Origin of the sequence: Parvularcula dongshanensis, assembly GCF_014199615.1 — a bacterium.
Lineage (GTDB): Bacteria > Pseudomonadota > Alphaproteobacteria > Caulobacterales > Parvularculaceae > Parvularcula > Parvularcula dongshanensis.
This window is the reverse complement of record NZ_JACHOB010000003.1, coordinates 113,626-168,733: the sequence shown is the minus strand read 5'-3', so window position 1 is coordinate 168,733 and position 55,108 is coordinate 113,626. Positions and strand designations below refer to the sequence as shown.

52 protein-coding genes and 5 tRNA genes (2 of these 57 running past the window's edge) are annotated in these 55,108 nt (G+C 68.0%); 20 read left to right on the top strand and 37 right to left on the bottom strand.

The genetic code is table 11. The annotated features are described in order from the left end of the window. Positions 1-167, top strand: the end of a protein-coding gene (locus tag GGQ59_RS15430) for an HWE histidine kinase domain-containing protein (protein WP_183817636.1). 1,237 nt of this gene lie to the left of the window's left edge; only the last 167 of its 1,404 coding nucleotides appear in the window; the start codon falls outside the window, past its left edge; its stop codon occupies positions 165-167. A 190-nt stretch (positions 168-357) separates the two neighbouring features. Here the strand turns inward: GGQ59_RS15430 and GGQ59_RS08760 are convergent, their stop codons facing one another. Both GGQ59_RS08760 and GGQ59_RS08755 read right to left on the bottom strand, forming a co-directional pair. Then, entirely contained in the window at positions 358-2,265 is a 1,908-nt protein-coding gene (locus GGQ59_RS08760) for a response regulator (protein WP_183817634.1), read from the bottom strand. 98 nt (positions 2,266-2,363) lie between these two features. Continuing rightward, a complete protein-coding gene (locus GGQ59_RS08755) occupies positions 2,364-3,335 on the bottom strand; it encodes a P1 family peptidase (protein WP_183817632.1) in 972 nt (323 codons plus the stop codon). A 60-nt stretch (positions 3,336-3,395) separates the two neighbouring features. Between GGQ59_RS08755 and GGQ59_RS08750 the strand changes: the two genes are divergently transcribed. Next, positions 3,396-5,171: a gamma-glutamyltransferase family protein gene (locus tag GGQ59_RS08750; RefSeq protein ID WP_183817630.1), complete on the top strand. Its 1,776-nt coding sequence runs from the start codon at positions 3,396-3,398 to the stop codon at positions 5,169-5,171. 77 nt (positions 5,172-5,248) lie between these two features. Next, a complete protein-coding gene (locus GGQ59_RS08745) occupies positions 5,249-5,761 on the top strand; it encodes a chalcone isomerase family protein (protein ID WP_183817628.1) in 513 nt (170 codons plus the stop codon). A 6-nt stretch (positions 5,762-5,767) separates the two neighbouring features. On the opposite strand, the gene GGQ59_RS08740 is transcribed toward GGQ59_RS08745, so the two are convergent. From GGQ59_RS08740 to GGQ59_RS08730, 3 genes are all read right to left on the bottom strand, one after another. Continuing rightward, positions 5,768-8,722: a valine--tRNA ligase gene (locus GGQ59_RS08740; protein ID WP_183817626.1), complete on the bottom strand. Its 2,955-nt coding sequence runs from the start codon at positions 8,720-8,722 to the stop codon at positions 5,768-5,770. Between the two features lie 80 nt (positions 8,723-8,802). Beyond that, complete coding sequence (locus tag GGQ59_RS08735) at positions 8,803-9,501, bottom strand: DUF2497 domain-containing protein (protein WP_183817624.1); 699 nt, start codon at positions 9,499-9,501, stop codon at positions 8,803-8,805. A gap of 103 nt (positions 9,502-9,604) precedes the next feature. Then, the gene (locus tag GGQ59_RS08730; protein WP_183817622.1) at positions 9,605-10,267 is read right to left on the bottom strand and encodes a protein-L-isoaspartate O-methyltransferase family protein; all 663 of its coding nucleotides are present in this window, start codon (positions 10,265-10,267) and stop codon (positions 9,605-9,607) included. A gap of 181 nt (positions 10,268-10,448) precedes the next feature. Between GGQ59_RS08730 and GGQ59_RS08725 the strand changes: the two genes are divergently transcribed. The 7 genes from GGQ59_RS08725 (at position 10,449) to GGQ59_RS08695 (ending at position 20,653) form a co-directional block, all read left to right on the top strand. After that, positions 10,449-12,215 (top strand): amidohydrolase family protein, encoded by a 1,767-nt coding sequence (locus GGQ59_RS08725; RefSeq protein ID WP_183817620.1) that lies wholly within the window; start codon positions 10,449-10,451, stop codon positions 12,213-12,215. A 95-nt stretch (positions 12,216-12,310) separates the two neighbouring features. Further along, positions 12,311-13,444, top strand: coding sequence for a helix-turn-helix domain-containing protein (locus GGQ59_RS08720; protein ID WP_183817618.1), 1,134 nt, complete (start codon positions 12,311-12,313; stop codon positions 13,442-13,444). A gap of 115 nt (positions 13,445-13,559) precedes the next feature. Then, positions 13,560-14,300: a DUF4386 domain-containing protein gene (locus tag GGQ59_RS08715; RefSeq protein WP_183817616.1), complete on the top strand. Its 741-nt coding sequence runs from the start codon at positions 13,560-13,562 to the stop codon at positions 14,298-14,300. 55 nt (positions 14,301-14,355) lie between these two features. Then, positions 14,356-14,429, top strand: a tRNA-Cys gene (locus tag GGQ59_RS08710). Between the two features lie 187 nt (positions 14,430-14,616). Further along, complete coding sequence (locus tag GGQ59_RS08705; protein WP_183817614.1) at positions 14,617-16,182, top strand: efflux transporter outer membrane subunit; 1,566 nt, start codon at positions 14,617-14,619, stop codon at positions 16,180-16,182. Next, on the top strand, positions 16,182-17,468 hold the full coding sequence (locus GGQ59_RS08700) for an efflux RND transporter periplasmic adaptor subunit (protein ID WP_183817612.1): 1,287 nt from the start codon (positions 16,182-16,184) through the stop codon (positions 17,466-17,468). The genes GGQ59_RS08705 and GGQ59_RS08700 overlap by 1 nt, the downstream gene beginning before the upstream one ends. Further along, positions 17,465-20,653 carry an efflux RND transporter permease subunit gene (locus tag GGQ59_RS08695; protein ID WP_183817610.1) on the top strand — a complete coding sequence of 1,063 codons (3,189 nt, stop codon included), beginning with the start codon at positions 17,465-17,467 and terminating at the stop codon, positions 20,651-20,653. The genes GGQ59_RS08700 and GGQ59_RS08695 overlap by 4 nt, the downstream gene beginning before the upstream one ends. A gap of 228 nt (positions 20,654-20,881) precedes the next feature. On the opposite strand, the gene GGQ59_RS08690 is transcribed toward GGQ59_RS08695, so the two are convergent. From GGQ59_RS08690 to GGQ59_RS08650, 9 genes are all read right to left on the bottom strand, one after another. Next, a tRNA-Asn gene (locus tag GGQ59_RS08690) sits at positions 20,882-20,957 on the bottom strand. A 625-nt stretch (positions 20,958-21,582) separates the two neighbouring features. Then, positions 21,583-23,121, bottom strand: a complete 1,539-nt coding sequence (locus GGQ59_RS08685; protein ID WP_183817608.1) for a tetratricopeptide repeat protein — start codon at positions 23,119-23,121, stop codon at positions 21,583-21,585. A gap of 41 nt (positions 23,122-23,162) precedes the next feature. Continuing rightward, positions 23,163-23,762 carry an energy transducer TonB gene (locus GGQ59_RS08680; protein ID WP_183817606.1) on the bottom strand — a complete coding sequence of 200 codons (600 nt, stop codon included), beginning with the start codon at positions 23,760-23,762 and terminating at the stop codon, positions 23,163-23,165. A 14-nt stretch (positions 23,763-23,776) separates the two neighbouring features. Beyond that, positions 23,777-24,184: an ExbD/TolR family protein gene (locus tag GGQ59_RS08675; protein ID WP_183817604.1), complete on the bottom strand. Its 408-nt coding sequence runs from the start codon at positions 24,182-24,184 to the stop codon at positions 23,777-23,779. Between the two features lie 78 nt (positions 24,185-24,262). After that, positions 24,263-24,685: an ExbD/TolR family protein gene (locus GGQ59_RS08670; RefSeq protein WP_183817602.1), complete on the bottom strand. Its 423-nt coding sequence runs from the start codon at positions 24,683-24,685 to the stop codon at positions 24,263-24,265. Positions 24,686-24,696: 11 nt separating this feature from the next. After that, entirely contained in the window at positions 24,697-25,230 is a 534-nt protein-coding gene (locus GGQ59_RS08665; RefSeq protein WP_183817600.1) for a MotA/TolQ/ExbB proton channel family protein, read from the bottom strand. A 24-nt stretch (positions 25,231-25,254) separates the two neighbouring features. Continuing rightward, positions 25,255-26,679, bottom strand: a complete 1,425-nt coding sequence (locus GGQ59_RS08660) for a MotA/TolQ/ExbB proton channel family protein (RefSeq protein WP_183817598.1) — start codon at positions 26,677-26,679, stop codon at positions 25,255-25,257. A gap of 23 nt (positions 26,680-26,702) precedes the next feature. Next, positions 26,703-27,476 carry a DUF3450 domain-containing protein gene (locus GGQ59_RS08655; RefSeq protein WP_183817596.1) on the bottom strand — a complete coding sequence of 258 codons (774 nt, stop codon included), beginning with the start codon at positions 27,474-27,476 and terminating at the stop codon, positions 26,703-26,705. A 572-nt stretch (positions 27,477-28,048) separates the two neighbouring features. Beyond that, positions 28,049-28,123, bottom strand: a tRNA-Gln gene (locus GGQ59_RS08650). A 106-nt stretch (positions 28,124-28,229) separates the two neighbouring features. On the opposite strand from GGQ59_RS08650, the gene GGQ59_RS08645 reads away from it, so the two are divergent. The 3 genes from GGQ59_RS08645 (at position 28,230) to GGQ59_RS15425 (ending at position 29,631) form a co-directional block, all read left to right on the top strand. Continuing rightward, positions 28,230-28,306: transfer RNA gene (locus tag GGQ59_RS08645), tRNA-Pro, on the top strand. Between the two features lie 28 nt (positions 28,307-28,334). Next, complete coding sequence (locus GGQ59_RS08640; protein WP_183817594.1) at positions 28,335-28,742, top strand: protein tyrosine phosphatase family protein; 408 nt, start codon at positions 28,335-28,337, stop codon at positions 28,740-28,742. 1 nt (position 28,743) lies between these two features. Beyond that, the gene (locus tag GGQ59_RS15425) at positions 28,744-29,631 is read left to right on the top strand and encodes an MBL fold metallo-hydrolase (protein ID WP_183817592.1); all 888 of its coding nucleotides are present in this window, start codon (positions 28,744-28,746) and stop codon (positions 29,629-29,631) included. A 2-nt stretch (positions 29,632-29,633) separates the two neighbouring features. Here GGQ59_RS15425 and GGQ59_RS08630 read toward each other — a convergent pair whose 3' ends face one another. The 4 genes from GGQ59_RS08630 to GGQ59_RS08615 form a co-directional block, all read right to left on the bottom strand. Then, positions 29,634-30,116 (bottom strand): TerB family tellurite resistance protein, encoded by a 483-nt coding sequence (locus tag GGQ59_RS08630; protein WP_183817589.1) that lies wholly within the window; start codon positions 30,114-30,116, stop codon positions 29,634-29,636. A 20-nt stretch (positions 30,117-30,136) separates the two neighbouring features. Beyond that, on the bottom strand, positions 30,137-30,679 hold the full coding sequence (locus GGQ59_RS08625) for a tetratricopeptide repeat protein (protein ID WP_183817587.1): 543 nt from the start codon (positions 30,677-30,679) through the stop codon (positions 30,137-30,139). 71 nt (positions 30,680-30,750) lie between these two features. After that, positions 30,751-30,876: a type B 50S ribosomal protein L36 gene (gene ykgO / locus GGQ59_RS08620; protein WP_183817585.1), complete on the bottom strand. Its 126-nt coding sequence runs from the start codon at positions 30,874-30,876 to the stop codon at positions 30,751-30,753. 248 nt (positions 30,877-31,124) lie between these two features. After that, positions 31,125-31,211 (bottom strand) — tRNA-Leu (locus GGQ59_RS08615). Positions 31,212-31,349: 138 nt separating this feature from the next. Between GGQ59_RS08615 and phhA the strand changes: the two genes are divergently transcribed. Beyond that, the gene (phhA, locus tag GGQ59_RS08610) at positions 31,350-32,246 is read left to right on the top strand and encodes a phenylalanine 4-monooxygenase (protein WP_183817583.1); all 897 of its coding nucleotides are present in this window, start codon (positions 31,350-31,352) and stop codon (positions 32,244-32,246) included. Here phhA and miaA read toward each other — a convergent pair. Next, positions 32,238-33,119: a tRNA (adenosine(37)-N6)-dimethylallyltransferase MiaA gene (gene miaA / locus GGQ59_RS08605; protein WP_183817581.1), complete on the bottom strand. Its 882-nt coding sequence runs from the start codon at positions 33,117-33,119 to the stop codon at positions 32,238-32,240. The genes phhA and miaA overlap by 9 nt on opposite strands. Positions 33,120-33,198: 79 nt before the next feature. Here miaA and grxD point away from each other — a divergent pair, with 79 nt between their 5' ends. Beyond that, a complete protein-coding gene (gene grxD / locus GGQ59_RS08600) occupies positions 33,199-33,528 on the top strand; it encodes a Grx4 family monothiol glutaredoxin (RefSeq protein ID WP_183817578.1) in 330 nt (109 codons plus the stop codon). Between the two features lie 78 nt (positions 33,529-33,606). On the opposite strand, the gene rpsD is transcribed toward grxD, so the two are convergent. The 3 genes from rpsD to GGQ59_RS08585 form a co-directional block, all read right to left on the bottom strand. Beyond that, positions 33,607-34,230 (bottom strand): 30S ribosomal protein S4, encoded by a 624-nt coding sequence (gene rpsD / locus GGQ59_RS08595; RefSeq protein ID WP_183817576.1) that lies wholly within the window; start codon positions 34,228-34,230, stop codon positions 33,607-33,609. Between the two features lie 132 nt (positions 34,231-34,362). Further along, complete coding sequence (locus GGQ59_RS08590) at positions 34,363-34,794, bottom strand: DUF3775 domain-containing protein (RefSeq protein WP_183817574.1); 432 nt, start codon at positions 34,792-34,794, stop codon at positions 34,363-34,365. A gap of 53 nt (positions 34,795-34,847) precedes the next feature. Continuing rightward, positions 34,848-35,168: a DUF2794 domain-containing protein gene (locus GGQ59_RS08585; RefSeq protein WP_183817572.1), complete on the bottom strand. Its 321-nt coding sequence runs from the start codon at positions 35,166-35,168 to the stop codon at positions 34,848-34,850. A 259-nt stretch (positions 35,169-35,427) separates the two neighbouring features. On the opposite strand from GGQ59_RS08585, the gene GGQ59_RS08580 reads away from it, so the two are divergent. Continuing rightward, positions 35,428-36,372: an AEC family transporter gene (locus tag GGQ59_RS08580; RefSeq protein WP_183817569.1), complete on the top strand. Its 945-nt coding sequence runs from the start codon at positions 35,428-35,430 to the stop codon at positions 36,370-36,372. Here the strand turns inward: GGQ59_RS08580 and GGQ59_RS08575 are convergent. After that, positions 36,316-37,926 carry an MFS transporter gene (locus tag GGQ59_RS08575; RefSeq protein ID WP_183817567.1) on the bottom strand — a complete coding sequence of 537 codons (1,611 nt, stop codon included), beginning with the start codon at positions 37,924-37,926 and terminating at the stop codon, positions 36,316-36,318. The genes GGQ59_RS08580 and GGQ59_RS08575 overlap by 57 nt on opposite strands. Before the next feature lie 297 nt (positions 37,927-38,223). Here GGQ59_RS08575 and GGQ59_RS08570 point away from each other — a divergent pair, with 297 nt between their 5' ends. Then, a complete protein-coding gene (locus GGQ59_RS08570) occupies positions 38,224-39,102 on the top strand; it encodes a 3-hydroxybutyryl-CoA dehydrogenase (protein WP_183817565.1) in 879 nt (292 codons plus the stop codon). A gap of 1 nt (position 39,103) precedes the next feature. Here the strand turns inward: GGQ59_RS08570 and dxs are convergent, their stop codons facing one another. From dxs to proC, 5 genes are all read right to left on the bottom strand, one after another. Further along, on the bottom strand, positions 39,104-41,017 hold the full coding sequence (dxs, locus tag GGQ59_RS08565) for a 1-deoxy-D-xylulose-5-phosphate synthase (protein WP_183817563.1): 1,914 nt from the start codon (positions 41,015-41,017) through the stop codon (positions 39,104-39,106). Positions 41,018-41,130: 113 nt separating this feature from the next. Beyond that, positions 41,131-41,367, bottom strand: a complete 237-nt coding sequence (locus GGQ59_RS08560; protein WP_183817561.1) for an exodeoxyribonuclease VII small subunit — start codon at positions 41,365-41,367, stop codon at positions 41,131-41,133. A 2-nt stretch (positions 41,368-41,369) separates the two neighbouring features. Beyond that, on the bottom strand, positions 41,370-41,999 hold the full coding sequence (locus tag GGQ59_RS08555; RefSeq protein WP_183817559.1) for a histidine phosphatase family protein: 630 nt from the start codon (positions 41,997-41,999) through the stop codon (positions 41,370-41,372). 10 nt (positions 42,000-42,009) lie between these two features. Beyond that, a complete protein-coding gene (locus GGQ59_RS08550; protein WP_221400962.1) occupies positions 42,010-42,948 on the bottom strand; it encodes an arginase family protein in 939 nt (312 codons plus the stop codon). Continuing rightward, on the bottom strand, positions 42,945-43,766 hold the full coding sequence (proC, locus tag GGQ59_RS08545) for a pyrroline-5-carboxylate reductase (RefSeq protein WP_183817557.1): 822 nt from the start codon (positions 43,764-43,766) through the stop codon (positions 42,945-42,947). Before proC ends, GGQ59_RS08550 begins: the two co-directional genes overlap by 4 nt. A 227-nt stretch (positions 43,767-43,993) precedes the next feature. Here proC and GGQ59_RS08540 point away from each other — a divergent pair, with 227 nt between their 5' ends. The 3 genes from GGQ59_RS08540 to alr all read left to right on the top strand — a co-directional run bounded on the left by GGQ59_RS08540 (position 43,994) and on the right by alr (position 47,049). After that, positions 43,994-45,472, top strand: coding sequence for a replicative DNA helicase (locus tag GGQ59_RS08540; RefSeq protein ID WP_183817555.1), 1,479 nt, complete (start codon positions 43,994-43,996; stop codon positions 45,470-45,472). A gap of 67 nt (positions 45,473-45,539) precedes the next feature. After that, a complete protein-coding gene (locus tag GGQ59_RS08535; protein ID WP_221400961.1) occupies positions 45,540-45,944 on the top strand; it encodes a response regulator in 405 nt (134 codons plus the stop codon). 7 nt (positions 45,945-45,951) lie between these two features. Continuing rightward, positions 45,952-47,049, top strand: a complete 1,098-nt coding sequence (gene alr, locus GGQ59_RS08530) for an alanine racemase (protein WP_183817553.1) — start codon at positions 45,952-45,954, stop codon at positions 47,047-47,049. A gap of 4 nt (positions 47,050-47,053) precedes the next feature. Here the strand turns inward: alr and GGQ59_RS08525 are convergent, their stop codons facing one another. The 9 genes from GGQ59_RS08525 to tkt form a co-directional block, all read right to left on the bottom strand. Continuing rightward, positions 47,054-47,767 (bottom strand): ATP12 family protein, encoded by a 714-nt coding sequence (locus tag GGQ59_RS08525; RefSeq protein WP_183817552.1) that lies wholly within the window; start codon positions 47,765-47,767, stop codon positions 47,054-47,056. Then, the gene (locus GGQ59_RS08520) at positions 47,752-48,705 is read right to left on the bottom strand and encodes an RluA family pseudouridine synthase (protein WP_183817550.1); all 954 of its coding nucleotides are present in this window, start codon (positions 48,703-48,705) and stop codon (positions 47,752-47,754) included. Before GGQ59_RS08520 ends, GGQ59_RS08525 begins: the two co-directional genes overlap by 16 nt. Then, positions 48,702-49,076: a fluoride efflux transporter CrcB gene (gene crcB, locus GGQ59_RS08515; protein WP_183817547.1), complete on the bottom strand. Its 375-nt coding sequence runs from the start codon at positions 49,074-49,076 to the stop codon at positions 48,702-48,704. Before crcB ends, GGQ59_RS08520 begins: the two co-directional genes overlap by 4 nt. A gap of 33 nt (positions 49,077-49,109) precedes the next feature. Next, entirely contained in the window at positions 49,110-50,168 is a 1,059-nt protein-coding gene (locus GGQ59_RS08510; RefSeq protein ID WP_183817545.1) for a bifunctional transcriptional activator/DNA repair enzyme AdaA, read from the bottom strand. A gap of 63 nt (positions 50,169-50,231) precedes the next feature. After that, the gene (locus tag GGQ59_RS08505; RefSeq protein WP_183817543.1) at positions 50,232-51,284 is read right to left on the bottom strand and encodes a class I fructose-bisphosphate aldolase; all 1,053 of its coding nucleotides are present in this window, start codon (positions 51,282-51,284) and stop codon (positions 50,232-50,234) included. Positions 51,285-51,368: 84 nt separating this feature from the next. After that, positions 51,369-52,568: a phosphoglycerate kinase gene (locus GGQ59_RS08500; RefSeq protein WP_183817541.1), complete on the bottom strand. Its 1,200-nt coding sequence runs from the start codon at positions 52,566-52,568 to the stop codon at positions 51,369-51,371. Positions 52,569-52,596: 28 nt separating this feature from the next. Then, the gene (locus tag GGQ59_RS08495; protein ID WP_183817539.1) at positions 52,597-53,031 is read right to left on the bottom strand and encodes a hypothetical protein; all 435 of its coding nucleotides are present in this window, start codon (positions 53,029-53,031) and stop codon (positions 52,597-52,599) included. A 20-nt stretch (positions 53,032-53,051) separates the two neighbouring features. Then, a complete protein-coding gene (gap, locus tag GGQ59_RS08490) occupies positions 53,052-54,065 on the bottom strand; it encodes a type I glyceraldehyde-3-phosphate dehydrogenase (RefSeq protein ID WP_183817537.1) in 1,014 nt (337 codons plus the stop codon). Positions 54,066-54,069: 4 nt separating this feature from the next. Continuing rightward, a protein-coding gene (tkt, locus tag GGQ59_RS08485; protein ID WP_183817535.1) for a transketolase crosses the window boundary here: on the bottom strand, positions 54,070-55,108 show its 3' portion. Its footprint extends 938 nt past the window's final position; the window shows 1,039 of its 1,977 coding nt (coding positions 939-1,977); its start codon lies beyond the right edge, outside the window; the stop codon is at positions 54,070-54,072.

The window sequence follows — 55,108 nt, the reverse complement described above, 5'->3', positions numbered from 1 at the left end:
ATGGTCCCGCCGTGACGGCGCCGACCAGGAACGGCTTCGGCACGCGCATGATCAGTCGCGCGCTCGCGGCCGAACTCAAGGGTACGGCGGCCTTCGAGTTTGCGGAGGGCGGCCTCGTCTTCGCGCTCGATGCGCCCCTGCCGCCCCAGTCTGACCTGTTCACCTGAACCGATCGCGAGGATGCCTGTGATCGCGGCGACGGGCCCGATCGCACCGGTCCGCTTCAGGCGCGGAAGCTAGGCGTCTCGCGAGCCGATGACGGATTTCTCATGACCGGCCCACCGAACGCGGTGAGAAGGAAGCGTTGCCGCTCGGATCCCCCGCCCCTTTCTCGGCACGCTCAGCGCCGGCTCTAGCTCAACCCGCTTCGCGCCAGCAGAGCTCGAACTCGTCCGCACTCGTCAAGCGCGCCATCTCCGCATGAAGAAGGGCAGGCCGGAGGGGTTTGGTGAGGTAGCCGGACATGCCCGCGTCGAGGCAAAGGCGCTCGTGCTCGGGGGAAGCGTGCGCCGTGATGGCCAGAACGGGAAGATCCCGTGCAGGCGTCGGAAGGTCACGGATCGCGCGCACCGCGGCGATCCCATCCATGGTCGGCATGCTGAGGTCCATCAGGACGATGTCGAACTCTTCCTTTTGCACGGCGGTGAGGGCGGCCGCGCCGTCGCCGACGATCGTGACCGCGTGCCCGGCGCCTTCTAGGACGGCTCGAAGCACCTGCTGATTTACCGGATGATCCTCGGCTGCCAGGACGCGAAGCGGCCTTGAGGATCGGTCTTCGGTCTGTCCTGCGCTTGCGGAACCGTACCGGTCAGCTCCCTCACCCAGGAGGAGCGGCAGATCGACGTGGAACGTCGTCTCGCGGCCGCGCTCGCTGACGACGCTCATCGTGCCCCCCATCAGCGTCACGAGCTTCTCGCAGATCGCAAGGCCGAGGCCGGTTCCGCCATCGCCCCCTATGGTCGAGCCGTCGGCCTGTTCGAAGCGCGCAAAGACACGCTCGATGTCGCTCTCCGCGGTGCCGATGCCGCTATTCGTGACAGAGAGCCGGTAGAGGGGCGTGCCGTCGCCACGCGGCTCCGATAGGACCGTTGCCGAAACGCCGATATGCCCTGCCTCGGCGCACTCGACCACGTTGGCGACGAGGTTGAAGAGCACCTGCCTCACCCGATCGGCATCGCCGCATACCCTTTCGGGCAAGTCCGCCGTTGCTTGCGAACCGATGGTCAGCCCCTTTCGGCTCGCGGCGACACCGAAGAGCGGCGCGACCTCCGCGACGAGTGCGCCCGGCGAGAAGGGCGTCTCGTCGAGCTCGACCTTCCCGGCCGCGAGCCGCGCGTAGTCGAGGACCTCGTCCAGGAGACGAAGCAGGGCTTCGGCTGAACCGAAGGCCGCGTGCAGCTGTCGCCGCCGTTCGGGATCGGCTTCGTGCTCGCGCAGCAGGTCCAACATACCGATCATGCCGTCGAGGGGCGTGCGGACCTCATGACTGATCGTAGCGAGGAACCGGCTCTTCGCGAGCGTCGCCTCTTCGGCCCTCTCCTGGGCTCGCTCCGCCGTCTCGCGAGCGATTTGCGCGGATTTGAGGGCATGCCGAGCGGCACGCTCGGACGCGGCCAACCGATCGCTCTTGGATTTCTCCCGGGCGAAAGCCGTCGCGACGAGGCGGTAGGTCGGCAAGAAGATGAAGACCGCTTCGGCAAGGAGGAGAAGCAGGGTGACGGCGTAGGTCAGTTTAGAGATCGTCTGCACTCGCTCGACGACCTGCGCCGCCTCCGCTTCGTAACGGGCGACGGCGTCGTCGAGGTCCTCGAGGAAGCGGTCGTCGCCGACCCTCGTCAGTTCATCCACCGCGCGATCACGCTCGCCCTGCGCCGCGGAAACCACGCGGCGGGCGGCCCCTATGAACAGGCGGACGCGCTCGTCGAGGTCGTCGGCCCGATAGGGCTGGTCATGCTTCGCCGGTAGGGCCTCGCTATAGTCCCCCCTGCCCCTAAGCGCCCTGTGCGACCGCTCGAAGAGGTCGATGGTGTCAGCCAGCTTCGCCCCGCTCTTCCCCGGCTCCTGCGGCGCCGAAGCGAGGTACAGGATGCGTTGGCTGAGCATGCGCTGACGCCCGCTGAAATTGATCACTCGCGCGTAGTCTTCCTTCAGGGCGACGGCGTGGACCGATACGAAGTGGGCGCCCGTGACGGCGAGGAAGATCAAGCCCAGGGCGAGGGCGTACCGCTTCCAGACCTGACCGGCACCCGAACCCTGACCGTCCACCTTGGGGCTCCCCCGATGACCACACGGAAACGTGTTCGCATACTTCGGTTAACCCCCGCCTGAACCGGACGTTAAAACCGTGCGGAACCAGGCAGAGCTCAAGGGTCCCCCACTTCGGCGGCGAAGACTCCTCGCGCGACCGCACGGGCGAGGACGTCCGCGCCGAGAGTGCCGAGAACGAGAAGGCTCTCAAGCGAGACCGGCGGTCCCTCTCCTGTCGAAAGGACGAAGACGACGTCGCCGTCCGTCGGTCCGTGAGCGGGTCGGATGGCCCGCGCGAGGCCGTCCTGCGCCATGATGGCGAGCCGCTTCGCCTGCGCCTTGTCGAGCGCAGCGTCGGTCGCGACGACCGCGAGCGTCGTGTTCTCGCGTGGCCCCGCCAGCTTGGTGTCGGGCGGCAGGCCTTCATGCCCTGCGGCGGGTGCGACGCCCCGGCCGCCGAACTCCGTATCCGCCTCCCACGGCGCCGCCCAGAACCGCTTCGTCCCGGGCACGTAGGGACTGCCGAAGCTGTTGACGGCAGCGATGGCTGCGACCGTGATACCGTCCACACACGAGGACGCCGTGCCCTGCCCGCCCGGATGCGCACCGGCGCGGGCGCCGTACCCCGCCCCGGCTCTGCCGAGCGCCACGTCAGGTCCGATGTGGGCGAAGGCTTCGCGCCCCAGACGCGCATAGGGCGGCTCGCCGCGCCAATCCTTCGCGCCGCTATTGGCGAGGTCGTAGAGGATTGCCGCCGGAACGATCGGGCTTACCGGCACGCCCGGTCGGGACACGAGGCTGAAGCCGCGTCCCGCAGCGCCCAGCATCGCCGTGACCGCATCCGCGGCGGCGAGGCCGTAGACCGAGCCGCCGGACAGGACGATGGCGTCCGCACGGTACACGAGCCCTTCGAGCCGCATGGCGTCGGTCTCCCGCGTTCCGGGGCCGCCGCCGCGCACGTCGACGGCGCAGATCGCGGGGCGTTCCGGGACGATGACCGTGACGCCCGTGCGGACGTGTTCGTCCTGCGCGCAACCGACGCGAAGACCCCCGATGTCGGCGAGGCTGTTCGTCGGTCCTGTCGGCATGGCTTGTGTCTTCCTCGGTCCTGCCTACCCTGCCTAGCGAAGCTTCCTCCACCGGTCCTCATGACGCGCACAATCTTCTTCGCCTCCCTTCTCGTTCTCGCAGCCTGCGCCCGGGGGGATGGAGAGGCGGCAGCGCCGAAGGACGCGGAACGCGCCGACGGTGTCGCGAGCGTCGGCGAGGGCCTGCCGGAGGCGGACCGTCCGGCTGCGACGGGCGAGTGGGCGGTCGCGGCGGCGCATCCCCTCGCGACCGAAGCGGGCGCGGAGGTGCTGGCGCGCGGCGGCAGCGCGATCGACGCCGCCATCGCGATTCAAGCGACGCTGGGCCTCGTGGAGCCGCAGTCGTCCGGCCTCGGAGGCGGCGCCTTCATGCTCTACTGGGACGCCGAGACGAAGCGGATGACGGCCTATGACGGCCGCGAGATCGCCCCCGCCTCGGCCGGCCCCGACATGTTCATGACCGAGGCGGGAACGCCCATGGGCTTCTACGACGCGGTCACCTCGGGCTTTTCCGTCGGCGTTCCCGGGGCGGTCGGCATGCTCGGCCTCGCCCACGAGCAGCACGGAAGGCTCGACTGGGCGAGCCTGTTCGAGGCGCCCGAACGCCACGCGGCGGAAGGTTTCACGGTGACGCCGCGTCTGTCGGAACTCCTCGGCCAGCTGCCGCGCCTCAAGCAGTCGCCGGCCGCCGCCGCCCTCTTTTATCATGAAGACGGAACGCCGGTTCAGCCGGGCGAGACCTTGCGCAACCCGGCCTATGCCGAGACGCTTCGCAGGCTGGCCGACGAGGGACCGGGAACGTTCTACACGGGACAGGTGGCGCAGGAGATCGTCGAAGCCGTGACGGCGAAGACCGGCCCCGGCGTGCTGACGATGGACGACATGGCCGCCTACGAACCGATGGTGCGCGAGCCGGTCTGCGGCCCCGTGCTGACCTACGAGGTCTGCTCGATGGGCCCGCCCTCTTCCGGCGGCGTGACCTTGCTTGAGATCCTGATGATGCTCGGCGACCGGATCGAGCCCGGCGCGGCCTACGATCAGGCGCTGCTGCCCTACGTCGAGGCGAGCCGCCTCGCCTATGCGGACCGCGACCGGTACCTCGCCGACCCCGACTACATGGCGGTCGGCAATGCGAGCGCGGAAGAGATCGTCACCGGCCTGACGAACGGCGCCTATCTGGAAGGCCGATCCGCGCTGATCGGCGAAGCGCCCCTGCCCTCGGTCGAGCCCGGCGAGCCGGTCGCGCAGCCGATCCGGGAGGGCCGCGCGGACGACGATTCCTATGGCCTTCCTTCGACTTCGCACTTCTCGGTGCGCGACGCCTACGGCAACGTGGTCTCGATGACGACGTCGGTCGAGTTCGCCTTCGGCAGCCATTTGATGGCGGGCGGGATGATCCTCAACAATCAGCTCACCGACTTCAGCCGTGAGCCCGGAGACGAGGACGCCCCCGTCGCCAACGCCCCCGCGCCCGGCAAACGGCCCCGCTCCTCCATGACGCCGGTCATCGTGCTAGAGAACGAGGCGCCCTTCATCGCGATCGGCAGTCCCGGAGGCCCGGCGATCATCGGCTACGTCGCGAAGACCCTGATGTGGCGGATGTTCCTCGGCGACGACATCCAGTCCGCAGTCGAGCGGCCGCACGTCGTCACCGCGCGGGACAGCGTCACAGCTGAGGACGAGGCGACCGCGAACGCTCTGCGTGCCCTCGGCTACGAGCCGCAAGTTCGTGCGCTCACGTCCGGTCTCTACGGTTTCCAAGTCGACGGTAACGACGTTTTACCCGCCGTAGATCCTAGGCGCGAAGGCACTTTCGAGACTGGCACGCTCGACTGACGAGAGCGTGACTGGCCCACCCTGGCACAATTGGTGCACTGCAATGTTCGCAGTTGCGAGATGCAAGGAGTGGGATAATGCGGCTCGTCATACTCGTTGCCTCGGCGGCGGCCCTGACAGGCACGCTCGCCGCCGCGCCCTCCTCGACCGCTCCGGCCGAGGACCCGTTGGTGACGGAGGGTTTCGACAGGGTCGGCTGCGCGCGGCGGTCGATCCTGTTCATGGACCTCTACGACCTCAGCCTGTTCCAGCGCGAAGACGGCGCCTCGGTCATCGTCATGGACGTCGTGCATGACGGCGATCTGCCGAAGGGGCTGCCGTCCGATTGGCGGCCGAAGCTCGCGACGCGGATCGATCGGCAGACGATCGACCGGATCGACGCGGCCTTCGGCATGATCGAACCGCATAGCAGGGTCGAGATCGCCTACGCCCCCGAAGCGAACAGCTCGACCATGATCATCGACGGCCGACCGGCGGTCGAGGTGCGCCAGCGCGCCACTTACGACGCGATCAGCGACATGTGGTTCGGGGACGACCCGATCGACGAGGGCGTCAAGGACGACATCCTCGCCGGTAAGTGTGACCTCTAATCAGGCCTAGAGCGCGGCGAGGCGTGCCTTCGCGGCTTCGAGCTTCTCGAGCTGCGCGGTGAACTTCGCCTTGCGCTCCCGCTCCTCGGCGACGACCGCCTCGGGCGCGTTCTGAACGAAACGCTCATTGCCGAGCTTGCCCTCGGCCTTCGCAATCTCGCCCCGGGTTTTGCCGATCTCCTTGTCCAGACGGGCGTTCTCGGCGGCGAGGTCGATGTGCTCCGCGACGCCGAGGGCGTAGCTCCGCCCCTCGACGACGATCTGCGCGGCGCCTGCGGGCGGCGCGTCCGCCTCCTCGATGCCGGACAAGCGGGCCAGCGCAGTGATGGCGGGGGCTTGGGCCGCGAGCCTATCGTGGGTTGCTTCGTCCGCGCCGAGCGCGATCAGCGGCAGCTTGGCCGAGGGCGGCACGTTCATCTCGGCGCGGACGGAGCGGACCTCGGAGACGAGCGCGATGACGAAGGCCATCTCGGCGGCCGCCGCCTCGTCGCGGACTGCCGCCGCCTCCCAGCGGGCGAGCATTAAGTGGCCGTCACGTGTTCCCGTCTCCTTCCACAGCGCCTCGGTCACGAAGGGCATGAAGGGGTGGAGGAGGACGAGGATGCGGTCGAGCGCCCAGGCGAGCGTCGCCCGGGTCTCGGCGGCCGCCGCTTCGTCTTCACCGTTCAGGATCGGCTTCGCGAGCTCCAGCGCCCAGTCGCAGTAGACGTTCCAGGCGAAGCGGTAGGCCGCGTTCGCCGCGTCGTCGAAGCGGTAGGCCTCGATAGAGGCGGTCACGGCCGCCCTCGCCTCGGTGGCCTCGTGCGCTATCCAGCGGTTGAGGGGCTGTTTGAGCGCCGTCGGGTCGAAGCCTTCGGGGACCGACGCGCCGTTCATCTCTACGAACCGGGCGGCGTTCCATATCTTGGTACGGAAGTTCCGGTAGCCCTCGACGCGTTGCTCCGAGAGGTTCAGGTCGCGGCCCTGCGTCGCCTGGCTCGCGAGGCAAAAGCGCAGCGCGTCCGTGCCGTACTTGTCCATCCAGTCGAGCGGGTCGACGACGTTGCCCTTGGACTTCGACATCTTCTGTCCGTGCTCGTCCCGGACGATGGCGTGAATGTAAACGTCGCGGAACGGCACTTCCTTCTGGAAGTGGAGCCCCATCATCATCATCCGGGCGACCCAGAAGAAGATAATGTCGAAGGCGGTCGAGAGGACGGCCGTAGGGTAGAAGCGTCCGAGTTCGGACGTTTCCTCAGGCCAGCCGAGTGTGGAGAAGGGCCAGAGGGCGGAGGAGAACCAGGTGTCTAGGACGTCGGGGTCTTGGAAAATCGCGATGCTTCGAACATCGTTTTCATCGTAGTAGTCCGAGTTGCCCTCGTTAAAGGAGCGAAAATCCTCAAATCCGTCTACGGTCTCCGCCTTGATGCTATGATCGTAAAGCCATTCGAAGTAGGAAACTGCTTCTTCGACTGACTGCCCAGCAAAGGTGACCATCCCGCCGTTCCATTGACCGCGACCACCCATGCCGTCCCATCGATTGTTCGTGCCTTCACGGATCAGTTCAGGCCCATACCAAACCGGCACCCGGTGGCCCCACCATAGCTGGCGGCTGATGCACCAGGGCTCGATGTTCTCCATCCACTGGTAGAACGTCTTATCCCAATTGGACGGGACGAAGCGCGTCTTCCCCTCACGGACTGCCTCGATGGCCGGCCCCGCCAACTTCTCGGCGTCCACGAACCACTGATCCGTCAGCATGGGTTCGATGACGACGCCAGAGCGGTCGCCGAAGGGCTGCATGATCGGCTTGTCTTCGATCCGGATCAGCGAGCCTTCGGCCTCGCACTGCGCGACGACCGCCTTGCGCGCCTCGTAGCGGTCCAGCCCTCGATACTCTTCGGGCACGAGGTTGATCGCGTCGACCTCCGCCTCGCCGGGGAGCTCGCTGGTCTCAGCGATCGCTTGCGCCGCCGCGGACGCCTCCGCATAGGGCGCGCCATCGTCGCGCATGCGCGCCTGGCCGTCCATCAGGCGGTAGAGCGGGATGTTTCCGCGCTTCGCCACCTGATAGTCGTTGAAGTCGTGCGCGCCGGTGATCTTCACCGCGCCCGAGCCGAAGTCCTTGTCCGGGTACTCATCCGTGATGATCGGAATCTTGCGGCGGTGTTCCTTCGGCCCGACCGGGATCTCGCAGAGCGCGCCGACGATGGGGGCGTAGCGTTCGTCGGACGGGTGCACCGCGACCGCGCCGTCGCCGAGCATCGTTTCGGGGCGCGTGGTCGCGATGGCGATGTAGTCGCGCGTCTCGCGGAGGGTCTCGTTCCCCTCCTCGTCCTTCTCGACGTACTCGTAGGTTTTCCCGTCCGCGAGCGGGTACTTGAAGTGCCACATGTGGCCTTGGACTTCGCGGCTCTCGACCTCGAGGTCGGAGATCGCGGTCTCGAACTTGGGGTCCCAGTTCACGAGCCGCTTGCCGCGGTAGATCAGGCCTTCATTGTAAAGACTGACGAAGACCTTGCGGACGGCGGCGGACAGCCCCTCGTCCATGGTGAAGCGTTCGCGCGACCAGTCGACCGACGCGCCGAGGCGCCGAAGCTGGTTCTGGATGCGCCCCGCGCTCTCTTCCTTCCACTGCCAGACGCGCTCGACGAAGGCCTCGCGGCCCATCTCGCGGCGGGAGGGTTCCTGGCGCTCCATCAGCTGGCGCTCGACCACCATCTGCGTCGCGATGCCCGCATGGTCCGTGCCGACCTGCCAGAGGACGTCCTTGCCGCGCATCCGCTCGAAGCGGACGAGGATGTCCTGAAGCGTGTTGTTGAGCGCGTGGCCCATGTGGAGGCTGCCCGTGACGTTGGGCGGCGGGATCACGACGCAGAAGGGCTCGCCCGTCCCGGACGGCTCGAAGCAGCCGTCCCTTTCCCAAGCCTCGTAGATCGAGGCTTCGGCGTCAGTGTGGTCGAACGACTTGTCGAGCGGCATGAAAAAGGGGCCTCCGGATGGGAGGCCCCGTATAGGCGTTTCGCAGTGTCAGGCCAGACCCGAAGGGCGTGTGGCGCGGCTCAGCGGCGGCGCGCCAGCCTGCGGACTTCTTCTTCGACCTTCTCCTCGACGATGCGCGGAAGGTTGTCGTCGAGCCAGTTCTGGATCATCGGTTGGAGCATCGCTTCGACCAGGTCCTCGATCGTCCGGCCCGAGCCGTTCGAGACGCGGACGTTCTCTTCGAGCGCGCCGAACGCCGAGGCGATCTTGTCTGCCGAGGCTTCGCTCAGCGAAAGCTTCGACACCGCCGATGCGGCGACGCCGGGCGCCATCGCTTCGGCGATGTTGCGTACGGCTGGTTCCATTTCCGCCTCGGGCTCTTCCGCTTCGTCGAAGGTGTCGTCCGTCGTCGCACCCTGCTCGTGCGCGACGGCGGCGGGCTCCATCGAGGCCTCGGCGACGGGAGACGCTTCGGGCATCGGATCGAAGTCGTCCAGCGCTTCGGATTCGCCTTCTGCCTCGGACTGCGCTTCGGCCTCCGGGGTATGGTCCGGCTCGGCCTCAGGTTCCGGTGCCGGCTGCGGCGCCTCGGCCTCGGCTTCCTTGCCGCGCGCCGCGGGGCCCGGTGCAGGCTCGACCTCGGCTTCTTCGCGCAGGGAAAGCGTCTCCAGACGGCGGCTTACCGGCAGGTCCGGGGCCCCGTCGTCCTCCTCCGAGATGATCCGGCGGATGGACGCAAGGATCTCGTCCATGCTGGGTTCGCTCTGCGCGCTGGCCATGCCCGTCTTCCTTATTCCGTCCTGCTCACCATTCCCGCGTTCGGTCGTGCCTGCAAGAGCACTTCGCGGCAAACGTGTGGGGGCGGCGCCCTGTCAACCTTGGTTAAAAGACAAAACCTGCCGAATGGTTAAAGCCCGGCAACACGCCCGAGGGCTGGGATTCGAACAGTCGCCGCCGCCCGAACGCTTCGCCTGCCCGAGTATAGATCGTCGCATGACCGAGCGCGCCTTGCGGCGACATCACGATCGTCACGAGGCGTCCGACGTCCGGCTTGAGCTGCGACAGTAGACCTTCGAGGTTCCGCTGCACGCCGCCCGCGATGACGATCACGTCGTACGGCCCCTGCTTCGGACAGCCCTCGGGCAACGGCCCCTTCACCATGACGGCGTTGTCGATGCCGAGGCCGGTAAGGTTGTCGGTCGCCTTGGCGACCACCGATTCGTCCTCTTCGAGCCCGACGACGACCCCGGCGAGCTGAGACATTACGGCGGCGGAGTAGCCAAAGCCGCAGCCGACATCGAGGACGAGGTCGCTCGCCTGAATGTTCGCACCGTGGATGAGTTTGGAGAGGTCCCGCGCCTTCAGGAGCCAGCGCCCCTCGAACAGCGGCACGTCGCGCTCGACATAGGCCAGCGCCCGCCGGTTCGCAGGCACGAACGCCTCGCGGGGAAGCGTCTCCATCGCCTTTTGCAGGCGCATGTCCGGCACGTCGTTCGGGCGGACCTGGCTGTCCACCATGTGCTTGCGGGCGAGCGCGGTGTCCATTCGGCCGGAAATCCTTCTTTGCGAGTAGCGCCTGCTGCCTAGACGGGGAGGCCCGCCAAGGGAAGCGCGACGGCTGTCAGGCACGCCTTACACCCCACCCACCCAATCTGCACTTCGCATCTTGCGCGATCGTTCGGAACAGACCAACTAGTTTGACATGCAAACCTGAAGGGGGATCCTGATGACCTACCGTGCCCTGCTCTGCACGCTCGCGCTGAGCGCCGCCGCCCTCCCGTACTACGCATCGGCGCAGACCGGCGGCGCCGTGTTCTTCGACGACGTGTCCGTCTTCGACGGCGAGAAGATGCGGCCGCGGACGGTGGACGTCTTGGTCGAGGATGGGCGGATCGAACGGATCGGCCGCCGCCTGAAGGCCCCGGCGGGTCTGGACGTGGTGGATGGCGACGGGCTGTTCCTCATCCCCGGCCTGATCGACAGCCACGTGCACGCCTTCGGGGAGGACGCGCTCGAGGCGCCGCTGCGCTTCGGCGTGACGACGCAGATGGACATGTTCACCGACCCGAGCTTCGCCGCCGCCCACCGGCCGCAGCGAGACGGCGTCGCAAAGACCGACCATGCGGATCTCTACTCCGCCGGTACGTTGATCACCTCGGCCGGTGGCCACGGGACGCAGTTCGGCATGGCGATCCCGACGATCGAGAGCGCCGACCAAGCGGAGAGCTTCGTCCGAGACCGGCTCGCGGAGGGGTCGGACTACATCAAGGTCGTCTACGAGCCGCAATGGGCGGGGATGACGTCGATCGACCGGGCGACGCTGGCGGCGGTCATCGCCGCCGCCCACGATCAGGGCGCTATGGCTGTCGTCCACGTCTCGCGCCTCGAAGACGCCCGCCATGCCTTGGAAGCGGGCGCTGACGGCCTCGTCCACGTCTTCGCCGACCAGGCGCCGGACGAGGCGCTCCTGGACCTCGCCGAGAAGTCCGGCGCCTTCGTCGTCGCGACCCTCGCCGTGGAGGATGGCGCTAGCGGTTCGCCCGTCGGGGAGGACGCGTCGCGCGACCCTCGCCTCGCAGCTTTCCTGACGCCGCCGCAGGAAGGACAGCTCGCGGCTCGCTTCCCGCCCCAGATGGCGGCCGTCTTCTCGTCGGAGGCGGCGCACGCCGCGGTGCGCGCCCTGCACGAACGCGGCGTACCGATCCTCGCGGGCACGGACGCGCCCAATCCGGGCACGACCTACGGCGCGTCGCTGCACACCGAGCTCAAGCTTCTGACGGAGGCGGGCCTGACGCCGGAGGAAGCGTTGCGGGCCGCGACCAGCGCGCCAGCGGACGCCTTCGGACTCGAGGACCGCGGCCGGATCGAGAAGGGTTTGCGTGCCGATCTCGTGCTTCTTTCTGCCGACCCGACGAAGGACGTGACGAACAGCCGGGCCATCGAGGCCGTCTACAAGAACGGCTACGAAGTGGACCGGTCCGTGCCCGAGCCGCAGGCGACGCAGGCCGTGGATGCCCTGCCCGGCGGTTTGATCGCGGACTTCGGCCAGGACCTCTCCACCGCCTACGGCGTGCCGGTCATGGGAACGTCCGATGAGATGGCCGGCGGCAAGTCGACGGTCGCCGTCAGCCACACGGATGACGGGAGGGCGCGGGCGAGCGGCGCGGTATCCACCGAGTTCCCCTTCCCTTGGGCCGGCCTCGGCGTCTTCCTCAGCTTCGACGGCACTCGGAGCGCGGACTGGTCGGGTTACTCGACCCTTCGCTTCGAAGGTCGAAGCGACCATCCCCTCACCCTGATGCTCTTCACCAAGACCTCGCCGCAGACCCCGGCCATGGCGTCCGTTCCGATCGGCGAGGCTTGGGGGTCGGTTTCGGTGGACCTCGCGGCGATCTCCGGCGCGGACCTCTCGGACGTATGGGGCTTCGCCATCACGGCGGGGCGGCCAGCCGGCGACTTCGAGTTCGAGGTCGACGACCTCACCCTGGAATAGAGGACGCTGGCACGCCGTACGCCTATCCCTTACCCTCTCCCGATCAGGGAGAGGGAACAGTGGGAAGCGATCCGGTCCGGCTGATTGCCGTTGCGATGACCCTGACCGCGGTGCTCTTCGCCTGCGGTCAGCTTCTGCGCGGAACGGGAGACCGGCGGGACCGCGCAGGCTTCCTGGCACTGTTCCTAGGGCTTTATGGGCTCGTGAAGGCGGACGAGCTTCTCCTTCTGTCGGGCGCGTATGTGGCCGCTCCCCACCTCGGCGGCATCGTCTACCCGGTACGAATGCTCCTAGCCCCGGCCTTCTACGCCTATGTCCGCGCTATGACGGCACCCCGGCCCGCGGGGTTGCGGCGTTCGGATTGCTTGGCCGCTCTCGGCCCCCTCGCCTTCTTCGCGCTGATGTCCTGGTTCTTCTTCCTGCCGGCGCAGGACAAGATCGGCCTCGTCTCGCTGGAGTACCCCGACCCGGAACTGCGGGACCGGGCCTTCCTGACCTGCCAGCTCGTCTTCGGTGTCTTTCTGACCGTGTCGGTGGCCTACCTCGCCGCTTCCCTCCGGCGCCTCGCCCGGCACGCCGAGACCCTTCGCTCGCTCTTTTCCAACATCGAGGACCGTTCGCTCTCTTGGCTGCGAACGGCCAGCTTCGTGCTGCTGGCGGGATGGGTCTGGTACACGATCGGCGAAGTCGCTGCGGTCAGCGGCTGGCGGCCGGGCTGGTATGACGGCGTCACCGCCTGGCTGGAGTTCCTTTGGATCGGCGGCATCGCCTTCGCCGCCTCGGGCCAGCCCCCCGCGAAAGCGGTCGCGAGCCCGCCTCCGTCCGAAGGCCGTCCCTATGCGAAGGCCGAGCTGAGCGCCGAGCGGATGGTGCGGATCGCCCGCCGGATGGACGCGGCCATGACCGCCGAGGCCCTCTCCAACGACCCGGCCCTGTCGCTCGGTGCCCTCTCGGACAGGACCGGCGTTCCGCAGGGGCAGATATCTCAGACCCTCAGCCGCCACCTCGGCACCAACTTCTTCGACTACGTCAACGGGCGACGCATCGAGGAGGCTCAACGCCGCCTTCGGCAGACCGACGAGAGCGTGCTCGAGATCGCCTACGGCGTCGGCTTCAACGCCCGCTCGACGTTCAACGCAGCGTTCAAGAGGCATACGGGTCAGACGCCTTCGGCCTTTCGGAGCCGCGCCGCCGCGCGTGAGCACGCTGCGATACAGCCCGCGGCGTAGGCGCCGCCCGATGTCCGGTCCCATTGGGCTGGGCGACGAAGCCCCATGATCGGGGACATCCTGACCTCGATGATCCGGCCGCGACGTCGGGATCGCGGGCAGAAGGACAGGTTTTATGGAATCGACGGAAGCGACCAACCCGAAGGCCTACGCTCGGCTCACCGGCGCGTGCTACTTGGGGCTCGGCGTCGCCGGGATCTTCGGTGGGTTCCTCGCGATCGCGGCGCAAGTCGTCCCGGGCGACCCGGTCGCAACCGCGCAGAACCTCGCCCTCAATGGCGGCATGGTGCGCGCGGGCATCCTGGCCTGGATGCTGACGCTGGTCCTCGACGTCGTCGTCGCCTGGGGTCTCTACGTCCTCACGCGCCCTGCCGACACGCGCCTTTCGGTCCTGATGGCGTGGCTCCGCCTCGTCTACGTCGCGGTCCATGCCGGCGCTGCCGCGAACCTCGCCCGCGCGCTTCGCTACGCCGAGGGCGGCGGTCATCTCGAGGCCTTCGGAACAGACCAGCTCGCCGCCCTCGCCTCCGATGCGTTGCTCGCGCATCGGACCGGCTTCGAGATCGCGCTCCTCTTCTTCGGCCTGCACCTCGGCCTGCTCGCAGTGCTTCTCTGGCGGTCCGGATTCATGCCGAAGCTCATCGCCGCCCTCCTGTGCGCTTCGTCGGCGGCATACCTCGTCAACGCCGTCGCCTTTCTCGGGCTCGCGACCTACGACCGTTACGCGGCCCTGCTCCTCGGCCTCGTCTCGGTCCTCGCGATCGTCGCGGAGCTCGCGCTCGCCGGCTACCTCCTGGCGGTCGGGATCAGGACCGAACCTTGGCTGCGCGCGGACGAAAAGCGTAGGACCGCCTAAGGCGCCGCTGGACCGCCGCATCGCCCTCCGCTATGCCGCGAGCTCACCATCGGCTGGCCTCGTGGCGGAGTGGTGACGCAGCGGCCTGCAAAGCCGTGTACGCCGGTTCGATTCCGGCCGAGGCCTCCACTCTCCCTTTCCGACGGGACCGGTCCCCGACGCCGCGGGCGACGGCGTGACCTTTTTGCATCGCGGCAGCCCTTGCGCGTCAAATTGTCCTTCCCATCTGTTTTTCGATTAACGATAAAGAATGGAAGACAGGTTAGTTGACCGACGCCTGCGCATCGGCACGCTTGTCCAAGAGGGGTTCAGCTTGATGGGTTCACGACCGAAACGCTGCCGCACGAGCCTTCTGCGCGTGGCGAGCGTGCTCGCCCTCGCCGCCTGCGCGAGCGTCGGTCCTGAGGATGCACTGGCGCCGGTCGCCGTTCCGGGCGACTGGGCCGCCGTCTCGGCGGACCTGGCGCCGTCGGGCTCAGAGATGGTGACCGGGGACTGGCTGGCCGAACTGTCCGACCCGCAGGTCGAAAATCTGGTCGCCGAGGCCGTCACCTACAACAACGACCTCGCCGCCTCCGGCGCTCGCGTCCGGGCGGTCCTCGCCCAGGCCCGCATCGCGAGGGCCGGCTTGCTTCCGAGCGTGTCGGCGGGCCTGACCGGCAGCAGCACGCGGACGCCCGGTGGCGCCTTCACGACCACCGGCCCGAACGGCGAGGTCATCACCGGATCGGCCGAGCCGAGCTCGTCGGACGGCTACACCGTCGGCTTCAACGCCTCCTGGGAGGCGGACATTTGGGGCCGGATCCTGGACGGCACGCGCGCTGCCTACCTCGATGCCGAGGCGCAGAGGCTCGACTACGCGGCCGCCGCCCTTTCCGTCGCGGGCGGCACCGTCCAGAGCTTCTACACGCTGACCGAGGCGCGGCTTCAGACAGAGCTGGCCGAGCGCGACGTCGAGACGGGCGAAGCCAACCTCCGCATCATCGAGCGGCGCTACGACCGCGGCATCTCGTCAAGCCTCGACGTGCGCCTCGCCCGGGCGTCGCTCGCCCAGTCCCAGGCGCAACTCCTCGCCCGGCGCCAATCCGAACTCGAGTCCGCGCGGCGGCTCGAAGTGCTTCTAGGCCGCTACCCGTCCGCCAACCTCGAAGTCGCCAAGGAACTCCCGACGCTGCCCGCGCTCGCGGCGGAGGACGGCGCGGTCATCGGCATCGGGTCGCCCATCGCGCTTCTGTCGCGCCGCCCCGACGTACTCTCGGCCGAGGCGCAGCTCTCCGCGGCGGGCCTCCGCGTCTCCGAGGCGCGGAAGGCCTTGCTGCCGTCGCTTCGCATCTCGGGAAGCGCGGACAACCGTTTCGACACCTTCTCGAACATCACCTTCGATCCGGACGACGTCATCGCGCAGCTCGTCGGCAGCCTGGTCCAACCGCTCTTCCAAGGCGGCCGTCTGCGCGCGGCCGTCCAGGCGCAACGCGCCGCGATGGAGGCGGCCGTCTACGCCTACGCCTCGACCGTCCTGACCGCCTATCGCGAGGTCGAGGACGCCATCGCCGCCGAGGTCCTTCTCGCCGCCCAGCAGGACGCGCGACGTCTCGCCTTCGAGGAGGCCGCCGCCGCCGAGAGCCTGACCGAGCGTCAGTACCTCAGCGGGACGACCGACATCTTCAACCTGATCAGCGCGCAACAGCGCCGCATCACGAGCGAGTCGCAGTACATCGCCTCGACGCGGGCCCGCCTGACGAACCGCGTGGGCCTCTACCTGGCCCTCGGCGCGCCCTTCGAGATCCCCACCTTCACCCGTCCGGACGTCGGCGAGCGCTTCACGCCGCCGACGCGGGACCCAGCCTTGGACGGCAGCCGCACCGTCAGGAGAGCCGTATGATGCGTAAGGTCCTAGTCATCCTCGGCACGCTCGGCGTGCTGGTCGTCGGCTTCGGCCTGATCGCCCTGATGGGCGCGCTGAAGCCCAAGCCCGAACGCAAGGAGTCCGAGCCGAGGCTGCCTGCGGCGTTCGTCCAGAACGTGTCCTACCAACCCGTCGCGCTCACCGTGAACGCGCAAGGCGAGGTACGGCCGCGCCGCGAGATCGCCGTCGTCCCCCAGGTCGGCGGACGGATCGTGGAGGTCTCGCCGAACTTCATCGATGGCGGCACGATCCAGAAGGGCGAGGTTCTGGTCCAGCTCGAGGATGCCGACTACCGGTCCAGCCTGACGCGGGCCGAGGCTCGAGTCGCACAGGCCCAACAGGCGCTTCAGGTCGAAGAGGCCGAAACCGCCCTCGCCCAGCAGGACTATCGTGAGCTCGGCGGCGACATCGACGATGCGTCCGCCCTGGCACTGCGCGAGCCGCAGCTGGCGCTCGCCAAGGCCGAGTTCGAGGCGGCGAAGGCCGACCTCGCCGACGCGCGTCTCGCCGTTCAGCGGACGCAGATCGTCGCCCCCTTTACCGGCCGTGTCCGTTCCATCGCTGCGGACGTCGGCCAATATGTCGGTCCGGGGACGTCCATCGGCCAGATCTTTTCGACCGACGTCGCCGAGGTGCGCCTGCCGCTGACGGATGCCGACCTCGCGCGCCTCAACCTGCCCTTCGCCTTCGACGCGAGTTACGGCGAGGGTCCGGCCGTGACCTTCACCGCGCGCGCCGCCGGCGCTGAACGCGAATGGACCGGCTACGTCGTGCGGACCGACGCCGCGATCGATCCGACGACCCGCCAGATCGCCGCGATCGCCCAGGTCCGCGATCCCTACGGCGCCGGTGCGGACCGGAGCAAGGCCGTGGAGGGCGGACGAGGCTTTCCGATGGCCATCGGCCTCTTCGTCGATGCCGCCATCGCAGGGCCGGAGCTCGACCGGGCGGTCGTGCTTCCCCGCCTCGCGGTTCAAGAGGGCGGCATCGTGCACACGCTGGCGGAGGACGATACGATCGAGCGGACCGAGGTCGTCGTCGCCGCCACGACGCCGGAAGGCTTCGTCGTGACGGACGGTCTCGAAGAAGGAGAGCGCGTCATCATCAGCCGCCTGCCGACCGCTGTCGGCAAGAAGATCCGTCCCCTTCGTCCCGGGGAGGACGCCGCACCGGAGCGTGCTCCGGACGAAGGAGGCGTCGCCGACGCCGGCGCTGCGGGCCGGACGAGTGGTGGCCGTGCAGGCGCGGGAGCGGGTCGATGAACGGCATGATCGCCTGGTGGGCACGCAACGGCGTCGCCGCCAACCTTCTAATGATCCTCATCGCGATCGCAGGCCTTTTCGGCTTCCTGATGGTCGACCGGGAGGAGAGCCCGAGCCCGGCCTTCAACTTCGTCGAGATCTCCGTCTCCTGGCCCGGCGCCGGACCGCGCGAAGTCGAAGAGCAGATCATCCTTCGCATCGAAGAGGCCGTGTCGGACGTCGACGGCGTAAAGTCGGTGGAGAGCACGGCCCGCGAAGGCTACGCCTACGTCACGGTCGAGATGGTCGATGACGGCCGCGACTTCGACGCCTTCCTCAACCAGGTGAAGGCCCGGGTCGACGCCGTCAGCAACCTGCCGCCGTCGAGCTACCCGCCCGTCGTCGCCCAGCAGATCTGGGAACAGCCGCTCAGCTTCATCACCTTCGCCTCGGACCTGCCGGCCCAGGAGCACAATCGCCTCGCCCGGGAGATTCGCGACGAGATCGCGGCGCTGCCCGGCGGCACGCCGATGGTCAGCCTCTGGGGCGCCCGTGACGAGGAGGTCTCGATCGAGGTCTCGGAGGAGGCGCTGCGCCGCTACGGCTTGACGTTCGACGACGTCGCCCGCGCGATCCGCGGCAGCTCCATCAACATCTCGGCAGGCGCGGTCAGGACCGACGTCGGCAACATCGCCCTCGCCGCGCGGAACCTCGCCGACTCTCAGTCCGAGTTCGAGCAGATCATCGTCCGTCAAAACCAGGACGGCAGCGCGATCCGGGTCAGCGACGTCGCGACCGTCGTCGACGGCTTCACCGAGGACCGGTTCCGGCGCGAGGTGAACGGAAAGCCCGGCATCACCATCGCGCCGCGCGCGCCCTCCAAACTGAACGTCGTCAAGATCTCGAAGGTCATCGAGAAGTACATCGAGGACAAGCAGGAAGAGCTGCCCCCCGGCGTCGACCTGTTCATGACCTACGACACGATCGAGAGCTACCGCAGCCAGCTCAACCTCGTCGGCGGGAACGCGGTTCAGGGCCTCGTGCTGGTCCTGATCGTGCTAGCGCTGTTCCTGCGGCCGATCGTGGCGATCTGGGTCGCGATGGGCATCGCGATCAGCTTCCTCGGCACCTTCATCTTCATGCCGACGCTCGACGTCAGCCTGAACTTCCTGTCGCTGTTCGGCCTGCTGCTCGTGATCGGGATCGTGGTCGACGACGCGCTTGTCGTGGGTGAATCGATCCACCGGCAGACCGAGCGCGGTCAGAAGGGACTGACGGCAGCCGTCGTCGGCACGCAGATCGTCGCCAAGCCCGTCCTCTTCGCCGTCCTGACGACGATGATCGCCTTCGCCCCCTTCATCCTGATCGGCGGCGGCACGGCGCAGTTCACCAAGCACATCGCCTGGACGATCAACCTCTCGCTCGCATTCTCGCTGCTCGAGAGCTTCCTGATCCTTCCCTCGCACCTCTCGCACATGAAGGCGCAGGAGAAGCAGAGCCGGTTCGACCGGTTCCAGTCGCGCTTCGCGGACGGGATGACGGACTTCGCCGACAAGGTTTACCGGCCCATCATTAGGGGCGCGATCCGCTGGCGCTACTACACCGTCGCCGGTTTCGTGGTTCTCTTCGCGCTCTCCATGTCCCTGCTCACCCAGGGCTGGGTTCCCTTCAACTTCATGCCCGACGTCGAGGGCCGCGGCTTCACCATCGACGTGACGATGCAGGAGGGCACGCCCTACGCCCGGAACGTCGAGGTCTACGAGCGCATGGTCGGCGCGATGGAAGAGGCGCAGCGTCTCTACGAGGAGGAACTCGGGCAGGACATCGTCCACGCCATGCTGTCGGGGGTCAGCGAGACCAACATCGATGCGCGGATGATCCTGATCGACGGCAACGATCGCCCGGTGACGACCAGCCAGGTCGCCGAGCGCGTGCGGGAACTCATCGGCGAGATCCCCGACTCCGAAGTCGTCACCGTGAACAGCTCGGCGAGCGGCGACGAGAACGCCGGACGCCTCTACATCAGCCTCGAAGGCGACAACCTCGATGAACTCGCCGCGGCGGCCGAGGATATGAAGTCCTGGCTGCGCACCCTGCCGGAACTCTACGACGTCCGGGACAGCCTTCAGGCGCCGAACGACGAGCTGCAGCTCAAGCTCCGCCCCGGCGCCGAGCGTTTCGGCCTGACGCTCCAGAGCGTCATCGGCCAGGTTCGTCAGGCCTATTACGGCGAGGAGGTGCAGCGACTGCCCCGAGACGGCGAGGACGTTCGCGTCATGGTCCGCTACCCGCGTTCGGAACGGGAGAACCTCGACAACCTGACCTCCGTGCGCATCCGCACGGCCGACGGCCGGGAGGTTCCGCTCGCGGCGGTCGCAGAGGAGGACTTCGCGCCCGCGCTCCAGCGCATCAACCGGCGGGACCGTCAGCAATCGGTCAGCGTCTTCGCGAAGATCAGTGCCGGGGCGCCGCAAGGCGAGATCTACGGCGCGCTCTACTCGGAGTTCGTGCCCGGCTTCACCGCCCGGCATCCGACGGTGCAGCTCGCGGAACGCGGTGCCAGGCAGGACCAGAACGAGTTCTTCGGTCAGGTCTTCGTGCTCTACGCCATCGCGCTCTTCTGCATGTACATGCTGCTCGCGATCGCCTTCGGCTCCTACTTCCAACCGATCCTGATCATGTCGGCGATTCCGTTCGGCTTCATGGGCGCCGTGTTCGGCCACCTTCTCTGGGGCATTCCCTTCGCCATGTTCTCGGTCTTCGGGGTCGCGGCGGCGGGCGGCGTGGTCGTCAACGACAACCTCGTGCTGATCGACTACGTGAACCGGTTGCGGCAGGAAGGCGCGGGCGCCTTCGCGGCCCTGGTCGAAGCCGGGGTCGTCCGTTTCCGCCCGATCATCCTGACCTCGGTGACGACCTTCGTCGGCTTGATTCCGATCCTCTTCGAGAGCTCGGTGAACGCGCAGTTCCTCAAACCGATGGTGGTCGCCCTCGCCTTCGGCGTGTTCTTCGCGCTCTTCGTCACGCTGATCTTCGTGCCGGCGCTCTACGCCGTCGGCGCCGACATCGCCCGCTTCTACCGCGCTCTGTGGACAGGCGAGCCTCAACCCTCGATCGGCGAGGGCGCGAGCCGGGAGGGCCTACCCGTCATCCGCGGCGCGGACGGTTACGATGACGATCTCGGCGCGCGCGAGCCAGCGGAGTAGACGGGGACGTCGATATCGAGCCGTTCAGGGTAATCTGTCGTTAACCCTGAGAGCGCACCGTGACCGTGTCGCGGTCCCCGCGACACCACCCAACCCCCCGAAGGCCCCGTCCCTACCCAGGGCGGGGCCGCTCTCTTTCAAGCTCCGCTCTACGGAACATCGGCGCAGGCCCGCCCGGTCGGCGGTCGACACGATGCGTGCGTTTACGATGGAATGTATGGAGGGCGGTGGCTCCCCAGGCCGGACTCGAACCAGCGACCCAGCGGTTAACAGCCGCTTGCTCTACCAACTGAGCTACTGGGGATCACCACCGAGGCGCGGATAGCAAACGAGGATCGCCGGGGGAAGGGAAAAAGGGCACGAAATGCGCGACTGTCGCCAAGGGGCGCGGCGGCGGCAGGTAGCGGCGATCCGAACTGAACTTCGCACGCTCACGCTGGCTGTTCGGTTTCCGTGGGGGGTGACGGTCGCCCGGTCGCAGGCTCTTCACCTCAGGGCGCGGTCGTCCCCGCAGGCTCGAGAAGACGGCTTGCAACGCCGGCCTCCACTATTCCAGCTTCGCCAGAAGCAGTCCCACCTTGCGGCCGTCATCGGCTCAACCTCCTACCGTAGGCGCTAGCGCTAGGCCCGGTCGGGTCGCCGTCAGACGCGCGCGAAGGCGAAGGAGCGCGGCCGCCGACAGAAGATCCGCGTGACCGCTCGGGGTCTCACTTGAGCGGCGAGGCTATCCTGCCGCGCCCTGCCCCCGCCGCGTCATCGACGACGGACCGCCTCTCAGAACGCGTTCGTTACGTCGGTTCCTCGCCGTGCAGTCGCCTACTCACGGGAGGTCGCGCGCCGCTTTGCGGCGCAGGTCGAAACGAAAAAGGCGCGCCTTTCGGCGCGCCTTCGAGTTTTCCGTGTTCGGCCCTGAACGGGCGAGCCTGCACTCAACCTGCGTCGGGGGCTTCTTGTTGGTCGCCGCCCGGGGTCGGCGAGGTGCCGTTCCGCTCGGCTTGAACGAGGCTCTCCGCCGTAGCGCCCGCCTCGACCTGGGTCATCAGCTCGCGGCAGGTCGCGACGTCCCCGTCGGAAGCACCGGAAGAACCGCCGAGGTCGACGATGTCGAGGATCGTCTCGCAACGATCGATCTGACGCTGCTGCCTCTCGACGGCCTGGATCCGCTCGACTTCATCCTGACGCCTCTCCGTATCGATGATCGCGTCGATGTAGTCGATGTACTGGCGCGCAGCGGGGGCGGCGGAGGAGTAGCGGAGGGCGCGGCTATACGCTTCGCGAGCGTTCTGCCGGCCCTGCGCGGTGTCGCTGTCGAGGGAGAAGTAGGACGAACCGATCAGGAGGTGGATGTTCCCCTCGTCCCGATCGCTCAGACCCCCTGCCCGCAGCGCCGCGCGCAGCGCCTCGATGCCCTTCTCGAACTGTTCGTCCGCCACGTAGGACTGACCGAGCTGGTAGTAGAGGTCGCCCTTGTCCGACTGAGGCGCGGCCTCGGTCAGGATCTCGATCGCCTTGTCCTGCTCGCGCGCGGCGGCCCAGAGCTGGCTGAGGAGCTTGAGGTTGTTGAGGTTCCGCTTGACGGTCCCCGCATCCATCTCGTCCTCCAGCATCTCCGCACCCCGATAGGGATTGTCGAGCTGGTAGTAGAACTGGGCGAGCGCGATGATCTTGGGTTCGTCGCGGATCAGCCCTGCCCGGTAGGCGGCTTCGAGCGTCGCGAAGGCGTCACGTTCCCGACCGGCGGTGCTGTAGCTGCCGGAGAGCTGAGCCCAGTAGCCGACCTCCTGCGGGAAGTACTCGACCATCGTCTCGAGCAACTCGCCCCGCTCCTCCGCCATGTTCAGCTCGGAGTAGATGAGGTTGAGCATGTCGTAGTAACGCTTCTCGCGCTTCTGGTCGCGCTCGAGGGCGGACCGGGCGGGATCGAGCGCCTGACGGAACTGATCCTGCGTCGCGTAGGCCGCCGCGATGATGAAGTAGTCGTTCGCCGCCGCCTCGGCCGGGTTGGCGGCGATGAACTCCTGCATGTAGCGGATCGCCTGGTCGTACTGCTCGTCCTGGAAGTAGAGCTGCGCCACGTTCCGGCGGATCTGGTTCAGCCGCTCGAAAGGCAGCGTGTCGATCCGCAGGATCTCGGCGTAGTCCTGGATGGCGCCGTCCTGTTGGTCGAGGCCATAACGAACGCCCGCACGAATCTCGAGAACCGTGGAGCGGTCGTAAGGCGGCAGGTCCCGTTGGACCAGCCGGTTGAGGATCTCCAGAGCCTGGGCGAGTTGCGGAGGATCCTCGTTTGCGAAGTTCAGCGCTTCGTTCAGATCCTCCCCGGTCTTCGCCTGAAGGGTCTGGTTCTGACGGCGCTTCTCCTCTTTCTCATTGTTCTGCTGCGTCGCGGCAGAGGCTTGATCGAACACGGCGTGGCTAGCCGTGCTCAGGAGTAGTGCGAGGGCGGCGGCGGAAGCGAGACTACGCATGATCGAACCTCTTGGGGCAGCAGGCTGCCAATCGTTGAAACTCACTCGGACAGGCTGAACCGGAAGGTCGTCTGGGTACCCCGACGCCATTGCGGTTCGCCCTCGACGATCTTCGGCTGGTACTTCCAGCGTTCGGCCGCGCGGATCGCGTAGCGGTTGAGGCAGCTGTCCGTGCTGTCGATGACGTCGACATTGGTCACCTGGCCCTGCGGCGTCACGTCGAACTGGATCCGGACGCTGTCCTGCGTTCCGGCCCTGTCGATGCAGCGCTCCCAGCCCGACGGATCGACCCGGACCAGCGGCTGGGCGTCGCGGTCGGGGTTGAAGGCGGTACCGATCTCGACGTCGGCGTCGAAACTCGGGGCTGCGGCCTGGACGCCTTCCACGGTCGGCGCGAAGGATTCACGCTGGATCGCGGGCGGCGGCGGCGGCGGCTGATCGAGCTGAGGCCGCTCGAACTTCTTCTGGTTGGTGACTTCGGTATCGTCGATCTGACGACCGATGGTGATGGAGACCGGCTCCTTGTCCTCGCCGAGGTCGATGACGTCGACCTTGATGAGGCCGTACATCAGCAAGAACAGCGCGATGACGACGATGAAGGCGGCTGGGACGCCGACTAGAACTCGAATGAGTGCACCCATGAAAGCCTCCTAAGTTAGATCGCTTCGGTCGAGATCGCGACGTCGTTGATCCCGGCGTTCTTGATTTGCTCGAGGACCTCGAGCAGCAGACGGGATTTAGAACCGACGTCGGCCTGGACGACCGCGTTGCCCTTCGGCGTCTCTCGCCGAAGCTCCTCGACCCGGAAGCGAACCTCGTTGAGGTCGACCGCCTCCTTGTTGATCCAGATCTCGTCATTGGCGTTGATCGCCACGAGGATCGCCGGCTGCTGCTCGCTCTGCGTGGCGACCGTCGGCCGCTCGACGTCCACCCCCGGCTCCTTGATGAAGGTCGAGGTGACGATGAAGAAGATGAGCATGATGAAGACGATGTCGAGGAGCGGCGTCATGTTGACGTCGTCTTCGTTGTTACCGACCGGTGCTCTTACGGGCCGTCTGGCCATGATGTTTCCTCTCGCGGTCGCCCGGCGGACGGGCGGTTTGATGAGCGACGCCGGGCGGGTCCCGCCCGGCGTCGTGCCTCATGCTCCCTGGAGCGCCAGGGTAATGCGGCTGTAGGCCTCTGGACCGCCCGCTTCGCGAGCTTGGTCGAGAACGGTCACCGTCGTGCCGGTTTCCGACTCGGGCGCGGCGGAGATGATGACGACCCCCCGCGGCTCCTTCGCCAGGAACTCCTCCACGACCGGGCGGGTCGAACGAGGATCGACGAGGCGGACGTCGTCGACGAGGACGAAGCCGTCTTCCTGCACCGTCAGCAGCATGCTGGGCGGCGGCTCGGTGTTGTTCTCTTCCGGGTTGGGCTCCGGAAGGTTCGGCGCGATCCCATCCTCGTACACGAAGGTCGCCGTGACGATGAAGAAGATCAGCATGATGAAGACGATGTCCAGAAGCGGCGTCATGTTGACGTCCGCTTCCTCTTCGCCGCGGCTCATACGTCTACGCATGATTTCCTACCTTACTCGATCAGGAGGCGATCGGACACCTCGGAGATCGACCGGTTGGCCTGCCTCTCGAGGATGTTCATGGCTACGATGCCGGACAGCGAAGCGACGAGGCCCGCCATAGTCGGAATCGTCGCCTTGGAGATGCCGCCCGCCATCAGGCGCGCGTTGGAGGAACCGGTCACGGCCATCACGTCGAACACCTCCACCATGCCGGTGACCGTGCCGAGAAGGCCGAGAAGCGGCGCGACCGCGACGAACACCTTGATGATGTTGAGGTTGGCGGAGACTGACTCCTTGACCTCGGAGATGAGCTTGTCGCGGATCGCGTGGGCGTACCACGAGTTGTGGTCCGTCCGATCTTCCCACGCGGCGTAGGCCCGCCGCTTCACCGTCCGGTTCGCCATGACGAAGTAGACGAACCGTTCGACGATGAGCAGCCACATGATGAAGGTGGCCACCATGATGACGAGCAGGACGTCCCCGCCCGCTACCAGGAACGCGCCGATGTTCTCGGCAGCGTTCACAGGGTTGAAGACCTCGAGCATTCAGAGGCTCCTTTCCGCGGGTCCTTAGACCCGCCTCGCAGTGGTGGTCGTTTCGGCGTGCTCCGCGATCATCCCGGCGGATTGCTCCTCGAGGATGTTGGTCACGCGGCGCGCCGCACCGGCGGCGAAGGCGTGGACCAGGAGAAGCGGGATCGCCGCGATCAGGCCGAGGACCGTCGTGATGAGCGCTTCCGAGATACCGCCAGCCATCAGCTGCGGGTCGCCGGTACCGAACAGGGTGATCGCCTGGAAGGTGTTGATCATCCCGATGACCGTACCGAGAAGGCCGAGCAGCGGTGCGACGGCGGCAAGAACCTTGACGAGGTTCAGACCGGATTCGAGCCGCGGCACTTCCTTCATCACCGCATCGTCGAGCTTGAGGGCCATCGTCTCCGTGTCGGCGCTCGTGTTCGACTGGTAAGCCGTCATGATGCGGCCCAGCGGGTTCTTCGTGGAAGCGGTCTTCTTGCGCATCTGGCTACGGACCGAGGCGCCGGTGAGGGTCAGCGTGACCCACTTGTACAGACCGATGATGAGGCCGAGGGGCAGCACCACGTAGAGGATGGTGTAACCGACGAGCTTACCCTGCGCGATCCGTTCGGAGAGCGTCGGCGTCTCGATCACGAGGCTCAGGAGCTGGCCCAAGGAGGGGTCGATCGTGCCCTCCGTATAGCCTTCGCCGTTGAATCCGGCGACCGCCTTGGCGTTACCCACCGCGCCGCCACCAGGCTGACGGGCGAGTTCGGTCAGACGCGTGCGGCCCGAATTGTCCGACGTCATCGTGTAGTAGTTGCCTTCGGACGAGAAGGCGGAGAACGGACCGATCCGGGTGATCTCAGCCTGCCCCGTCTCGCCCTGGGCATCGACGACCGTCGCGTTGAAGGTCACCGTCTTCGCCTGCGCCGCGATCTCCTGCATCATCGTGATGTAGAGGTTCCGCAGCTCTTCTTCGGAGGGAAGCTGCTCGGACTGGGCGAGTTCCTGCAGCTGCTGCACGCGGCCGGGATACTGCGCCGAGACGATCGACGATTGAAGCTGCGCGGCGAGGTCGCCGGCGGCCGACCGGGCGGCGCCGAAGAGTTCGCCGAACTCGCCCTGGCGGGTCTGAAGCTCGTTCTGAAGCTCCTCGATCCGTTGGTCGTTCTCGGTGAACTGCTGGTCGAGCTGGTCGGAACGAGTTTCCTCGGCCTGCACCTGACCGCGCACCTCGTTGAGGCGGCCTTGCTGCCGGTCGCGCTGCTGCACGAACTCGGCCTCGCGCTGCCGGTTCGTCTCGGCAGCTTCACGGCGTTCCTGCTGCGCGGCCCGCAGAACGTCGTCCAGGGACAACGTCGGTTGCTGCGGCTGCTGTTGGGCTGGTTGCTGCTGGGCCGCCGCCACGCCCGTGAGCGCGGCCGCACAGGCCATGCCGGCGACGAGGCCGGTCTTGAAGGATTTGAACATCTTCATCTCTCGTCTCGTACGTCGTTCGATCAGTCGGCGGCCGCGTCGGTCGCGCCTTCGGGCGCCTGGACGGGGATGGTCAGGAGGTTCGGCGGCGCTTGCTCCTTGGCGACCCGAAGAGCCTGACGGACATCGTCGAGGAAGCCCATGTCGAGGTCTTCGAACTGCCCGCTCTCGCTGTTGTAGATGCGGAGGATCGAGTCGTTGGCGTTCTTGTAGATCAGCGCGAGGCGGCCGACGCGCAGGAACTCGACGGCGAGCTCTTCGCCTTCATTGTCGACCGTGCCGTTGTAAGCCTCGATCGTCCGACCGTACTCGTTCTCGATCTGGAAGGCTTCGATCAGCAGACGGTAGCGCGAAGCCGGCGTCTGCGTGGAGTCGGCCATGACCGAGCGGAGGCGCTCCAGACGGTTTTGGCGCTCCTCGGCGAGGAACGGGATGTCCGCCTGCACGACCGCTTCGAGCTGCGCCAGCATCTCGTCCATGAGCGGCGTGATCGCCCGCTGCAGGCCCTGAACGTTGTCGACGTCCTGTTGCAGACCCTCGATGTCGGAGAGCTGGTTCTCGACCTCGCGCTGACGCGTGGTGTTGAAGCGCCGCAGGAGGTCGAGCTGCTTCAGGTTCGCCCGGTACTCGTTCAGCAGCTCGGAGGCCTGGTCGTCCAGTTCCTCCACGCGCTGCTGGCTCGCCGCGCCCTCGCGGACAGTGGCGTCCGCCTCTTGGAGCGCAGCCCGAAACTGCGCCGAGGCGGGGGCCACGCCCAACGCCAACAGGGCGGCGGACCCGAGTAAGACTTTCTTCATCATCATCACCTAACCGGATGCTTCCGTGACTGTACGGCCGAACGGCCCCTCTTCGTTGACGCCTTTGCGCCTGCTGAGGGTTGTCCCGTCCACGCCCAGCGAGCGGCGCTGTGCGCTGACTCGCGAAGAACGCAAAACCGTTCGTGGAGCGGACTCCACACCAACCCGTCGCGATGATTATCCCGGGCTTTCGCGATTGCAACGTCTGATGGGCAGTGCGCTGCAACCTTCAAAAGCCGCTCCCGGAATTGGGATCGGAATGAGGCGTCGGAATGGGAGCGGGAGTAACCACGGTGTTCAACTACCATGAAACGCAATCCCGCGAAGTGACGGTTTCTTCAACAGTTCGTGGGTTCGGGAACCCCTCCTGAACTGAGCAAGGCCGATGCCAGACCAGATGTTTTGCTGCATTGCAGCATAACTGGAAAAGGCCTCGACGCCACTATGCGTAAGGGGGATAGGCCGCGACGGTCTGCCGAATACGACTTTTCCCCAACATGCGGACGCGTAGTGCGCCGCAACCCAGGAGGGCGGCGGCGGGAAGAACGCACGTTTTCGAGTCGGAAGAAGAGTGGCTGGGGTGGGAGGATTCGAACCTCCGCATGGCGGTACCAAAAACCGCTGCCTTACCACTTGGCGACACCCCAAGAGGCGCTCCCGATAACGGACCGCGCACGGCAATGCAACGCCCTAGAAGACGATCTCTTCGGTGCCTTGCCAGGGGTTCTGGCGGGCGCTAGAGGCCCGCTTGTTCGGAGTGTAGCTCAGCCTGGTAGAGCACTGTCTTCGGGAGGCAGGGGCCGGAGGTTCGAATCCTCTCACTCCGACCATCGAACAGCCCGGCGCGAAGGGGAAGTCATGTTCCACACGCTCGAGGACGAGGTCGCCGTCAGCCCTCAGATCACCGCCAGTGACGTCGCCGAGGCCGCCCGCCAGGGCTATAAGACGATCGTCTCCAACCGCCCCGATGGCGAGGAACCGGGCCAGCCGGACGCGGCGGCGATCGCCGCGGCGGCAGAAGCGGCGGGCTTGCGTTTCGTCCACGTGCCGATCGGTCGCGAAGGCCCTTCCCCCCTCGACGTCGAAGCGATGGCCGCCGCGATCGATGCGTCCGGCAAGACCCTCGCCTACTGCCGCTCGGGCATGCGTTCCGCCACGCTCTGGGCGCTGGCCCGCGCGCGCCAGGGACAGGAGGCGGACACGCTGATCGCGCGCGCGCGCGATGCCGGCTACGACCTCTCGGGACTGCGCGGCCATTTGAGCTGACGTGTCCGGCGTTCCCTTCGTCAGGGACTTCCCCTTCGACTACGGACGACCGGACCGGCTCAGCGAGCGTGTGACGAGGGTCGTCGCGCGCAATCCGGGCCCCTTCACCTTCACGGGCACCGGCACTTACCTCGTCGGAAACGAGAGCGGCACGGCCGTCATCGATCCTGGGCCGAACGACGAGACGCATAGAAGCGCGGTCCTCGCGGCCGCGCCGGGGCCGATCGAAGCCATTCTCCTCACCCATACCCACAAGGACCATTCGGGCGGCGCTGCCGCCCTCGCCCGAGCGACGGGGGCGCCCATCCTGGGCTTTGACCGCCATCCGAGCACGCCCGCGTCTGCGCCGCCCGCCCTCGACGAGGGTCCGGACTTCGCGCTGATTCCCGACAGGCGCCTTGCGGACGGCGACGCGGTCACCCTGCCCGGCGCGACCCTTCGCGCGCTCCACACGCCGGGACACGTCTCGAATCACCTCTGCTTCGCGCTCGAGGAGGAGGCCGCGCTGTTCAGCGGCGATCACGTCATGGGGTGGGCGACGACGGTGGTCGCGCCGCCCGACGGCGACATGCGGGACTACTTAGAGAGCCTCGACAAGCTGATCGGGCGAGACGATCGGCTCTACTACCCCACGCACGGGGCGCCGATTCGGTCCCCCCTGCCCTTCGTGCGTGCGGTGAAGGCGCACCGGCTGGCGCGCGACGAGGCCATCCTCGCCGCCCTGGCGCAGGGCGGCGCGACACCCGACGCGATCGTGGCCGCCGTCTACGAAGGGCTCGACCCCGCTTTGCGGACCGCCGCCGCGCTCAACGTGACGGCCCACCTTCTGATGCATCTGGCGGACGGACGCGTCGCCGCCGCGGGGCTCGGCCGCTACGCCCTCGCGTGAGGTCAGGCCGGCTCGGACAGCGACAGCGCTCGACGAGTCGCCGACAGCAATGCGGTCTGATGCTCGTTCGGCGGCGAGCCCACCTCGGCGACCCGATGCATCATATCGACGAGCTGCTTCATCTCCGACAGGGTGAGGCTCTCGCGAATCGGACGCAGCAGCCTGCGGAGCGAGTTCGCGGCGTCGCCCATCTGACCGACCGCCATTCGGCCGAAGCTGAAGAGGCCTTCCGCCTCGTCGCCGCGAACGCCGAACGCGTCGGTCATCAGGGACAGGATCACCCGCTTCTGCTCGACGGTGACGTGCCCCTCATAGGCCGCCTGCTGCACGAGGAGGATCGCCGCCGCCTCGCGCGGATCGGTCAGGGTCTCGACAAGCCGCGGCCCGGACTTCGCCTGGAACGCGCGCCTCCTGGCGAAGCTCCGGCTTTCCTTCGCGATGTAGATGACGGCAGCCAGGGCGATCACGAGCAGGAGGATGGGCATGGTCTAGGCCTCCCGACCGGTCAGATTTCCTGCGCCCGCGTCTCGTCGCGCAGACGGTCCGCCCGCTCGCGGACCGCGTCGAGGTGAGGGTTCAGAAGAAGGGCGTCATGATAGCGATCAAGCCCCGCCCGCTTGTCGCCCGCCTCGACGGCGAGGTCGCCGAGCCGAGCGATCGCGACGTAGTGTCGGGGTTCGAGCGACAAGGCCTGATCGTAGGCGAGCGCCGCCGCCCCGTTGTCCCCGAGACGAGAAAGAGCATGCCCCTTCAGCACCCAGGCCTCGGCGAAGCTCGGTGCGAGGCCGTTGACGTGGCCGATCAGAACGAGCGCGAGGTCCGTGTCCCCGTCGTTCATCGCGCCGATGGCGCGGCCGAACAGGATGCCTACGCCCGTCTCGGGCGCGCGGTACCAGATGTCTTCGATCTGAGACTGGACGCTGGCCGCATTGCCTTCCGGCGCCGCGAGCGCCTCGAAGAGAGGGCCGAGCGCCGGGTCGGACTGATCGGCCGACGCCGATCCGACGAGCGGGGAGAGAACGGCCGCAACGAGAAAAGGAAGTCTCATCGCGGCGAAGGTAGCAAGAACGGCGCCGAATCCCAACGCGCAAACCGCGCGCGCGGCGCTGTTTCCGCTTCTCAGCCTTGGCGGGCTTTGAACCGGCGTTGCGTCTTGTTGATCACGTAGACACGCCCTTTGCGACGCACGACGCGGCAATCGCGGTGGCGGTTCTTGAGCGACTTGAGTGAGCTGCGGACCTTCATGACGAGCCTTGCGGTATGAATGCTGAGCGGGCGGCTCTAAGGGGCGTCCGCCGCGCGGTCAAGTTCGTAAGGACCGATCGGCGTCGAGCGGAGCGATGCCTCGGCTCCCACCTCGCCGAGGGCACCGGCGCACATCCTACGCTCAAGTCGCCGAAGGCGGTGGCGCATGCCTCGCGCTCAAGTCGCCGAAGGCGGTAGCGCACGCCTCGCGCTCAAGTAGCCGAAGGCGGTAGCGCACTAAAAGAGAATGGTGCCCAGAAGAGGACTCGAACCTCCACATCCGTACGGATACCAGCACCTGAAGCTGGCGCGTCTACCAATTCCGCCATCTGGGCATCGAAGCGGTCGCTCCGAGAGGCGGCGAGGTAGAAGAGCGAAGAGGCAGCGTCAAGCGAGAAGCGGTCCATCGAACCCGTCGCTTTGCCCTGCGGCTGCCCGCCCGCTAGCTTGGGGGCAACCAGTCGAGGCCAACCATGTCCGATCCCGCCTTTCACCGTGCGAACCAAGCGCCTGCCGAGGACTACACCGTCCCCCAGGACTGGGAGAGTTACACAGCCGAGGAACACGGAACCTGGGACACGCTCTACGCGCGGTTGCGCAGCGTCCTGCCCGGCCGTGCCGACGACGCCTACCTTCAGGGTCTTGAGGCGCTCGACCTCGGGACGGGCGGCATCCCGCATTTCGGGCGGTTGTCCGACGAGCTCGAGAAGCTGACGGGTTGGCGCGTCGTCGCCGTACCGGGCCTGGTGCCGGACGAGGTCTTCTTCGACCACCTGGCGAACCGGCGGTTCCCGGCCGGCAACTTCATCCGCAAGCCAGACCAGCTCGACTACATCGAAGAGCCGGACGTCTTCCACGACGTCTTCGGCCACGTCCCGATGCTGACCGACCCGGTCTTCGCGGACTACATCCAGGCCTATGGCGAGGGCGGGTTGAAGAGCCTCGAATCGGGGGCGCTGAAGAACTTGGCCGCGCTCTACTGGTACACGGTCGAGTTCGGCTTGATCGAACGGCCCGAAGGGCTGCGCATCTATGGGGCCGGGATCGTGTCCAGCCCGGCGGAGAGCGTCTTCGCGCTCGAAGACCCCTCCCCCAACCGCCTCGGCTTCGACACCGAACGGCTCCTGCGCACCGGCTACCGAATCGACGACTTTCAGCAGACCTACTTCGTCGCGAAGAGCTACGAGGACCTGCTCGCAAGGACGCGCGACCTCGACTTCGGGCCGATCTACGCGCGGATGCGCGAGGAAGGCACGATGGGCAAGTACAGCTTCACGCCCGAAGACGTGTTGCAGACGGACGAGATCTACACGCGCGGCACCCAGGACTACGCCAAGGGCGGCGGGCGCGCGGCCTCGGCCTTAGCGTAGGAGCGTGGTGTCGAAGGTTTCGGCCCACGGCCAGTCCGTCTGTCCGCGAAACCACGTCATCTGCCGCTTGGCGAAGCGCCGCGTCTCGCGCTTCGCCGATTCGGTCGCTTCCGCCTCCGTGCTCTCGCCGCGAAGCACCGCCGCGATCTGAGGCACGCCCAGCGCCTTCATGACGGGAAGGTCGGGCGGAAGGTCGCGGTCCAGAAGGGCGGCGACCTCGTCTCGCCCGCCGGCCGCCATCATCTCGTCCCAGCGGCGCTCGATCCGCTCGTAAAGCACCTCTCGCGGGGGACAGAGCACCATTGCGCGGTGCGGCCCCGGGACCGCGCCTGCCCGCTCTTCCTTTTGCCAGTCGGACAGCGTCCGTCCGGTGGCGCGCCATACGGCCATCGTCCGGACGTGCCGCTGCCTGTCGGCCGGCTCCAGGACCGCCGCCGCCGGATCGACCTCCATCAACGCCGCCCGGAACCGAACGGGGTCCGCCCGCCAGGACTCGAGGCACCCCGCCGTCACCTCCTCCGGCACTGGCGGCACCTCGGCGAGACCGCGCGTAAGAGCGAGGAGGTAGAGGCCGGTCCCGCCGGTGACGACCGGGACCCGCCCCCTCCCCCGAACCTCGCGAATCACGGCGCCCGCCTCACGCAGGTAGCGCCCGACGGAGTAGCGTTCCGCGCCGTCCACGTGGCCGTAGAGGTGGTGGGGTACAGCGGCCTCGTCTTCCGCCGACGGGCGTGCCGTCACGATGCGCAGATCCGAATAGACCTGCATCGCGTCCGCGTTGACGACTTCCCCGCCCACCTCGCGGGCGAGGCGGATCGCGGCGGCGCTCTTGCCGCTGGCCGTCGGTCCGGCGAGAATCAGGAGCGGCGTCATCCCCCTCCCTAGCCATAGCCGCCGCCTTGTTGAACGGCCCGCCGGTCGCTACCTGCGCGTGAGAATTGAGGAGACAGCTATGTCCACCGCTCATGAGACCATCAAGTCCGCGATCGACCAGAACCCCGTCATGCTCTTCATGAAGGGCACGCCGCAGTTCCCACAGTGCGGCTTCTCCGCCGCCGTGGTCCAGATCCTCGACTACCTCGGCGTCGAGTACGCCAGCATGAACGTCCTGGCCGACGACGACATCCGGTCGGGCATCAAGTCGTTCTCCGACTGGCCGACCATCCCCCAGCTCTACGTCAAAGGCGAGTTCGTCGGCGGCTGCGACATCGTCCGCGAGATGTTCGAGCAGGGCGAACTCAAGCCCTTCCTGGCCGAGAAGGGCGTGATGGAAGCGGCCTGACGGGCCGCCTCCACGCGGAACGCCGTAACGAAAAAGGCCGCCCCGAGGGGCGGCCTTTTTGTTTGAGCGTGGACCGGCTTAGCCGCGCGTGGAGTAGAATTCGACCACGAGGTTCGGTTCCATCTGCGCCGCATAGGGCACTTCGGCGAACTCCGGCACGCGGATCAGGCTCGCCGTCATCTTCTTGGGGTCGACGTCGACGTAGTCGGGGATGTCGCGCTCGGCGAGCGACAGCGCTTCGAGCACGAGGGCCATGTTCTTGGACTTCTCGCGGATCTCGATGACGTCGCCGGGTTGAACCTTGAAGGACGGGATGTTGGTCCGCACGCCGTTCACCATGACGTGGCCGTGGTTCACGAACTGGCGCGCCGCGAAGATCGTGGGCACGAACTTGGCGCGGTAGACGACCGCGTCCAGGCGCTGCTCGAGGAGGCCGATCATGATCTCGGCCGTGTTGCCCTTACGGCGCGACGCCTCGACGTAGACCTTGTGGAACTGCTTCTCGGTGATGTCGCCGTAGTAGCCCTTGAGCTTCTGCTTCGCCATCAGCTGCTGGCCGAAGTCCGACTGCTTCTGCTGGCGGCGCTGGCCGTGCATGCCGGGCTTGTAGTCGCGGCGGTTGAACGGGCTCTTGGGGCGGCCCCAGATGTTCTCGCCGACGCGGCGATCGATCTTGTACTTGGCGTTGGTACGCTTCGACATAACGAACTCTTCTTGGCGCGCTCCGGCCCCCCGGCCCATCCGGGGTGCGATTCCAACGGCGGCGGCGCGCCGACCCGTGTGAAGCGGGGCAGCTAGCTCAGTGCGGTCGGCTTGTCACCCCGCGTGCGGGACTTACGGCGTCGCGTGCTCGTCGTCGTCGGCGATGCGGTCCGAATCGTCCGTCGCCGAGTAGCCCGCCAGGTCGAGACCCTCGGCGAGGTATTGCGGCGAGAGCGGCATCTCCAGGAACTCGCGCATGCCGGGCTGGCCTTCGTCGCCCGCCATCTGCCGCCCCTCGTCGAGCGTGCCCGCCTCCTCCATGCCGAGCAGGGCGAGGGCTGCGAGGTCGTAGCGCTGGTCTCTGTTGAGGTCCGCATAGAGGCCCTGGAGGTCCGCGACGTCGACCGTGCCCTCATGCATCTCGAGGTCGTCGTGAATGTCGTCGGTATCGTTCGAGCCGTCGTTCTGATCGGTGCCCGCTTCCTTGGCGTGGTAGGCGCGCAGCTGGACGATGATGCTGCGGACCGTGCTCTCGTCGATCGACATGGACTGGACGGTTGCCATGACAGGCTCCTTCTTCGTTCTCGAAGCGGGCTAACACCCGCGCTGCGCAGGCGTCACGTCACGAGACGTAGCTTCTGACGGTCAAAGACGCGGAGCACGCCGGCGAGCTCGTGACCGCGCTTCAGGATCTGCCCGGCGGAGCCCAAGACGGCCCACTCCCCCTGACGGCTCCGAAGGCGCGGCTGCTTCTCGATCCGATAGAGCGGCCCTTCGGCCGAACGGCGAAAGACGGAGAACACGGCACGGTCGGACAAGCCGTCGATGGCGTAGTCCCGCCACTCCCCCGCCGCGACGAAGGTCCCGTAAAGGCGCAGCAACCTGTCGAGTTCGCCCCGGTCGAAGTGAACGGGCTCGGTCCTTTGGCGTGGTGTCATCCCGGTCAAGGTAGGCGCCGCCCGTGCGCGCGCCAACCCGCGAAGCGCGTGCATTAGGATCTGGGCAACCGTGTTCCGAAATCGCCTTAATCGTGCCCTCAGGGGGCCTTCTGCGTTCGACACTGTCTGAGTGTGCCCGGTGGGGGGATGAACCGAGCTTCGGATCAACTCGCCCCCCAGCCCCCGAAACCCGGCCTCCCACCGGCACACCCCTCCTCCAAGGCTTGCCTCCCGCGCCCCCGCCCGCCATCCGGGCGCGATGCCTTCGGTCTCGACGATCCTCATTCCCCTCTTCGGTTGCATCGCGGTCGGCGTCGCCTCCGGGGCCTGGCGCCTGTTCGGCTGGTCCGAGGCGCGAGTCCTCTCCCGCTTCGTCTTCCTCGTCGCGATGCCGATCACCGTGCTCAGCTTCACGCGCAAGGCCGAAGTGCCGAACCTCGCCTATGCCGGGCTCGTAGGCGGCTACCTGCTCGCGACGATGTTGTCGGCGGGCGCCGCCTTCCTTCTCAGCCGCAAGCTGCTCGGCCTCACCGTTCAGGAGGCCGGTGCGGCCGTGTTCGCGACCACCTGCGGCAACGCGGTCTTCCTCGGCCTTCCCATCGCCCTCGCGGTGGGAAGCTGGGCGCCGCCCTTCCTGATGCTGATGATCTGCGAGGGTCTCTTCGTCTTCGCGCTCGGCACGAGCCTGATGACCTGGCCGGCGCCCGGCGCCGCCCCGCCTCGCGGCGGCGTCTTGGGAACGAGCCTCGGCGCGGCGTGGCGGGCGGGCCGGAACCCGATCGTCCTGGCCTTCCTGATCGGGCTCTCCCTCGACGTGCTCGGCTTCGAATGGCCCGAGCCGGTGGGCCGGTTCCTCGACCTCTTCGGCGGCGTCGCGGGCCCTGCGGGCCTGTTCGTCCTCGGGCTGATGCTCGCCCTTCTTCCCGGACGGCAGTCCGAATTGAACCCGCGGGCGCTGGCGGCTTTGCTGCCGGTCAAGCTAGCCGTCTACCCCGGCCTATGCGGCGGCTTCGTATGGCTGTTCACCCGGGACCCGGTGCTGACGCAGACCGCGCTGCTCTTCACGGCGCTGCCCCCGGCCGTGGCCTCGATCGTTCAGTCCGCGCACTACCGCCGTTACGAGGCGGGAACGGCGGCGCTCGTCGGATCAGGCACTCTGATAGGCCTCGCCACCGTTACCCTTCTCCTCCTCGTCCTCCTCTAGCGCCTCCTCGGCGTTGGCGCCGTAGACGCGGCGCACGCCGACATGCGCGCCGGTTCCGCTCGAAGCGGTGCCCTTCTTCTCGATGTCCGCGTCGATGAAGAAGGCGGCGACGATCGCCGAGAGGAGCGCCAGGCCGATCGAGACCCAGGTCAGCAGCTCGAAGCTGGAGACGATCGCGCCCGCATAGTTCGCGGCCGCAGGACCGCGAAGGCCGTCCCCGCCGCCATAGCCCGCAAGGCGCGCGGCGGGCCCCGCCAGCTGCCGGAAGGCGTAGCTCGCCGCCGCGCCGTAGCCTGCGATGGCGAACAGCGTTGCCGCCCGCGCGCAGGCGTTGTTGATGCCCGACGCCGCGCCGTGGCTGCGATGCGGCGTGACGTTGAAGAGCGCCGTGTTCATCGCGGGCACGACCAAGGCGATGCCCGCGCCGAAGATCATCATCGACCCGAACGCGCCCCGCAGCGTGCCCGAATAGGGCGCCAGGCCCATCGACGCGAAGGCGATCGCGCCGACGAGCGAGCCCGCCGTCAGCATCGCCCGGGCGCCGAAGCGCCGCGTCAGCTTGCCCGCGAAGGCCGTCAGCACGAGCATCGGCAACGCGAAGCCCAAGAAGGCGAAGCCGATCCGGTCGACGCCGTGTCCGAAGGCGTCGGTCAGGTAGATCGGGTAGAAGACGAAGATCCCCCCGAGCGATCCGTAGAGCAGCGTCGTCACCACGTTGATGGCGTTGAACGTGCCGATCCTGAAGAGCGCCGGCGGCATCATCGGCGAGCGCGCCCGCATCTCGATCCTCGTGAGGGCGAAGAGTCCGAACGCGCCCATCGTCAGGGCGGGGCCCCAATGGAGCACGGAACCAAGGCCTGGGCGCTCCGAAAGGGTGATGAGGCCGTAGGCGATGCCGCCGAAGCCGATCACCGCGGCGAGCGCGCCCTGCCAGTCGACCGCTTCGGGGCGGCGCGGCGGCGGTCGCCTCGGCACGAAGAAGATCGCGGTCAGGAGCGCGACGAAGCCGAGCGGCAGCGGGATGAGGAAGATCGACTGCCAGCCGACGTTCTCGGCGAGCCATCCGCCCAGCGGCGGGCCGATCGCGGTAAAAAGTGCCGAGGCTGCGGACCAGATGCTGATCGCGGTCCCCCTCGCCCGCCCCGGATAGAAGTCGGCGATCAAGGTCAGCGACATCGGCGTCAGCAAGGCCGCGCCGATCCCCTGTCCCGCCCGCGCGAGGATCAGCACCTCCGCACTGGGCGCGAGCGCGCAGCCGATCGAGGTCAGGATGAAGACGGCGACGCCCGCGACGAAGGTCGCTCTGCGTCCGTAGAAGTCGCCGATCGCGCCGCCGATCAGCATCAAGGACGCCAGGAACAGCATGTAGATCGACGCGACCCAGAGCATCGCGGCGAGGCTCGCGTGGAGACCCTCCTGGATCGGGTCGATGGCGAGGTTGACCGCCGTCCCGTTGACGAACGCCATCGACGAGCCGGTCACCGAGGCACAGAGCACGGCGAAGCGCTGCCGCCGGGTCACCGAGGGCTGTCCTTGGTCGACGGGTCCGGTCATTCTCTCGCGTCGTTGCCTGAGTTGAGCGCCCATAGCGGGACTCGGACGACAACGGCACCCTTAGCGTCGAGATCCCGGCCAGGAAGTCCGCTACGGCCCATGACGGGTTCCTGCCGGTGGCAGCCGGCAGTCTTCGCCACTGACGGTCGGCCCGAACCCGTGGTCGCCGTACCCTGCCCAAGTCTTCGCGATGCGCGTTCGCAACGCTTGAGGACAGAGTTCGCCGATCGTTTCGATCCTCGTTGCTGCGCTGCAAAAAACGGTTACAGTGCCCGAAAAGACCTAATGGAGGGCGGCATGGCGGAGCTTCGGACCATCGGCGTGATCGGCGCGGGACAGATGGGAGGCGGCATCGCTCATGTCTTCAGCCTCGCCGGCTACGAGGTTCGCCTCCACGACGTCGCCGAAGGGGCAGCGAAGCGCGCGCTCGGCGTCATCGAACAGAACATGGGCCGGCAACGGGCGAAGGACCTGATCACCGGCGATCAGATGCAGGACGCCCTCGCCCTCATCACCGCCGCCCCCGCGCTCGAGGACCTCTCGGACTGCGACCTCGTCATCGAAGCGGCGACCGAGAAGGCAGACATCAAGAAGGCGATCTTCCGAGAGCTGTCCAAGGTCCTGAAGCCCGAGGGCATGATCGCGACCAACACCTCGTCGATCTCCATCACCGCCCTCGCGGCGGCGACCGACCGGCCGGACCGTTTCATCGGTCTGCACTTTATGAACCCCGTGCCGGTGATGAAGCTGGTCGAGGTGATCCGGGGCATCGCGACCAGTCAGGACACGTTCGACGCCGCGAAGGGGTTGGTCGACCGGCTCGGCAAGGTGATGGCCGTCTCCGAGGATTTCCCCGGCTTCATCGTCAACCGCATCCTGATGCCGATGATCAACGAGGCGATCTACACGCTCTACGAAGGGGTGGGCACCGTGGACGCCATCGACACCGGAATGAAGCTCGGCGCGAACCACCCGATGGGCCCGCTCGCGCTCGCCGACTTCATCGGCCTCGATACCTGCCTGTCGATCATGCAGGTCCTTTATGAGGGCCTCGCGGACTCGAAGTACCGCCCCTGCCCGCTCCTCGTGAAGTACGTCGAGGCCGGATGGCTCGGCAAGAAGACCGGCCGCGGCTTCTACGACTACTCGGGCGAAGAGCCGGTCCCGACGCGGTAGCTTACGCTACCCCGCCGGCGACGCTCGCGGCGCCTTCGAACAGCGTCGCCGCGCACGAAGCGATGTGCTCGGCCGTGAGGCGGGCTTCGTCGTACATGTCGCGCGGACCCGCTTGGTCCTGATAGCGGTCGGGCAAGGTCAGCGTGCGGACCTTGAGGCCCTGGTCGAGCGTGCCGTCCTTCGCGAGGAAGTGCAGGACGAAGGCGCCGAAGCCGCCCTCCGACCCTTCTTCCACCGTCAGCAGCACCTCGTGCTCCGACGCCAGGCTGCGGACGAGGTCGTGGTCGAGCGGCTTGGCGAAGCGGGCGTCCGCGACCGTCGTCGACAGGCCCTTCGCGCCGAGCATCTCAGCCGCCTTCAGGCACTCGTTGAGGCGTCCCCCATAGGACAGGAGCGCGACCTTGGTGCCTTCCTTCAGCACACGCCCCTTGCCGATCTCCAGGAACTTGGGCGTCTCGGGCATCTCGACGCCGACGCCCTCGCCGCGCGGGAACCTGAAGGCGATCGGGTGCTCGTCATAGCGGGCCGCCGTGTGCGTCATGTGCACGAGTTCGGCCTCGTCGCCCGCCGCCATCAGCACCATGTTGGGCAGGCAGCCCAGGAACGCCGTGTCGAAGGCGCCCGCATGGGTCGCGCCGTCCGCGCCGACGAGACCCGCGCGGTCGAGCGCGAAGCGGACGGGCAGGTTCTGAAGCGCGACGTCGTGCACGACCGAATCGTAGGCGCGCTGAAGGAAGGTCGAGTAGATCGCCGCGAACGGGATGAGGCCCTCGGCGGCCAGGCCGCCCGCGAAGGTCACCGCGTGCTGCTCGGCGATGCCGACGTCGAAGCAGCGCGCAGGATACGCCTTCATGAACTTGTCGAGGCCGGTCCCTGCGGGCATCGCGGCGGTGATGCCGACGATGCGCTCGTCGCGCGCGGCTTCCTTCACCAACTGATCGCCGAAGACCGAGGTGTAGGAAGGCGCGTTGCCCTTCGCCTTGTGCTGCTTGCCGGAGACGACATCGAACTTGGCGACGCCGTGATACTTGTCGCCTGCGTTCTCGGCGAACTCGTAGCCCTTGCCCTTTTGCGTGACGACGTGGACCAGGACGGGGCCGTCCTTGATCTCGCGCACGTTCTCCAGGACCGGGATCAGGTGGTCGAGGTTGTGGCCGTCGATCGGCCCGACATAGTAGAAGCCGAGCTCCTCGAACATGGTCCCGCCCGTGACCATGCCCCGCCCGTACTCTTCCGCCTTCGCCGCAACCTTCTCGAGCTGCTTCGGGAAGCGCCGCGCGAGCTGCTTCGCGAAGTTGCGGAAGCCGATATAGCTGCCGGACGAGGCGACGCGGGCGAGGTAGGCCGACATGGCGCCGACGGGCGGCGCGATCGACATGTCGTTGTCGTTGAGAATGACCGTCAGCTGGCTCGCCCGGTCGCCGGCGTTGTTCATCGCCTCATAGGCCATGCCTGCGGACATCGAGCCGTCGCCGATCACGGCGACGATGCGGTTGTCTTCCTTCTTGAGGTCGCGGGCCACCGCCATGCCGAGCGCGGCGGAGATCGACGTCGCCGCGTGCGCGGCGCCGAAGGGGTCGTACTCGCTCTCGGACCGCTTGGTGAAGCCGGAGAGGCCGTCCTTCTGGCGCAGCGTGCGGATGCGGTCGCGCCGCCCCGTCAGGATCTTGTGCGGGTAGCACTGGTGCCCGACGTCCCAGATCAGCTTGTCGTCCGGGGTGTTGAAGACGTAGTGGATCGCGGTCGTGAGCTCGACGACACCGAGGCCCGAACCCAAATGCCCGCCCGTCGCGGACACGGCGTCGATGACCTCCGCGCGCAGCTCGTCGGCGAGCTGCTGCAACTGCTCGGGCTTGAGCTTGCGAAGGTCGTCCGGCGTCGCGACCGTGTCGAGGAGCGGTGTGTCGGCGGTCATGAAGGCCCTTCGCGTCGCGTTTCGTTCAATATGTTCGGCTTAGCATAACAGAAGGCAAGGCCGGTGCCGTGCCCCGAGCGGAGCCGGACGGCCCGGAGCCCGCCCGTGCGACTTCACTCGAAGCTCGCAGGCTCCGCGACCGGCTGGCCGTCGGAGTCGAGCACGATCTTCTCGATCTTCTCGCGTGCCGCCTTCAGGGTCGCCTCGCAGTGCGCCTTGAGCGCGGCGCCCCGCTCGTAGAGCGAGATCGACTCTTCCAAGGCCACCTGCCCGCTCTCGAGCTTGCCGATGATCTGTTCGAGTTCGGCCAGCGCCGCCTCGAAGCTGAGGTTCTTCACGTCGTTTGCCATTCTCACTCCGCGGCGGGCGCGCCGAGCGCGGCTTCCGCCGTTTCCTGCAGTTGCGGCGCCAACAGGCGGTAGGCCCGATAGCTCCAATACTCGTTCTCGCCGTCATGGACGATTCGCTGCCAACCGCGCTTGGTTATGTGGTTGTCGAACATCCAGTTGAGATAGCCGTGGGCGCAGAGGAGGACGTCGTCTCCGTCCTGCGCCTCGTTGATGAGATAGTCGGCGATACGCCGTACCCGTTTATGCGCCTGCCTGTGACTTTCGACGCCGCGCGGCGCGTAGCCCATGAACCAGAAGGCGCGGCTGACCCGGCCCCAGGCGGTCGGGCTCAGCTTGATGAAGGGCAGCGGCGGGGGCGGCAGCGGCGCCTCGATGAAGAGCGCGTTGCGCGGCACGATGCGGGCGCCGTTGACGATGGCGTCCGCCGTCTCGATCGCGCGCGGCAAGGTCGAGCACAGCACCACCTCGCACTCGGCGGCGAGGTCGACGAGGCTCTGCGGCGGGTGTTGGCCGGGCTCGAGCCCGGCTTCGTCGTAGCGGGACCACCACTCGCCATACTCGCGGGCCGTGATCTTCACGTTCCGGTCGAGGTTCGGCTTCCCGTGCCGTGCCGTGATGATGCGTCCCGCCATCGGGTCCGGCTTAGCGAGGGTCGCTAAGCCCCGCCAGCCCCGAAACGTGCGCGGCGACGCTGCGCTCTAGGGCCCCAAGATCGTAGCCGCCTTCGAGGATGGAGACGACGCGGCCGGACGCGTGCCGCTTCGCGACGGCGACGATCTCGCCCGTGATCCAGGCGAAGTCCGATTCGGTGAGGTTCAAACCGCCGAGCGGGTCAGCCTCATGCGCGTCGAACCCTGCCGACACGACGATGAGGTCGGGTGCGAAGGTATCGAGCGCAGGCAGCAGCCGCTCCGCCCAGGCGAGCCGAAAGGCATCCGGCCCCGAACCGGAAAGCAGGCGGGCGTTGTGCACCTGGCCATGGGCGCCCCGCTCGTCCTCGGCGCCGGTGCCGGGCCATTGCGGGTACTCGTGGCTGGAGGCGAAGAAGGCGTTCTCGTCGTCCCACAGGAGGTCTTGCGTGCCGTTGCCGTGGTGCACGTCGAAGTCCACGACGGCGACGCGCTCGGCCCCGCACGCGGCCTGCGCATGCCTTGCGGCGACGACGACGTTGTTGAAGAGGCAGAAGCCCATGGACGCGTTCGCGACCGCATGGTGGCCCGGCGGCCGCGAAGCCACGAAGGCGGTTTGCGCCTCGCCGCTCATGACCGCTTCCACGGCGGCGACCGCCGCCCCGGCCCCGCGACGGGCCGCGTCGAGACTGTGCGGCCCCATATGGGTATCGGGATCGAGCTGGACCGAGCCTTCGCGCGGCGAGGCGGCCTCAAGCTTCGCGACGTAGGCCTCGTCGTGCGCGCGCAGGATCGCCCCGCGCTCGGCCAAGGGCGCCTCGCGGCGTTCGAGGTCGGCGAGCGGCCCGGCCGACAAGCCGCGCAGGGCGGCGGCGTATCGCGCCCGCTGCTCGGCGTGGCCTGGCGGCGTCTCGTGCTCGCCGAAGACGGGGTGCGTGAAGACCACCGTCACGATGCGAGTTCCCTCGCGCGGGCGTAGGCGGCCTCGACGGCTGCGTTCACGCGGGGCCTCAAACCTTCGGTCTCATCGTCCAGCACGCTCAGCGCCGCCTGCGTCGTGCCGCCGGGGCTCGTCACCGAGCGGCGCAGCGCGGCCGCCGGCCGGCCGTCCTGCGCCAGCATGGCCGCCGCGCCCGTCACGCTCGCTTCGGCGATGCGCCGCGCGTCCGCGGGGCCTACGCCCTGGGCGAGCGCTGCGTCCGTCAGCGCCTCGGCTAGCAAGAAGACGTAGGCCGGCGAGCAGCCCGTGACGCCCATGACCCGGTCCAGGTGATCCTCGTCCCGACACCAGTAGGTCTCGCCGGCGGCGGCCATCAGCGCGGTCGCGACGTCACGATCGCCGCCGCGCAGGCGGCCCCCTTCGCATAGGAGCGTCACGCCCCGCCCGACCGAGGCGGGAAGGCTCGGCATCGTCCGCACCACGCGCGCGCCTGGGGCGCGCTCGGCCAATAGGTGGCCGATCGTCTCGATGGTCGTTCCGGCGGCGATCGAAAGAAACAGCGTCTCGGCGATCCTCGGCCAGTCCAGCGTGGGCAGGACGCTCGCGAACATCTGCGGCTTCACCGCCAGCACGCAGACGTCGTAGCCCGGATCCTCGGCGGGATTCACCGCGACGCCGTGTGCCTCGCAAAGTTCGAGGACCGGGATCGAAGGGTTCGGGTCGACCACCGCGGACTTCGCCGCGGCGATGGCGCCTTTTCCGAGCCAGGCGCGCAACAGCGCCCCGCCCATATTGCCCGCGCCGAGGAGAAGAAGAGAGGGTGAAGCCATGCGCGGCGCTTAGGACCGGGCCTCCACTCGCCGCAACGCCGCACGGCAGGCGACGAAACCTAACCCGTGCTCGAGTAGCGCAGGCGATAGCGCCGCAGCCCCCGCGCCCAAGTAGCCGAAGGCGATAGCGCCGCGGCCCCCGCGCTCAAGTAGCCGAAGGCGATAGCGCAAAGAATATGTGCCAAACTCTCCCTACCGCCGTGCCCTGCGGTGCCCTATGATTCGGCATGGCTGACGGCGCCCCTCTTCCCGATACCGCGAACGCGGAGAAAGTCCCCTTCTCGCTCGACGCGGAGCAGGCCGTGCTGGGCGCGATCCTGTTCGACAACGAGGTCTTCTACCGCGTCTCGGGCTTCTTGAAGCCGGAGCACTTCTACGATCCCGTACACGGCGTCATCTACGGCGCGATGGAGAAGCTGATCAGCTCGGGGCGCCTCGCCTCGCCGGTCATGCTGAACACCTACCTGCAAGAAGAGCCCGCCTTCACCGAGGTCGGCGGCGAGGGCTACCTCTCCGCCCTCGCCCGCGCGGTGCCTTCGACGGTGGGCGCGCCGGACTACGCCCGCGTCGTCTTCGACCTTTCGGTCAGCCGGGGGCTGATCTCGCTCGGCACGGACATGATCGAGAAGGCGCGCGCCGCCGACCTCGACGACGATCCTCAGACGCAGCTCGAGGAAGCCGAGGCCCGCCTCTACAAGCTCGCCGAGACCGGCAAGTACGGCGGCGGGTTCAAGACCTTCGAGAGCGCGCTGACCGAGGCGATCGAGCTTGCGAGCGCCGCCTATCAGCGCGACGGCGGCCTTGCGGGCGTGGCCTCCGGCCTGCGCGACCTCGACCAGAAGCTCGGCGGGCTCCACCCTTCCGACCTCATCATCCTCGCCGGGCGTCCCTCCATGGGGAAGACGGCCCTCGCGACCAACATCGCGGTCAACGCCGCCCGCGCCTACGAGCCGGAGCGCCAGGCCGACGGCACGATCAAGGCCAAGGCCGGCGCGGTGGTCGGCCTCTTCAGCCTCGAGATGGCGGCCGAGCAGCTCGCGGGGCGGATCCTGTCCGAGACGTCGGGCATCTCGTCCGATCGCATCCGGCGCGGCGACATCGATCAGTCGGACTTCGAGAAGATCTACGAGGCCTCGGCCGAACTGAACGACCTGCCGCTCTACATCGACGACACGGGCGGCCTCTCGATCGCGCAGCTCGCCGCCCGCGCTCGGCGCCTGAAGCGTCAGCACGGCCTCGGCATGATCGTGGTCGACTACCTGCAACTCCTCACCGGCTCGAAGAAGACCTCCGACGGCCGCGTACAGGAGGTCTCCGAGATCACCATGGGCCTCAAGGCCCTGGCCAAAGAGCTGTCGGTCCCCGTGATCGCGCTCAGCCAGCTTTCCCGTCAGGTCGAGGCGCGCGAGGACAAGCGGCCCCAGCTCGCCGACCTGCGCGAGTCGGGCTCGATCGAGCAGGACGCCGACGTCGTCATGTTCGTGTACCGCGAGGAGTACTACCTCTCCCGGACCGAGCCGCGCGAGGGCACGCCCGAACACCTCGAATGGCAGGCCCGCATGGACGAGGTCCACGGCGTCGGCGAGGTCGTGATCGGCAAGCAGCGGCACGGTCCGATCGGCACGATCAAGCTCGCCTTCGATCCCAATCGCACGAAGTTCTCGGACCTCGCGCAACCCGAGCGTTACCCATCGCGCGACTTCTAATCACGGATGCGGGAGGGCCTGAGGGTGTGTAGCGACATGTTTACGCTCGCATGCCTAATGCAGGCGGATGCAGGCTCTGCGCGTTACTGAAGACGCTTCTGATGGCGCCCCGCCCCTCGAGCTCGAGGGCGCGCGCATCCTGCTCGCAGAGGACGAGTTCCTCATCGCGCTCGGGCTCCAGATGGAGTTCGAGGAACGCGGCGCCCTCGTGACCGTGGTGGACAGCGTCGCGGCAGGGCTCGAACTCCTGCACCAAGGCTTCGATGCCGCCGTGCTGGACGTCCGGCTCGCCGACGGCGACGTCTATCCTCTGGCCGACGCGCTACGCGCCGCGGGCATCGGCTTCGTCTTCCATTCCGGGCACGCCGACGCGGGCGAGCTCCGCGAACGCTATCCGGGTGCCGACGCCCTCTCCAAGCCAGTTTGGCCGACGGCGCTGTTGAAGGCCGTCGTGGCCATCGGCGCGGGCTGAGGCCCACGTGCCGCTACCGCCGAATCGCCCCGCCCTTACCGTCGACCTCGCCGCCCTAGGCCGCAACCTCGAGGCGCTCCGCGCCCGCGCGGGCGGTGCCGAGGTCGCCACGGTGGTCAAGGCGGACGCCTACGGCCTCGGTGCGCCGGACGTCGCGCGACACCTCGCCGAGCGTTGCGGCGTACGGACCATGTTCGTCGCCTACGCCTACGGCGCCGAGCGCGTCAGGGGCGCGATCAACAAACCCGGCATCGATCCGGTCGATCTCTACGTCCTCAACGGCTACAACCCGGCGGACGACGCTCGCTACGACATGGCGGAGCTGCGTCCCGTCCTGAACACCGCCGAAGAAGCGGTCGCGTGGGCCAGGCGCGAAGAGCCATGCGCCATCGGCGTCGACGTCGGCATGAACCGCCTCGGCATTCCGCCCGAGGACCTTCTGGGCTTCTGCAAGCGGACCGGCCTCGACAAGGACGACGTCCGCCTCGTCCTCATGCATCTGAGCCACGCAGGCACCCCCGCCGCGGCGCAGAACCGCGCGCAGACCCTCCTGTTCGAGGACACCGTCGCGGAGTGCCTGCAGGCTTTCCCCCGTGCGAAGTTCAGCCTCTCGGCATCGGGCGGCCTCTTCCTGCCGAACAGCCCGGCCGAGGGCCTCGTGCGTGCCGGCATCGCCCTTTACGGCGGGGCGCCGGACGCCGACCCGGCTTCGGCGCTTGAGCCCGTCGCGACGCTTACCGCGCCCGTCCTCACGGTCAGGACCGTCGCGCGCGGCGACACCGCGGGCTATGACGGCATCTGGCGGGCGCCGCACGAAAGCCGCCTCGCGACCCTCGCGATCGGCTATGCGGACGGCTACCCGCGTCACCTGTCGAACAAGGGCGTGGTATGGCTCGGCGGCCGGGAATGCCCCGTCGCCGGCAAGGTCTCGATGGACCTCCTGATCGTCGACGTGACCGAGGCCGAAGACGTGAAGGTCGGCGACCGGGCCGAACTCTTCGGACCGCATGTGCCGGTCGATCGCCTCGCGCGCCTCGCCGGTACGATCTCCTACGAGCTCCTCACGAGCATCGGGGCCAGGGTCGAGCGGCGCTACGTCCGCTGAGCGCTTACGCCGTGAGCGCGGCGTACCGAACGACGGCGCCGAAGTCGCGCCTCCGCGCCGCTTCCCTGGCGGCGGCCTCCGCATCGACGCCCCACCGCTCCGCCTGAAACGTCTCGTCCAACCGGCTGGCCGCGAAGACCGCGTCCGGGTCTGCCCCGCGTATCGCCGCGAGCGCCAGCACGGCGGAACCCGTGATCTCCGTCAGGTGGCGCGCGGCGAAGCGATGCGCCTCGGACAGGTCCGCTACGAGCCCCCGGACGCCGGACAGGACGCCTTCGGGCTGTCCAACGGCCATGATGCCTTCCGTGACCGCGAAGCTGTCCCCCGCCGCGTCTCCGATCTCGTCGAGGAAGGGTTGCCAAACCTCCGCCTGCCGCGCGGCGAGCTTCCGGTCGTCGCCGCGATAACAGAGGAGGTCCGACCCGGCATAGGCGACGACGGTCTCGCCCCACGCGGCGCGCTGCTCGTCGTCCGCGTCGAGGAACTGTCCGTGCAGGCGCGTCAGCGGCATCGACGCCATGTCGAGCGTCTCGCCCTGCCCCGCCCACTCCGCCGCCATCGCCTCCGCGAGCGTCAGCGGCCCGGCTAGGACCCGCCGTCCGGGTGAGCGGGCGCGCCGTCCGTCTAGCGTGACGGCGTACGCGTCCCCCTCGGCCTCGATCCCGGCCGCCTCGTAGAATCGGCGGACCTTCGCGGGCTCGCTCACCGGTCCGGCCATTCGACCTCCACGTCCCTCGGAAAGGCGAAGAAGTCCCAGGTCTTCGCCATGTGCCCCGTCAGGGGGGCGGTCAGTTCCAGCGGCGGCTTGCCGTCGCGCGGCACGCTCATCGTGCGGCAGAAGAGGTGCATCCGCTTTGAGACCCCTTCGAGCTTCGCGCGCTCGCCGCCATACTTTCCGTCGCCGACGATGGGCGTACCGATCGCGTCCATGTGGACACGCAGCTGGTGGGTCCGCCCCGTCAGCGGGCGAAGCGCCAGGAACGCGGCCTTCCCCGCCGCCATCTCCACCGTCTGATAGTCCGTGATCGCCTTCTTGCCGCCCTCGGACGCGCCCATGCGCTCGGCGCCCTCGGGCCCGCCCTTCTCGACCGGCAGATCGATCGTCCCTTCGAGGGGGTGCGGCACGCCCGCGACGAGCGCCCAGTAGGTCTTCTCGATCAGATGCCTGCGGAACGATTCGGTCAGGTCCTTCGCCGCGAGCCTGTCGCGCGCCAGCAGCATGAGGCCGCCCGTGTCCTTGTCGAGGCGGTGAACGAGACGCGGCCGCTCGCCGCCCTTGGCGAGGCCGTCCAGCATCCCGTCGAGGTGGCGGGCGACGCCGGAGCCGCCCTGCACCGGCAGGCCGAAGGGCTTGTTGATCGCGATCAGGCGGTCGTCCTCGTAGAGGACGAAGCTGCGGATCTCCTCGCGGTCCTGCGCCGAGGCCGCCGCCTTCCCGGCCGGCGTCGCGGCGGGGACGGGCGGCACGCGGACGACCTCGCCCGGAGAGAGCCGGCGGTTCGCCTCGACCTTCGCGCCGTCGACCCGCACCTGCCCCTTGCGCAGCATCTTCTGAAGCTGCCCCTGCTTCACGGCCGGGTAGTGCTGGCGGAACCAGCGGTCGAGCCGCAGACCGTCATCGGCCCGCGCGACCGTCACCATCTCGACGCCGCTCATGCGAAGCTCCTCCCGAGCGCCGCGCCCGCGAGGAAGACGAGGAGCGCGAGCGCGACCGAGCCGAAGACGTACACTGCCGCGAGCGTCAGTCCCCTCTCTTCGAACAGCCGCAACGCATCCATCGCGAAGGTCGAGAAGGTCGTGAACGCGCCGAAGAAGCCGACGAGAACGAGCAGCGCCAGCGGGCTCTGCCGCTCGAGCAGCACCGCCGCGAAGAGGCCGAGGCCGAAGGAGCCGAGCACGTTCACCGCGAAGGTGCCGAGCGCCGCCTCGCTGCCCGAAAGGGCGATCACGGCGCGCGCCGTCCACCAGCGCGCGAGCGCGCCGAGCGCGCCGCCGGTCGCGACGGCGAGGAAGGGAGGAATGGTCATGCGCCGCCTCTAGCGGCTCATGGGCCCTCGGCGCTACCGCGACGCGGCTGTGGTCTTCTCCGCCGCGATCAGCGCCCGTTTGCGCGCCTCGCCCCAGGCGTAGCCGCCGAGCTTTCCGCCCGCCGCGACGACGAGGTGGCAGGGGATCAGCACCGCGACGCGGTTCGCGCCGTTCGCGGCCCCCACCGCCCTCGCCGCCCCCGGCACCTCGATCCGCCGCGCGAGCTCGCCATAGGTCACCGTCTCGCCGGGGCCGAGCGCACGCAGCGCCTGCCACACGCGCAGCTGGAACGCCGTCCCGCGAAGGTCGAGCGGCAGGTCGGGCCGGGGCCCGCCCTTCTCGACGAAGGCCGCGACCGCCTGGCCCCAGGCACGCAGGCTCGCATCGGGCGCGGCGTGCCGCAGCGACGCGGCCGGATAGGCGCCGGCGACGACCGCCGCCGCACTGGCATCTTCGTCCAGGAACCGCAGAAGGCAGATTCCCTTCGCCGTCGCGGCGATCACCATCGTCCCGAGGGTCGTATCGAGCGGCAGCCACTCGACGCTCTCGCCCGCCCCGCCCTTCGCATAGCTGTTCGCGCTCATCCCGAGTGCTCTCGTTCCTTCGTGGCGCGCCGCCTCGCCGCCATAGCCTGCGTCGAGACCCGCCTCGGTCGCGTCCGCCCCGCCGCGGAGGGCGTCGCCGTAGCGGCGCAGGCGCACCGCGTCGCGAAAGGCCCGCGGCGTTACGCCGAGCGCCGCTTCGAACGCGCGCAGCACCGTCCGGGGCGCGCGGCCTGCGACCTCGCTGAGCTCCGCGCCGGTCCACCGCCGCGCGGGGTCGGCTTCGATCGCGCGCGCCGCCCGCACGGCGAGGTCTAGCGTGGGGTCCGTGCCCATCGGACGGCACTTCAGGCAGGGCCTGAACCCGGCCCGAAGCGCCTCCTGCGCATCGTCGTAGAACCGAACGTTCTCCCGCCGCGGCGTCCGGGCCGGGCAGCCGGGTCGGCAGAAGACGCCGGTCGTGAGAACCCCCAGGAAGAACCCGCCAGGCTCGCGCGCGACCACGCGGGCCCAGCGGTCGTCTTCGGAATTGACCATCGTCTCGCTCATGCGGGGCACGCTAGCGGAGCGGACCGAAACCCGCACTCGCTCCCGCGCCGCGCAATTCGGCTGTCAGGCCGCCTCTTCGACCGCATCGGACCAAGCGCCTTGCTGCGCGAGACCGTTCATCTTCGCGCGGTGATCGAAGGCGATCTGCGCCGCCCGAACGTTCTCCGCCTTGCCGCTCCACGCCTTCAGCGCGGACGTTTGAAGCGCCCGGCCGTAGGAGAACGACAGCGCCCACGGCAACTCGCCCCGGTACGCCCTGTTCATCGCGTCGAGGTTCCGCGTCGCCTCCACCTCGGACTGGCCGCCCGAGAGGAACACGATCCCCGGCACGGCGGCGGGCACCGTGTTGCGGAAGCACCGGACGGTCTTCTCGGCGATCTCCTCGGGCGAGGACTGATCCGCCGCCTTCTTGCCGGGAACGATCATGTTCGGCTTCAGGATCGTCCCCTCGAGCTCGACGCGGGCGTAGTAGAGCTCCTGGTAGAGCTCGCTCAGCACCCACTTCGTCACCTCGTAGCAGGTGTCGATGTCGTGGCCGCCATCCATCAGGACCTCGGGCTCAACGATCGGGACGATGTTCGCTTCCTGGCAGAGCGCCGCGTAGCGGGCGAGCGCCTGCGCGTTCTGATGCACGGCGGTGTGGGACGGCATCCGCCCGCCCTGGCCGTTGTCGCCGATGTCGATCACGGCCCGCCACTTCGCGAAGCGGGCGCCGAGTTCGTAGTACTCGGAGAGGCGCTCGCGCAGCCCGTCGAGGCCCTCAGTGATCGTCTCGCCGGGGCAGCCCGGCAGCGGCTTCGCGCCCTTGTCGACCTTGATCCCGGGGATCGAGCCCGCCTGCTCGATCAGCGTTGTCAGCGGCGTACCGTCGGCCGCCTTCTGCCGGATCGTCTCGTCGTAGAGAATCACACCCGAGACATGCTCGCGCATCGCGGTCTCCGAGCGGAAGAGAAGCTCGCGATAGTCGCGGCGGCTCTCCTCCGTGCTCTCGACGGCGATCGAGTCGAAGCGCTTCTTGATCGTCCCGGACGACTCGTCCGCCGCCAGGATGCCCTTTCCGGGGGCGACCATGGCGCGGGCGACCACGTGAAGCTCTTCCAGTCGGTTCTCGTTCATCCCTGTCTCCTCCAGGCGCTTCAGCGCCGTTTGGGTCAGGATAAGCGAGAACCGCGCCGCCGGGGCGGCAGTCTGCAGTCGATGTCAGGGCCGGCGCAGCGCGTCGACGCCCGGCAGCGGCTTTCCTTCCATCCACTCGAGGAACGCGCCGCCCGCCGTCGAGACGTAGGTGAACTCGTCGACGACGCCCGCCATGTTGAGCGCCGCGACCGTATCGCCGCCGCCTGCGACCGAAGTCAGCGACCCGCCCTTCGTCAGCTTCGCGGCGTACTTCGCGAGCTCCACCGTCGCCGTGTGGAAGGGCGGCGTCTCGAAGGCGCCCAAGGGCCCGTTCCAGACCAGCGTCTTGCAGCCCTCGAGGGCCTCCGCGTAGGCGTCGACGCTGTCGGGACCGAGGTCCAGGATCATCTCGCCGGGCTTCACCGCATCCGCCGCGCGCACGGCGGTCTCGACGTTCGCCTTGAACTCCGAGGCGACCACCACGTCCTTCGGCAGGATGATCTCGCAGCCTTCGCCGCCCGCCTTCGCCAGGATCTCCTTGGCGGTGGAGACGAGGTCCGGCTCGGCCAGCGACTTGCCGACGTCCATGCCCATGGCCAGCAGGAACGTGTTCGCCATGCCGCCGCCGACGATCAGCTTGTCCGCCTTCGAGACGAGGTTCTGCAGCACGTCGAGCTTGGTCGAGACCTTGGCCCCGCCGACGATCGCCATGACCGGCCGTTCGGGCGCCGCGAGCGCCGCGTTGAGGTAGTCGAGTTCGCGCTGCATCGCGCGGCCAGCGGCGGCGGGGACGATCTGCGCCAGGTACTCGGTCGAGGCGTGGGCGCGGTGCGCGGCGGAGAAGGCGTCGTTGACGTAGGCGTCGGCATTCATCGCCAGCGCCTTGGCGTAGACCTCGTCGTTCGCCTCCTCGCCCGCGTGGAAGCGCGTATTCTCGAGAAGGAGGACGTCGCCCGGCTTCATCGCCTGGACCGCCTCGTTCGCGGGGCCGCCGACCGAATCCGCTGCGAAGGCGACCGGCTTGCCGAGCACGCCTGCGAACGCTTCGGCGACCGGGCGCAGCGACATCTCCGCCACCGCTTGGCCCTTCGGCCGTCCGAAGTGGCTGAGAAGGATGACCTTCGCGCCCTTGTCGGACAGCTCCTTCACGGTCGGCACGGCGCGCTCGAGCCGGGTCGCGTCCGAGACCTTCCCGTCCTGCACCGGCACGTTGAAGTCGACGCGGACCATGACGCGCTTGCCGGAAAGATCGCCTAGGTCGTCGAGGGTCTTGAAGGGGGCCATTGGGTTCTCCTCGCCGGTCGTCCGGCTTCTACTCGGTGGCCTCACAGCGGACGAAGACGGTCAGTTCCCCGCCCTCTTCCTCGGCCAGCATCTCTTCTGGCGAGACGGTCAGCGTGACGTCCCGCATGTAGGCTTCGCCCTCGCCCTCGCAGCTCATGCCGAGGACGAAGCGGGCGTCGGGTTCGAGGACCGTGACCGAGTCGATGGCGCAGGCGTTCTCGTATCCGACGAAGCCCGCGGGCGTGATCTCGATCGGGGCCATGGGCGTGCTGCCCGGCGCTTCGGCGCAGTCGGCACCACCCGAGTTCCATAAGCCCTGGAACGGGTAGGTCCCGTCCGCGGCCTGAATGCCCACGCCCGACGTGGGCGCTTGGGGCGCCGCCTCGGGAAGGTTCACGATCGGCGGTTCCGGCGCCGAGGCCTCCTCTTCCCCGCCGCCGCAAGCGGCGAGGAGAAGAAGCACCGGCGCGAGCTTGCGCGTGCTCAGAGGAACTTCGCCATGGCGAGCGCGGTGTCCGCCATCCGGGTCGAGAAGCCCCACTCGTTGTCGTACCAGCTCAGCACGCGGACGAGGCCGCCATCGACGATCTGCGTCTGCGCGCCGGCGAAGGTCGAGCTGTGCGGGTCGTGGTTGAAGTCATGGCTGACGAGCTTCTCGTCGGTGTAGCCGAGCACGCCCTTGAGGGGACCTTCCGCCGCCTCGCGGACGGCCGCGTTGACCGCGTCCACGCTCGTCTCCTTCGACGGGACGAAGACGAGGTCGATCATCGAGACGTTCGGCGTCGGCACGCGCACGGCCGAACCGTCGAGCCGCCCCTTCATCTCCGGCAGCACCTCGCCGAGCGCCTTGGCCGCGCCGGTCGAGGTCGGAATGATGTTCTGGGCGGCGGCGCGGGCGCGATAGAGATCCTTGTGCATCGTATCGAGCGTCGGCTGATCGCCCGTATAGGAGTGGATCGTCGTCATGTAGCCGCGTTCGATCCCGACGGCTTCATGCAGGACCTTGACCACCGGCGCGAGGCAGTTGGTCGTGCACGAACCGTTGGAGACGATCTTGTCGTCCGCCGTCAGCGTGTCGTGGTTGACGCCGAAGACGACCGTCTTCTCGTCGACCGGCTTGGACAGCGGCGCGGAGACGAGGACGCGCTTCGCGCCCCCTTCGAGGTGCAGCGCCGCCTTGTCGGGCGAGGTGAAGATGCCGGTGCACTCGAACACGATGTCGACGCCCAAGCTTCCCCAGGGGAGCTTGGAGGGGTCGCGTTCGGCCATCACCTTGATCTCATGGCCGTTGACCGTGAGCGTGTCCTCGCCCGTCGAGACCTCGGCCGGGAAGCGGCCGTGGATCGTGTCGTAGCGCAGGAGGTGCGCGTTGGTCTCGACCGGGCCGAGGTCGTTGATCGCGACGACCTCGATGTCGTCACGGCCGTTCTCGATGATGGAACGCAGGCTCAGGCGTCCGATGCGGCCGAAGCCGTTGATGCCGACTTTCAATGTCATGGGCTCAATCCTTCCCGATCAGTTCGCGGACCTTGTCCGCAGCCGCCTTCGCGGTGATGCCGAAGTAGTCGAAGAGCGACGCGCCGGGGCCCGAGGCGCCGAAGCCCTTCATGCCGACGAAGTCGCCCCTGCCGCCGAAGGCGAAGAGGACCTTGTCCCAACCCTGTCGCAGGCCCGCCTCCATCGCGACGCGCGGCACCTCGCCGAGGACCTCGCGCTGATAGGCTTCGTCCTGCTCCTCGAAGAGGTCGAGGCAGGGCATCGAGACGACGCGCGTCGGCGTGCCTTCCTGCGCGAGGCGGTCTTGGGCTTCGAGCACGAGGTCGACCTCGGAACCCGTGGCGATGAACGTCGCCTTCGCGCCGTCCATGTCCTTGAGGACGTACCCGCCGCGCTTCGTTCTGTTCTCGCCCGCTTCCTTGCGGACCGGGCCGATGCCCTGCCGCGTCAGCGCCAGCACGCTCGGGCCGCTCGTCCGCTCGAGGGCGCAGGCCCACGCTTCGGCCGTCTCGACTTCGTCGCCGGGGCGGAAGACCGCGAGGTTCGGAATGACCCTGAGGCCCGCCAGCGTCTCGACCGGCTGGTGCGTCGGGCCGTCTTCGCCGAGGCCGATCGAGTCGTGCGTCAGGACGTAGACGACGCGAATGCCCATCAGGGCCGCGAGGCGAACCGAAGGCCGCATGTAGTCCGCGAAGACCAGGAACGTCCCGCCATAGGGAATCACGCCGCCATGCAGCGCGATGCCGTTCATGGCCGCGGCCATGCCGTGCTCGCGGATGCCGTAGCGGACGTAGCGGCCGCCGTAGTTCTCGTCCGAGAAGTCGTCCATGTCCGGCGTCAGCGTGTTGTTCGACGGGGTCAGGTCCGCCGAGCCGCCGAACGTCGTCTTCAGAGCGCCGTTGATCGCGATCAGCGCGTTCTCGGACGCCTTGCGCGTCGCGACCTTCTTGCCCTCCGACGCGGCCTTGGCCGCATGGTCGGCCAGCGCGGCGACGGCGGCGGAGACGTCGCCTTTCAGCCCCGCTTCGAACGCTTCGGCCTTG

Bases quoted from the DNA above. Each gene is read 5' to 3' on its own strand.
- GGQ59_RS08755 (WP_183817632.1), bottom strand. From the start codon at position 3,335: ATGCCGACAGGACCGACGAACAGCCTCGCCGACATCGGGGGTCTTCGC.
- GGQ59_RS08750 (WP_183817630.1), top strand. From the start codon at position 3,396: ATGACGCGCACAATCTTCTTCGCCTCCCTTCTCGTTCTCGCAGCCTGC.
- GGQ59_RS08745 (WP_183817628.1), top strand. From the start codon at position 5,249: ATGCGGCTCGTCATACTCGTTGCCTCGGCGGCGGCCCTGACAGGCACG.
- GGQ59_RS08740 (WP_183817626.1), bottom strand. From the start codon at position 8,722: ATGCCGCTCGACAAGTCGTTCGACCACACTGACGCCGAAGCCTCGATC.
- GGQ59_RS08735 (WP_183817624.1), bottom strand. From the start codon at position 9,501: ATGGCCAGCGCGCAGAGCGAACCCAGCATGGACGAGATCCTTGCGTCC.
- GGQ59_RS08730 (WP_183817622.1), bottom strand. From the start codon at position 10,267: ATGGACACCGCGCTCGCCCGCAAGCACATGGTGGACAGCCAGGTCCGC.
- GGQ59_RS08725 (WP_183817620.1), top strand. From the start codon at position 10,449: ATGACCTACCGTGCCCTGCTCTGCACGCTCGCGCTGAGCGCCGCCGCC.
- GGQ59_RS08720 (WP_183817618.1), top strand. From the start codon at position 12,311: ATGACCCTGACCGCGGTGCTCTTCGCCTGCGGTCAGCTTCTGCGCGGA.
- GGQ59_RS08715 (WP_183817616.1), top strand. From the start codon at position 13,560: ATGGAATCGACGGAAGCGACCAACCCGAAGGCCTACGCTCGGCTCACC.
- GGQ59_RS08705 (WP_183817614.1), top strand. From the start codon at position 14,617: ATGGGTTCACGACCGAAACGCTGCCGCACGAGCCTTCTGCGCGTGGCG.
- GGQ59_RS08700 (WP_183817612.1), top strand. From the start codon at position 16,182: ATGCGTAAGGTCCTAGTCATCCTCGGCACGCTCGGCGTGCTGGTCGTC.
- GGQ59_RS08695 (WP_183817610.1), top strand. From the start codon at position 17,465: ATGAACGGCATGATCGCCTGGTGGGCACGCAACGGCGTCGCCGCCAAC.
- GGQ59_RS08685 (WP_183817608.1), bottom strand. From the start codon at position 23,121: ATGCGTAGTCTCGCTTCCGCCGCCGCCCTCGCACTACTCCTGAGCACG.
- GGQ59_RS08680 (WP_183817606.1), bottom strand. From the start codon at position 23,762: ATGGGTGCACTCATTCGAGTTCTAGTCGGCGTCCCAGCCGCCTTCATC.
- GGQ59_RS08675 (WP_183817604.1), bottom strand. From the start codon at position 24,184: ATGGCCAGACGGCCCGTAAGAGCACCGGTCGGTAACAACGAAGACGAC.
- GGQ59_RS08670 (WP_183817602.1), bottom strand. From the start codon at position 24,685: ATGCGTAGACGTATGAGCCGCGGCGAAGAGGAAGCGGACGTCAACATG.
- GGQ59_RS08665 (WP_183817600.1), bottom strand. From the start codon at position 25,230: ATGCTCGAGGTCTTCAACCCTGTGAACGCTGCCGAGAACATCGGCGCG.
- GGQ59_RS08660 (WP_183817598.1), bottom strand. From the start codon at position 26,679: ATGAAGATGTTCAAATCCTTCAAGACCGGCCTCGTCGCCGGCATGGCC.
- GGQ59_RS08655 (WP_183817596.1), bottom strand. From the start codon at position 27,476: ATGAAGAAAGTCTTACTCGGGTCCGCCGCCCTGTTGGCGTTGGGCGTG.
- GGQ59_RS08640 (WP_183817594.1), top strand. From the start codon at position 28,335: ATGTTCCACACGCTCGAGGACGAGGTCGCCGTCAGCCCTCAGATCACC.
- GGQ59_RS08630 (WP_183817589.1), bottom strand. From the start codon at position 30,116: ATGCCCATCCTCCTGCTCGTGATCGCCCTGGCTGCCGTCATCTACATC.
- GGQ59_RS08625 (WP_183817587.1), bottom strand. From the start codon at position 30,679: ATGAGACTTCCTTTTCTCGTTGCGGCCGTTCTCTCCCCGCTCGTCGGA.
- ykgO (WP_183817585.1), bottom strand. From the start codon at position 30,876: ATGAAGGTCCGCAGCTCACTCAAGTCGCTCAAGAACCGCCACCGCGAT.
- phhA (WP_183817583.1), top strand. From the start codon at position 31,350: ATGTCCGATCCCGCCTTTCACCGTGCGAACCAAGCGCCTGCCGAGGAC.
- miaA (WP_183817581.1), bottom strand. From the start codon at position 33,119: ATGACGCCGCTCCTGATTCTCGCCGGACCGACGGCCAGCGGCAAGAGC.
- grxD (WP_183817578.1), top strand. From the start codon at position 33,199: ATGTCCACCGCTCATGAGACCATCAAGTCCGCGATCGACCAGAACCCC.
- rpsD (WP_183817576.1), bottom strand. From the start codon at position 34,230: ATGTCGAAGCGTACCAACGCCAAGTACAAGATCGATCGCCGCGTCGGC.
- GGQ59_RS08590 (WP_183817574.1), bottom strand. From the start codon at position 34,794: ATGGCAACCGTCCAGTCCATGTCGATCGACGAGAGCACGGTCCGCAGC.
- GGQ59_RS08585 (WP_183817572.1), bottom strand. From the start codon at position 35,168: ATGACACCACGCCAAAGGACCGAGCCCGTTCACTTCGACCGGGGCGAA.
- GGQ59_RS08580 (WP_183817569.1), top strand. From the start codon at position 35,428: ATGCCTTCGGTCTCGACGATCCTCATTCCCCTCTTCGGTTGCATCGCG.
- GGQ59_RS08575 (WP_183817567.1), bottom strand. From the start codon at position 37,926: ATGACCGGACCCGTCGACCAAGGACAGCCCTCGGTGACCCGGCGGCAG.
- GGQ59_RS08570 (WP_183817565.1), top strand. From the start codon at position 38,224: ATGGCGGAGCTTCGGACCATCGGCGTGATCGGCGCGGGACAGATGGGA.
- dxs (WP_183817563.1), bottom strand. From the start codon at position 41,017: ATGACCGCCGACACACCGCTCCTCGACACGGTCGCGACGCCGGACGAC.
- GGQ59_RS08560 (WP_183817561.1), bottom strand. From the start codon at position 41,367: ATGGCAAACGACGTGAAGAACCTCAGCTTCGAGGCGGCGCTGGCCGAA.
- GGQ59_RS08555 (WP_183817559.1), bottom strand. From the start codon at position 41,999: ATGGCGGGACGCATCATCACGGCACGGCACGGGAAGCCGAACCTCGAC.
- proC (WP_183817557.1), bottom strand. From the start codon at position 43,766: ATGGCTTCACCCTCTCTTCTTCTCCTCGGCGCGGGCAATATGGGCGGG.
- GGQ59_RS08540 (WP_183817555.1), top strand. From the start codon at position 43,994: ATGGCTGACGGCGCCCCTCTTCCCGATACCGCGAACGCGGAGAAAGTC.
- GGQ59_RS08535 (WP_221400961.1), top strand. From the start codon at position 45,540: ATGCAGGCTCTGCGCGTTACTGAAGACGCTTCTGATGGCGCCCCGCCC.
- GGQ59_RS08525 (WP_183817552.1), bottom strand. From the start codon at position 47,767: ATGGCCGGACCGGTGAGCGAGCCCGCGAAGGTCCGCCGATTCTACGAG.
- GGQ59_RS08520 (WP_183817550.1), bottom strand. From the start codon at position 48,705: ATGAGCGGCGTCGAGATGGTGACGGTCGCGCGGGCCGATGACGGTCTG.
- crcB (WP_183817547.1), bottom strand. From the start codon at position 49,076: ATGACCATTCCTCCCTTCCTCGCCGTCGCGACCGGCGGCGCGCTCGGC.
- GGQ59_RS08510 (WP_183817545.1), bottom strand. From the start codon at position 50,168: ATGAGCGAGACGATGGTCAATTCCGAAGACGACCGCTGGGCCCGCGTG.
- GGQ59_RS08505 (WP_183817543.1), bottom strand. From the start codon at position 51,284: ATGAACGAGAACCGACTGGAAGAGCTTCACGTGGTCGCCCGCGCCATG.
- GGQ59_RS08500 (WP_183817541.1), bottom strand. From the start codon at position 52,568: ATGGCCCCCTTCAAGACCCTCGACGACCTAGGCGATCTTTCCGGCAAG.
- gap (WP_183817537.1), bottom strand. From the start codon at position 54,065: ATGACATTGAAAGTCGGCATCAACGGCTTCGGCCGCATCGGACGCCTG.